This window comes from Zhongshania aquatica (genome assembly GCF_027257955.1).
Classification (GTDB): domain Bacteria; phylum Pseudomonadota; class Gammaproteobacteria; order Pseudomonadales; family Spongiibacteraceae; genus Spongiibacter; species Spongiibacter aquatica.
Map to the genome: position 1 here is coordinate 1 of NZ_JANZNQ010000018.1, position 57,671 is coordinate 57,671.

The 57,671-nt window shown below is 48.7% G+C and carries 39 protein-coding genes (1 of these 39 running past the window's edge); 14 read left to right on the top strand and 25 right to left on the bottom strand.

Features of this window, described 5'->3' with window-relative positions:
- Nucleotides 1-124: 124 nt before the first annotated feature.
- Both O9X78_RS15805 and O9X78_RS15810 read right to left on the bottom strand, forming a co-directional pair.
- Entirely contained in the window at nucleotides 125-454 is a 330-nt protein-coding gene (locus tag O9X78_RS15805; protein WP_269620697.1) for a hypothetical protein, read from the bottom strand.
- Between the two features lie 64 nt (nucleotides 455-518).
- Nucleotides 519-914 carry a hypothetical protein gene (locus O9X78_RS15810; protein ID WP_269620698.1) on the bottom strand — a complete coding sequence of 132 codons (396 nt, stop codon included), beginning with the start codon at nucleotides 912-914 and terminating at the stop codon, nucleotides 519-521.
- A gap of 579 nt (nucleotides 915-1,493) precedes the next feature.
- Here O9X78_RS15810 and O9X78_RS15815 point away from each other — a divergent pair.
- On the top strand, nucleotides 1,494-1,955 hold the full coding sequence (locus O9X78_RS15815; protein WP_269620699.1) for a globin domain-containing protein: 462 nt from the start codon (nucleotides 1,494-1,496) through the stop codon (nucleotides 1,953-1,955).
- A gap of 92 nt (nucleotides 1,956-2,047) precedes the next feature.
- Here O9X78_RS15815 and O9X78_RS15820 read toward each other — a convergent pair whose 3' ends face one another.
- The 8 genes from O9X78_RS15820 to O9X78_RS15855 form a co-directional block, all read right to left on the bottom strand.
- Complete coding sequence (locus O9X78_RS15820) at nucleotides 2,048-3,217, bottom strand: lipid-transfer protein (RefSeq protein ID WP_269620700.1); 1,170 nt, start codon at nucleotides 3,215-3,217, stop codon at nucleotides 2,048-2,050.
- Nucleotides 3,218-3,309: 92 nt separating this feature from the next.
- Nucleotides 3,310-5,712, bottom strand: coding sequence for a TonB-dependent receptor (locus tag O9X78_RS15825; RefSeq protein WP_269620701.1), 2,403 nt, complete (start codon nucleotides 5,710-5,712; stop codon nucleotides 3,310-3,312).
- Nucleotides 5,713-5,963: 251 nt separating this feature from the next.
- Complete coding sequence (locus tag O9X78_RS15830) at nucleotides 5,964-7,958, bottom strand: acetoacetate--CoA ligase (protein ID WP_269620702.1); 1,995 nt, start codon at nucleotides 7,956-7,958, stop codon at nucleotides 5,964-5,966.
- 10 nt (nucleotides 7,959-7,968) lie between these two features.
- Nucleotides 7,969-8,799: a hypothetical protein gene (locus tag O9X78_RS15835; RefSeq protein WP_269620703.1), complete on the bottom strand. Its 831-nt coding sequence runs from the start codon at nucleotides 8,797-8,799 to the stop codon at nucleotides 7,969-7,971.
- Between the two features lie 33 nt (nucleotides 8,800-8,832).
- On the bottom strand, nucleotides 8,833-11,082 hold the full coding sequence (locus tag O9X78_RS15840) for a hydantoinase B/oxoprolinase family protein (protein ID WP_269620704.1): 2,250 nt from the start codon (nucleotides 11,080-11,082) through the stop codon (nucleotides 8,833-8,835).
- Between the two features lie 45 nt (nucleotides 11,083-11,127).
- Complete coding sequence (locus tag O9X78_RS15845; RefSeq protein ID WP_269620705.1) at nucleotides 11,128-13,272, bottom strand: hydantoinase/oxoprolinase family protein; 2,145 nt, start codon at nucleotides 13,270-13,272, stop codon at nucleotides 11,128-11,130.
- A gap of 14 nt (nucleotides 13,273-13,286) precedes the next feature.
- Complete coding sequence (locus O9X78_RS15850; RefSeq protein ID WP_269620706.1) at nucleotides 13,287-13,673, bottom strand: acetone carboxylase subunit gamma; 387 nt, start codon at nucleotides 13,671-13,673, stop codon at nucleotides 13,287-13,289.
- A gap of 12 nt (nucleotides 13,674-13,685) precedes the next feature.
- Nucleotides 13,686-15,629 carry a hydantoinase/oxoprolinase family protein gene (locus O9X78_RS15855; RefSeq protein WP_269620707.1) on the bottom strand — a complete coding sequence of 648 codons (1,944 nt, stop codon included), beginning with the start codon at nucleotides 15,627-15,629 and terminating at the stop codon, nucleotides 13,686-13,688.
- A 309-nt stretch (nucleotides 15,630-15,938) separates the two neighbouring features.
- Here O9X78_RS15855 and O9X78_RS15860 point away from each other — a divergent pair, with 309 nt between their 5' ends.
- Both O9X78_RS15860 and O9X78_RS15865 read left to right on the top strand, forming a co-directional pair.
- Nucleotides 15,939-16,952, top strand: coding sequence for an NADP-dependent oxidoreductase (locus O9X78_RS15860; protein ID WP_269620708.1), 1,014 nt, complete (start codon nucleotides 15,939-15,941; stop codon nucleotides 16,950-16,952).
- 170 nt (nucleotides 16,953-17,122) lie between these two features.
- Nucleotides 17,123-19,819, top strand: a complete 2,697-nt coding sequence (locus O9X78_RS15865) for a winged helix-turn-helix domain-containing protein (protein WP_269620709.1) — start codon at nucleotides 17,123-17,125, stop codon at nucleotides 19,817-19,819.
- Between the two features lie 22 nt (nucleotides 19,820-19,841).
- On the opposite strand, the gene O9X78_RS15870 is transcribed toward O9X78_RS15865, so the two are convergent.
- The 6 genes from O9X78_RS15870 to malQ all read right to left on the bottom strand — a co-directional run bounded on the left by O9X78_RS15870 (nucleotide 19,842) and on the right by malQ (nucleotide 31,936).
- Entirely contained in the window at nucleotides 19,842-21,404 is a 1,563-nt protein-coding gene (locus tag O9X78_RS15870; RefSeq protein ID WP_269620710.1) for a glycogen synthase, read from the bottom strand.
- A gap of 57 nt (nucleotides 21,405-21,461) precedes the next feature.
- Entirely contained in the window at nucleotides 21,462-22,730 is a 1,269-nt protein-coding gene (gene glgC / locus O9X78_RS15875; protein ID WP_269620711.1) for a glucose-1-phosphate adenylyltransferase, read from the bottom strand.
- Between the two features lie 199 nt (nucleotides 22,731-22,929).
- Nucleotides 22,930-25,386 (bottom strand): glycogen/starch/alpha-glucan phosphorylase, encoded by a 2,457-nt coding sequence (locus tag O9X78_RS15880; protein ID WP_269620712.1) that lies wholly within the window; start codon nucleotides 25,384-25,386, stop codon nucleotides 22,930-22,932.
- 109 nt (nucleotides 25,387-25,495) lie between these two features.
- Nucleotides 25,496-27,604, bottom strand: a complete 2,109-nt coding sequence (gene glgX, locus O9X78_RS15885; RefSeq protein WP_269620713.1) for a glycogen debranching protein GlgX — start codon at nucleotides 27,602-27,604, stop codon at nucleotides 25,496-25,498.
- 10 nt (nucleotides 27,605-27,614) lie between these two features.
- Nucleotides 27,615-29,858, bottom strand: a complete 2,244-nt coding sequence (gene glgB / locus O9X78_RS15890; protein ID WP_269620714.1) for a 1,4-alpha-glucan branching protein GlgB — start codon at nucleotides 29,856-29,858, stop codon at nucleotides 27,615-27,617.
- Nucleotides 29,855-31,936, bottom strand: a complete 2,082-nt coding sequence (gene malQ, locus O9X78_RS15895) for a 4-alpha-glucanotransferase (RefSeq protein ID WP_269620715.1) — start codon at nucleotides 31,934-31,936, stop codon at nucleotides 29,855-29,857. The genes glgB and malQ overlap by 4 nt, the downstream gene beginning before the upstream one ends.
- Before the next feature lie 492 nt (nucleotides 31,937-32,428).
- On the opposite strand from malQ, the gene gap reads away from it, so the two are divergent.
- Nucleotides 32,429-33,436, top strand: coding sequence for a type I glyceraldehyde-3-phosphate dehydrogenase (gene gap, locus O9X78_RS15900; protein WP_269620716.1), 1,008 nt, complete (start codon nucleotides 32,429-32,431; stop codon nucleotides 33,434-33,436).
- Between the two features lie 43 nt (nucleotides 33,437-33,479).
- Here gap and pyk read toward each other — a convergent pair whose 3' ends face one another.
- The 4 genes from pyk to O9X78_RS15920 form a co-directional block, all read right to left on the bottom strand.
- The gene (pyk, locus tag O9X78_RS15905; RefSeq protein WP_269620717.1) at nucleotides 33,480-34,901 is read right to left on the bottom strand and encodes a pyruvate kinase; all 1,422 of its coding nucleotides are present in this window, start codon (nucleotides 34,899-34,901) and stop codon (nucleotides 33,480-33,482) included.
- 189 nt (nucleotides 34,902-35,090) lie between these two features.
- A complete protein-coding gene (locus O9X78_RS15910) occupies nucleotides 35,091-36,275 on the bottom strand; it encodes an acyl-CoA dehydrogenase family protein (protein WP_269620718.1) in 1,185 nt (394 codons plus the stop codon).
- A gap of 110 nt (nucleotides 36,276-36,385) precedes the next feature.
- Nucleotides 36,386-37,297: a VOC family protein gene (locus O9X78_RS15915; RefSeq protein ID WP_269620719.1), complete on the bottom strand. Its 912-nt coding sequence runs from the start codon at nucleotides 37,295-37,297 to the stop codon at nucleotides 36,386-36,388.
- A 27-nt stretch (nucleotides 37,298-37,324) separates the two neighbouring features.
- Nucleotides 37,325-38,389: a 3-ketosteroid-9-alpha-monooxygenase, oxygenase component gene (locus O9X78_RS15920; RefSeq protein ID WP_269620720.1), complete on the bottom strand. Its 1,065-nt coding sequence runs from the start codon at nucleotides 38,387-38,389 to the stop codon at nucleotides 37,325-37,327.
- Nucleotides 38,390-38,709: 320 nt separating this feature from the next.
- Here O9X78_RS15920 and O9X78_RS15925 point away from each other — a divergent pair, with 320 nt between their 5' ends.
- From O9X78_RS15925 to O9X78_RS15940, 4 genes are all read left to right on the top strand, one after another.
- On the top strand, nucleotides 38,710-40,269 hold the full coding sequence (locus O9X78_RS15925) for a tetratricopeptide repeat-containing sulfotransferase family protein (protein WP_269620721.1): 1,560 nt from the start codon (nucleotides 38,710-38,712) through the stop codon (nucleotides 40,267-40,269).
- Between the two features lie 244 nt (nucleotides 40,270-40,513).
- Nucleotides 40,514-41,086, top strand: coding sequence for a DUF1214 domain-containing protein (locus O9X78_RS15930; protein ID WP_269620722.1), 573 nt, complete (start codon nucleotides 40,514-40,516; stop codon nucleotides 41,084-41,086).
- Entirely contained in the window at nucleotides 41,083-41,643 is a 561-nt protein-coding gene (locus tag O9X78_RS15935) for a DUF1254 domain-containing protein (protein ID WP_269620723.1), read from the top strand. Before O9X78_RS15930 ends, O9X78_RS15935 begins: the two co-directional genes overlap by 4 nt.
- A gap of 286 nt (nucleotides 41,644-41,929) precedes the next feature.
- Complete coding sequence (locus tag O9X78_RS15940) at nucleotides 41,930-44,293, top strand: TonB-dependent receptor (RefSeq protein ID WP_269620724.1); 2,364 nt, start codon at nucleotides 41,930-41,932, stop codon at nucleotides 44,291-44,293.
- A 32-nt stretch (nucleotides 44,294-44,325) separates the two neighbouring features.
- On the opposite strand, the gene O9X78_RS15945 is transcribed toward O9X78_RS15940, so the two are convergent.
- Nucleotides 44,326-45,234, bottom strand: a complete 909-nt coding sequence (locus O9X78_RS15945; RefSeq protein ID WP_269620725.1) for a LysR substrate-binding domain-containing protein — start codon at nucleotides 45,232-45,234, stop codon at nucleotides 44,326-44,328.
- A gap of 87 nt (nucleotides 45,235-45,321) precedes the next feature.
- Between O9X78_RS15945 and O9X78_RS15950 the strand changes: the two genes are divergently transcribed.
- The 4 genes from O9X78_RS15950 to O9X78_RS15965 all read left to right on the top strand — a co-directional run bounded on the left by O9X78_RS15950 (nucleotide 45,322) and on the right by O9X78_RS15965 (nucleotide 50,460).
- Nucleotides 45,322-46,188 carry a sterol desaturase family protein gene (locus O9X78_RS15950; RefSeq protein ID WP_269620726.1) on the top strand — a complete coding sequence of 289 codons (867 nt, stop codon included), beginning with the start codon at nucleotides 45,322-45,324 and terminating at the stop codon, nucleotides 46,186-46,188.
- Nucleotides 46,189-46,252: 64 nt separating this feature from the next.
- Nucleotides 46,253-47,734, top strand: coding sequence for a flavin-containing monooxygenase (locus O9X78_RS15955; RefSeq protein ID WP_269620727.1), 1,482 nt, complete (start codon nucleotides 46,253-46,255; stop codon nucleotides 47,732-47,734).
- Nucleotides 47,731-49,518, top strand: coding sequence for an arylsulfatase (locus O9X78_RS15960; RefSeq protein ID WP_269620728.1), 1,788 nt, complete (start codon nucleotides 47,731-47,733; stop codon nucleotides 49,516-49,518). Before O9X78_RS15955 ends, O9X78_RS15960 begins: the two co-directional genes overlap by 4 nt.
- 36 nt (nucleotides 49,519-49,554) lie before the next feature.
- Entirely contained in the window at nucleotides 49,555-50,460 is a 906-nt protein-coding gene (locus O9X78_RS15965) for an alpha/beta hydrolase (protein WP_269620729.1), read from the top strand.
- Between the two features lie 57 nt (nucleotides 50,461-50,517).
- Here O9X78_RS15965 and O9X78_RS15970 read toward each other — a convergent pair whose 3' ends face one another.
- A complete protein-coding gene (locus O9X78_RS15970; RefSeq protein ID WP_269620730.1) occupies nucleotides 50,518-50,715 on the bottom strand; it encodes a CPXCG motif-containing cysteine-rich protein in 198 nt (65 codons plus the stop codon).
- A 141-nt stretch (nucleotides 50,716-50,856) separates the two neighbouring features.
- On the opposite strand from O9X78_RS15970, the gene O9X78_RS15975 reads away from it, so the two are divergent.
- Nucleotides 50,857-51,771, top strand: a complete 915-nt coding sequence (locus O9X78_RS15975) for an SDR family NAD(P)-dependent oxidoreductase (protein ID WP_269620731.1) — start codon at nucleotides 50,857-50,859, stop codon at nucleotides 51,769-51,771.
- 58 nt (nucleotides 51,772-51,829) lie between these two features.
- Here the strand turns inward: O9X78_RS15975 and katG are convergent, their stop codons facing one another.
- On the bottom strand, nucleotides 51,830-53,998 hold the full coding sequence (gene katG / locus O9X78_RS15980) for a catalase/peroxidase HPI (protein WP_269620732.1): 2,169 nt from the start codon (nucleotides 53,996-53,998) through the stop codon (nucleotides 51,830-51,832).
- A gap of 207 nt (nucleotides 53,999-54,205) precedes the next feature.
- Here katG and O9X78_RS15985 point away from each other — a divergent pair, with 207 nt between their 5' ends.
- Complete coding sequence (locus O9X78_RS15985) at nucleotides 54,206-54,607, top strand: carboxymuconolactone decarboxylase family protein (protein ID WP_269620733.1); 402 nt, start codon at nucleotides 54,206-54,208, stop codon at nucleotides 54,605-54,607.
- 61 nt (nucleotides 54,608-54,668) lie between these two features.
- Here O9X78_RS15985 and atzF read toward each other — a convergent pair whose 3' ends face one another.
- Nucleotides 54,669-56,468 (bottom strand): allophanate hydrolase, encoded by a 1,800-nt coding sequence (gene atzF / locus O9X78_RS15990; RefSeq protein ID WP_269620734.1) that lies wholly within the window; start codon nucleotides 56,466-56,468, stop codon nucleotides 54,669-54,671.
- Nucleotides 56,465-57,671, bottom strand: the final stretch of a protein-coding gene (gene uca / locus O9X78_RS15995) for an urea carboxylase (RefSeq protein WP_269620735.1). 2,408 nt of this gene lie beyond the right edge of the window; only the last 1,207 of its 3,615 coding nucleotides appear in the window; the start codon falls outside the window, past its right edge; it ends in the stop codon at nucleotides 56,465-56,467. The genes atzF and uca overlap by 4 nt, the downstream gene beginning before the upstream one ends.

Consider the following 57,671-nt stretch of genomic DNA (forward strand, 5'->3'; position numbering starts at 1 on the left):
CTCAGGGGCTGTACGAATTGCGCGATGGTTGGATTAAGCTTCACCATTCTCAGTGAAACGCCCTGTGCGGATCCGCATGCAGGGTGTTGTGGGGGCTGAGGGTTAGAGACCCTTGGCTACCCGATTATGCATTGCTCTGTAGACGGATTTCGTGGACTTGACGCATAAAAGCAATGACACCGGCAACTAAAAAAGCCCCCGCTAATGCAGGTAAAATTTCGATAGCTACCTTAGCCACGTACCAGCTCGCAGCAGGGTGATCTTTTAATGCCGGGATAAATATGAAGAGCGACAGCCCCATATATAGGAGGCGCTTCTCAAATGATTCCATCTGCCGCCATGCACTAGAAACTATTGGCCAATCTCTTCTGAATTCAAGAGCTGACCAGACTATAAATCCCAAATTTGCCAGCATTATCCCTATCAAAATAATAGATGCTATAAGGTAGCTCAAAATTCTCTCCTTTTAGACTGCATAACGCCTTTAGCAACGGCGCAGCTTTGCTGCGTCCGATTGCCTAAACTTGTTCTGTGTTTCCAAGGTAATTCACCTTACTTTGATACGTTTTGGATGCACTAACCAACGAAGCTGCGCAAACACTACAATAGTGATCGAGCCGACCATGTTTGAACTCGAATACCATTTTTGCTGATTCAATATCTTTTGGCTCGAAACCCTCAGTTACTACCAAACCGTAGAATGTATCTTTGAGTGTATTCAGTGCCAATCGCAGTGGCTCTATGTGAAGGAACTTTTCTGGGCATGGCTCAGTTTCGGATACATAGATTTCTATAGCATCGAGGCCCGCGTCCTCACAGGCTTGACCGAGATGCGGGTGCACAAAGGAAAGCGCACTCACTGCATGGTGAGCCGTGCTTTGTACAACACTTTTTAGTCGCTTATGAGATGCCATGATTCTCCTGACACAGAACAGTTTTATTATGACGATTTGCGCCTTATATCACTTTGGCCCCCTTATCAAGGAGCGGGCTTTTACGTTGACTGGAAATTTCTAGGAAATTCAATGAGGTACCGATCTCACTATTAGCAAGCGCCGGTCAAACGAAGACTAATTCCCTTTATTTCTGCCAAACATTCCTTTCCCCTGATCATATCGCGTTTTTTATAAATTTCAATGAGTTATATCGCGTGCGAAGTAGTTAATGGGAACGACTCTATTGTTCAAGTCGTTTTCGCCATAAAAACACGGCAGCAGCTCCTTCCACTGGGATTCATTACGCTGTGTGGTTGGCGGAATGAATGGCATTGAGCGCTGGAAGCCCGTCGATACGCGCTAAAATGGCTCAAAACTACTCGCCATATAGTGAATAACCGCAATTCCCTACGCTAACTATCTATGCCTACCTCGGTTATCTCGAATAATCATGACGCCAATGCAGGAGTAACTTGTCTTACACGTAAGGAGCATTGATTCCATTCGACGCGACGACCAAGCATCGCCAGCCGCCGATAACCAATAGCGAGGCGCAACATGAACCCGAAACAAATTGCCATCGTGCAATCGCAGTTGCAGGCAGTAAAATCCATCGGCAAGCCGTTTGCCAAAGTATTCTATGCGCGCTTATTTCAACTGGCGCCAGATTTACGTCCTCTATTCACCTCTGAGGACAACACCAAAGATCGAAAACTCATTAATATGCTATGCACCACAGTGCATTCATTGCAAAACATTGATGGCCTTAAAGTTGTCGCCCACAACCTTGGCCAGCGATACAGCGATCATGGCGTAAATGAGCGCCACTACGATTTATTCATTCAGGCTATGTTGGAAACACTAGAGATGGCGCTGGGAGACGAGTTCAGCGGCGACGTGAAGGCGGCATGGGTAAGTTTGATGGCTATGCTGAAAGAGACATTGCTGGAAGCCAGTACCTACCACGAAGTTGAACACACGCCATGGGGCCATGAAGTACCGATGGCACTAGTAGGCTAGTTGTTGCTTCATCAGCATTTTTTACCCAGTACGCCGAATGTGCCAATGTGTGCGCATACAATGGTGAAATACGGTTTTGTTAAAACGCGCTATTATCTTTTATAGACAGTAACGACCGCCGCACCGCCTAAGCCGAGATTATGTTGCAAGGCCACTTTAGCGCCGTTGACTTGTCTCGCCCCAGCCTCACCGCGCAACTGAGTTGTTAGTTCAAAACACTGGGCTAAGCCGGTTGCACCTATAGGGTGTCCCTTAGACATCAATCCACCAGATGGATTTACAACAATTTTCCCGCCATACGTATTGTCTCCATCGGCTACGAAACGACTCGCGTCCCCCTCCGGACACAGCCCTAAGGCTTCGTAACTAAGCACTTCGTTTGTTGTGAAACAGTCATGAAGTTCAACAACATCTAGATCCTCTGCATTAATATCCGCTTGTGAATACGCTTTAGTTACCGCTTGGCGAGTCATATTTGAACCCACTAAATTCATCGGATCAGTAAAGCTGTCGAGCTTATCTGTGGCCATGCTTTGTCCCGCGATGATAACTCCTCTCGTCATGCCATGATGTTTTGCAAAATCTTCACTGCATATGATGGCAGCCGCTGCACCACAGGTTGGCGGACAGCACATAAGCCGAGTGAGATAGTTCATATAAAGCATCGGCGAGTTCATTACGTCGGCAAGCGAAAGCGGTGTATTAAATAAAGCATAGGGATTATTCACCGCATGATTTCGGGTTTTCACGGCGACTTGCGCGAACAACTCAGGCTTCGCGTCATAGCGCTCCATATAACTATGGCCGGCGGCGCCAAAACACCGCAATGCCAAGGGGGCGACTGGGTAAGCTAGCCTGTCTAAAGCTTCGTCAAAAATAGTAAACGGCGATTCTCTGTCATCCCACTGGGATGCAATTGCACCGCTGGGCATTTCTTCAAAACCTAGGGCCAGAACGCAATCGGCCTCACCGCTGAGAATCGCTTGCCGAGCAAGATAAATCGCGCTCGAACCTGATGAGCAATTATTATTAACATTAACAACTGGAATACCAGTCATGCCAACATTGTAAAGCGCGCGCTGTCCACTACAACTATCGCCATAAATATAGCCAGCGAATGCCTGTTGAACGTCTGAGTAATTTAGCCCCGCATCTTTCAATGCGTCGCTCACTGCCTCACTAGCCATCTCTCTGTAGGGAGCCTGCTTTCCGGGTTTGGCAAATTTCACCATGCCCACACCTGCAACAAGAACCTGACTCATTAACCCCCCTTAAAACGCTAGCGAAATAGTGTCTCGAAAAATCGAACGACGACTTTGGAAAAAAAGCCGCGCGAATAGCACGGCAAAGCAAATTAATCGTATTTATAATCAAACGTGATGCCGTAGGTGCGAGGATCGCTGACGTATCGCGTTACGATATCGCTTACCACCTGAACATGCCCCGTGGTCGCGTATTCGTTAAATACATTTCGGCCGTATAGGGTCACCATCCATTTGGCATCTGATCGCCCAAAACGCAAACGCGCATTTGTAATAGCAAAATCATCATGTGCAAAGAACGGGTCACCATCTAAGGTAGAGTTAGTTTCATCTTTAAAGCTGTAATCTACCCCTAGCCCAGCTTCATATTCGTTGCCAATTGGTAAGCTGTAATCTGCTAAGATGGTATAACTCAGTTTTGGCGAATAGTTAAATTCACGTCCCGTTAAATCCGCCGGCTGACCTCGGGTATTAAAGGCGTTCGGAAACTCCTTAACCTCGGTCTCGATATATGCACCTGCTGCAGAAAGGTACAAGCCTTCAAACGGTGATCCAGAGATATCTATTTCAAAGCCTTTAACTTCGGACGATGGCGCATTTTGTAGCTGCGGTAGCGAGCCGAATAGCGGATCTTGAATACGCGAAAATAGTTGCTTGTCAACGTAGTCATAGTAGAAAGCCGCGGTATTCAGCTGCAGACGACGATCAAAGAAGTTTAACTTAGCGCCAATTTCATAGGCGTCAACCTGCTCTTGGCGGGCGGGTACATACTGCCCCTGATCGGTGGTATTGGTGACCGGGAATGAACCTGATTTAAAGCCCCTTGAGCGAGACAAATACATCAGTACATTGTCATTCGGTGTCCAATCCCCAACAAGACGCCAGGACAGGCTATGTTCTTCAAGATTATCGGTATAGCGATCAAACTGGCCATCTTCGGTAAGCGTGATACATTCACCGGGTGTGGTGACATCTGGAGTGGTTAATGCAAGCAGCGCGCGCTGCAGTGACAAGGCACTGAACACGAGGTTGACATTGGTATTATTGTCTTTGGCGTCATCGGCTAAACAGCCATTAAAATCCCGTTCTTCATCGGTGTAACGGGCTCCAGCAGTAACTTTAAGCGTATCGGTGAATTGCCATTCGACGTTGCCGAAGGCAGATTGAGAATGGTATTCCATTTCCCCATCGCCAATGTAATAGCTTCCCAATAAGCTAATATCTTCAAGTCCTGGTAAGGCACCAACCAGTGGAACAACATAGAAAACACTGTTGTTATCGCTAGCACCAAACAAACGATAATCCGTTCCAGTTTCATGCGGGGTTGCATGAAGACCAGCGGTCCAAGTGACTGGCCCGTTGAATAGCTCGGTGCTTCCCGTTAAACGGAATTCAACATCGACATTTTCAATTTCAGAGAAGAGCGTGGTTTCTATATGCCGTTCGGAATAAGACGAGGCCGGAATTTCGCTGCCATCTGCTTCAAAATTATTATATGAAACTAATAAAATACCTTCGACAGTCTCCGTAAACATCCAAGAAAGACGCAATGCTGCCTGATAGAAGGTTTCATCCTGCGTGAAATCATAGGGCTTACCATTTACGTCTACGCAGGAGGAGTGCCCCTTACAAAACTCGGCGGCACGTGGGTCATCAGAATCGGGAATAAACGGATAATTCTGCACATTAAGCGACGCCAGCAAATCACTCTGCGGGTTCTGAGCGTTAAAATACACCGGCTGCCCAGCGCGGCTATCACTGCGATCTCGCCACCCGGCCAACATCAGCCGCACATTCACGTCGTCGCTTGCGTCCCAATCAAATAAAGATCGAAGCGAGAACTTATCCTGTTCACCAAGTTCACGGTTGCGATCCGTATTACTGTATTGCCATGGGTCGCCCTGCAAAATATAGCGCCCGGCAAAACGATATCGCAAATCGTCTGACACCGGACCGCTGACATAGGCCTCTAGATCCTTACGATCAAATCGACCATAGGAGCCGGTTACGCCCGCCTCAAAATTCTCGGTAGGCTTTTTAGCAATATAGTTAATTGCACCACCAGTAGTGCTCCTGCCAAATAATGTGCCTTGGGGACCTTTCAGAATCTCAACACGCTCAATATCAATATTAGGCCCTTTGGACATAATGGAATACGGCATACTCACTTCGTCGATGTATACGCCAGTGGTAGGACTCGCAAAGTAGGTAGAGTCAGGAAAGCCAACGCCCCTTAAAGTATAAACTGGCGCACCGTAACCACCTTCTGAGGCGGAGAACCCCGGTACAACGATATTCAGGTCTCGGGTGTCGGTGACACCTAATATGTCGAGTTGCTCGCCGTTTAAGGCGGTTACCGCGATAGGTACATCATTGAGATTCTCTTCCCGCCTTTGTGCAGTAACAACCACCTCTTCGAGCAGCGCATTACGTGTACGGGGACGATTTTTTTCGGACTCTGCTTGGGCGCTAACATGTAACGAATTTGCGGCCAAAAAAGGCATGCATGCAGAGGCGATTAGTATAGTTAAATATCTCGTTTTTCTCGTAGTAGACATTGAATTTATCTCACCCTTATTTTTATATTATTCAACTAGTCAAAATTAAGTAAAAATAATTCACTCATTGGGACTTCGAGTAGCCATTGCAGTTTAGGGAGTTTGAGACAATAGATGACACTACCCATTCGTACAGTTTTACATTTCAGCGCCAATGCGACTTAGTCACAAGACTGCAAAAGAAGTAACTACGCGGTTTTTAATCCTGAGCGTTTTGAAAACTCAACATAGAAAGACAAACTTTCAGGATTTTTCATAGAGCCCGGGCTCGCCACACTGACGACATCAGCACCTTTAAGCAACTTTCTCACCGGCACTTCCAACTTTTTACCCGTCAATGTATAAGGGATATCTGGAGCAACAATGATCTCGTCGGGAACGTGTCGCGGTGAACATTGGGATTTCAAACTGGACTTAATCTCTGAACGCATCTCATCGCTGATCTGTGAGCCTTCCGTTAAAGAAACAAATAGTGGCATGTAGAAGCCACCATTCTCCGTTTCAATACATACGATTAAACTATCTGAAATTCCAGCGATGGATTCAACGGTTCGATATATTTCGGCGGTTCCAATACGAACACCATACCGATTCAAGGTCGCATCAGATCGCCCGTATATATAACAGCCGCCACGTTCGTTAATTTTTATAAAATCGCCGTGACGCCAAACACCGGGAATCTCTTCAAAGTAAGACGCGGTATAACGCTCTCCGTCGGCATCATTTAAGAAATACAAAGGCATCGATGGAAATGGTACATCGCAAATTAACTCACCGACTTGATCAATAACCTCGACTCGCTGGTCATCGAATGCCTTCACCGACATACCCAAGGCCCTTGCCTGAATCTCAGCGGCATATACCGGCTGTGTTGGGGTGGCTGCAACAAAGGCGCTGGCGATTTCTGTACCGCCACTCTGTGACGTGACCCACATATCGGACTTCACATTTTGGTAAAACCAATCGAAAGTCGATGGCATTGAGGGCGATCCACCCACTAGCACCGTTGATAGACGATCTAGCGCGAAATGCTCTTTAGGTACAACATGATTACTTTCCATCAACTGAACATAGGTCGGACTCGCGCCAAAGTGGGTCGCGTCGCTCTCGTCGGCTAGTCGCCACAATGTGTCCGTCGTTGGATACACAGGACTGCCATCATAAAGTATGACTCCGGCTCCGGTCAGCATCATACCGACGAGTAAATTAAACATCACCCAGCCAGTAGTCGTATAGAAGAAGCTATTGTCTCCGGATTTTAAGTTCATATGGAGGCTCATAAATTTGAGCATTTCAATGAGCACGCCAATATGCGAATGGGCAATGGCTTTGGGGAGACCCGTTGTGCCGGAGGAAAAAACAAACCATAAAGGATGATCACTATCAACACGACTAAACTTAAAGCCGTCTTCGCCAGGATCGTCAATACTTACAAGGTCTAACCAATTCAACACATCTATTTTATGAGTAAACGGCCCACAGTTACCCAATACATCGACACGAACAACCTGCTCAACCGACGGTAACTCACCCAACAGCTCTGACAAAATTTCTACGCGGTCGAAACGGCTGCCATTAAATTCATAACCGTCGCAAAAAAAGACCAGCTTTGGGCGAACTTGCCCAAGCCGGTCAAGTATCGCCTGAGTACCAAACTCTGGCGCCGCATTGCTCCATACCGCCCCGATACTTATTGACGCGAGCATCGCTATCACTGTTTCTGGGCAATTCGGTAGTACCGCGCTGACTCGATCGCCAGCGCAAATTCCCATTGATCTCAGCGAGGTGGCGACACGTCGAACGTGGGCACTTAGTTCGTCCCAACTTAGTACACTTAGCGACTTACTTTCAGACATCGCAGATATGGCGGGGTGACTGCCTTTGTGGCGTAAAATATGTTCGGCAAAATTAACTTGGCTACCTTCAAACCACTTTACGCCAGCCTTCATTTCTCGACTACTCATCACCTGCGAGTAGGGCGCATCTGACACCACCTCGAAATATTGCCACATCGCGGCCCAAAACAACTCTGGCGCACTAACCGACCATTGCCAAAGTTGAGTGTAGTTCTCACAACTTACAATGCCCTGCTGATCTAACCAATTTATCAGCGCGGTCATATTGCTGTCTGCCACAAAGTCTTTAGATGGCGTCCACAAACACTGGCCTTCCGTTACACTCATGTCGCCTCCGTTATTGTGCGCGAAGTAATGCGATATTTGCTCGCACCACGTCCGGTTCTGAGAAGGCGGGTAGCTCGCTATAAACCCAGTTGGTATTGTGCTGCACTGGTATTTCTGACTCACTTCGCCAAAAGTCTGATGGCAAAGACACTAAGTCGCTATTGCTGCTACAAGCGTCGTCACCAAGGCAAAAATAATCATGACTAGCAAACGTGGCGGCCACCACAGGTTTTCTAAACGCAAATTGCCAATGATAATTTGCAGCAACATTTGCCAATGGCAGATAGAGATCAACACAGGCACCCGCCGCTAAATCCGCATCGGAAAGCGTCGTCACGACACCGGCAATACCAGCAGGCTTTAACTGACGAACGGTATCTGCCAAATAGACCGACGTTGAATCAATGTCCAACTCGGTTAAGGGTTCAACGCGTGCATTGGGGTTAGCCAGTACGTGAGCCCACGAAATAAGTGCAGCATTGGAGGGTATTTCCAATACAATTTCCGCATCTACCATCGCGCAACACACTGTCATCCATTCGGACATATCACTGCGCAATTGCGGATTGGTGAGAAACCGTTTTATCGCAAAACGCACCCGGTTCTTACCGGACATCGTTTGTAGTACATGGGGGTGACGACTAATCCAATCATCAAGAAAGCCCATCAATGGCACGCTTAGTCGGTCAGCGTCGAGCATACCCTGTAACTTTTTATACACTTCGGCAAACTCTGTTGGACTAGACCAGGGCAGCGCTTTGCCACCGCAGAGCACATGCTCAGCAAAGGCATGTGCATTAAACCAAATGGCGGAATTATTTAAATACTTCTCTGCAAGCATGAGTCATTACCTATCAGCTATTATCGACAGCGCTTAATTACGCGGGGCTTCTAATGATGCAAGCTTCGCCTTGAGCTGCTGTATTTCAACGTCTTTTGGATCAGGCAAAATAATAGGAGGCAATGCCGACGGCAGTGCTTTACCAAACGGCCCGCAATACAATTCTTCAGAATTGTTCCAACTACCAAAAAAGGGCACTGTCGCTGGTGGCTCTGGCTTCACTCTCGTCGCCATAAACTCATCCCAGCTCACACCCTTGGCCAAACGCCCTTTCAAAATACTTTTACGGCGTTCGACCGTAGCGGCGTCATCAATAGCGTAGGTATCTGGGTCGTATACAACGCCGTAAAGATCCATCGCGGTTTCTTCGCGAATCAGCCCTTCCTCCAAATCTTTAATCACTAAATTTGGATCTCGGTCCAGCACGTCGCCATAGCCGCCACCGCCACCTTGGCTAGTCATAAACAACTCACCCTCGGGATACAGCTCGAAGGCAACCGCCATTGAATGGCTGCTGTATTCTGCGTCCTCAATTAATCGATCGTTCATGATGCTGGCCATAGATGCCTGAAACAGTTCTGGCGTTTCCTTCATCACCTTGAACAGATTTTTGCCGCGCACTCGAACCGTGCCGTATGTGGGGCAGGCATAGCCGCCAAAAAGACCAAAGGTAGAAGGGAAATACGAACCTCCGGTAAACGTCTGAAAGCCAAAAGGTTGCTCACCGTAGCGCATCAAGCCGTATTCATAGGCCGCACCACCACGGAATTTTCCAAAGCCACAATTGCCAGGCCAAATACGTTTTGATATCGCATATATAAATGGCAATTGTTCTTCAGCTTCTTCGCTTTCACCGATATCGACATTGGCTCCGAAACACGGCGCGATACTGTGCTCACCGTCCTCATCACATTTTGCGCCACCGGCCATCCCGTTCAAATCACCGCACATATTGCCGCAGGAATCTTGGTGCTGAGTGACGCCGCCGTAAATAATGGCCGCGGGTTGATTGAACCACCCCGCCTTGGTTTTTCCGTATTTCACTGGTGCGCCGAAATACAGTTTCGCAAACGCCAACTCTGCAGCGGTCATTATTTTGAACATGGGCTGTATGCACAGCGCGACCGGCACTTCGTTCGAGCAATCGGCAATAGTTCCCGGATCGGTAATAAATTCGAAGCAATCGATAATCGCCTGCGCACAGGGCATATCAGGCCAAATATGGTGAGCAAGTGTTATCGCAACACCAAGCACCTGTGTACTTAGTAGACTGTTAATCGGTCTATTAAATAGTTCGGGGGAACTACCCCGCAAATCAACGATGACCTTGTCACCTTTTACGGTGAAGCAGTACATGATTTTCATCAACGCGGGTTCGCGCATCGTATCGTCAATATAAAATTGCGTGCGCACCGTGCCGTCGGGTAGCTCTGCGATTCTGCGGCGACCTTCATCTCGCATATATTCAACATTACTACGCAGGAAGCCAACGACGGAGTCAACGCCATAACGCGCGATATGCTCTTTAGCGCGACGTTCCATTCTGCAACACGCTGCCAAGCGCGCTTTCAAATCCGCCAACATAGTTTGCGGCTCACGGCAGCTGTTCTGCATAAAGGTAACAAGGTCGGTTTTTAACGCATAATTTTCGACCATTTTAATGGGCGAACCACGCAAGCCTTCATCCCATGGCGACTCAATCATCGGCCCCATACCACCGGGAACACGGGCACCAATTTCACCTTCGTGCATCGCACAAACGCACCAGCTAACAATCACGCCGTCATCAAAAATCGGCATAAACAAATGCTGATCAGGGCTGTGAATACCACCGTAGTGGGCATCATTTAGCAGAAAACCATCACCCTCGTTTATGCCAACAGTTTCGTCGGTTTCAAAGTACTTGCGGATAAACCGAATGGGGTAATGCAAGCTAACAGTAAACCCGGCAACACCGCGAGTAGATGCAAGGGAGAGGTCACCGGAAGCGGTAAAATATCCCGTCGACATATCGGCACATTGGGCAGCAGGTGACGCTACCGTCATCTCTGCGATTTTAAAGGTTTCATCCAGAGACGCGCGTAAACCGGAGCGAATCTCTGCATACAAATTGCTATCGATGCCAGCGCTTAAAATCTCTTCCTCACGCGATGTGCGCGGGGCAACGTGATGATTACGTTGAATCTCTGGGTCAGGCCCTAAAAACGCGCGGTTTTTACTTAAAAATCGATCAACCAGCGCCTTTTCGTCAGAGGTATCTGGATTTGCCAAAGTTGTATTCATTGTTATTTTCCTCACTCCCGTATAGGAGAGCTGTGAATTATCTCGTTACTGATATTGCGCATTACTTTCATGAAAGAACCAAACTGCTCCCTGAGCGGCAGCAACAAATGTCCAGCCTGGCTCCACCAAATACGTCGTTTCGCCGGGATTAACTATTGCAGGCCCAGTAATTTCGACACCGGGATTCAAAGCATCTGCACCGTAGATCGGCGTTGAAACCGACGCTGAGTTTCCTTGGAAATAGCATTCCCGATAATTCACTGCTTGCGGCGGTGCCACGCGCTCTCGCGGTGGTTCTAGCTCTGAGAATTTGACCGTACCCAAATCGACTCTGGATACAACCCTTACTGTAGAAACCCAAACGCCCGACTCCGGCGACACAATTTCCTTGCCATAGCGTTTCCCAAAATCGGCATTCATATACTCAATTGCACCCAACACTTCCGCAGGCTTATTCAAGCGGCGATTAGTGAGTTCGATACTGACTTCCATTTTCTGAATGCCATATCGCATGTCTAACTCAAGGGTGTATTGAATATCATCCTCACGGAAACCTTGACGCAATAAATCTGCGCGGCCCTTTTCCTCAAGCGATGCAACAAGTGCATTAAATGAATCGTAGTCAGCGTAAAGTGCACGGGTATGCTTGTTGTAAAAGCCGAGGGAGACGTTCTTCTCATGGATATGCATTTGATCTAAGCCCGCACCGCCACAGGCAGAGAACACGCTGCTATATGGCGGAGCCAATATCTTTTTAATACCGGCTTTGTCGGCAATACCACAACAGTGCAAGGGGCCATTACCGCCATAGGCTAAGAACACAAACTCGCTGGCTTTATAGCCGCCACCATTTAGCTCTCTAACCAAGCCTGCGGCCATTTCGCTATCGGCCATCGACTTAATAAGCAGTGCAGCTTCCACTTCTGAGATATCCATCTCATCGCAGATATCTTCTAAAGCCTGATAGGTGCGGCGCATATTCAATGGAATAACGCCCTTGGCGTAGTTCTCTGCATCTAGGTAGCCAAGAATAAGATCGGCATCAGTGACCGTCGGGTTCATACCGCCACGGTCATAGCATGCGGGGCCGGGATCACTGCCCGCGCTCTGCGGCCCAACACGGACGGTATTGAAAATTGGATCATAACTCGCAATAGAACCACCGCCTGCGCCCAAGGTAACAAGATGCACCATCGGCAAACTGACACGCCAGCGGTCAACAACCGGATTAAAGTCGTAGTGCTTAGTACCACCCTCGGTTATTAAACCAATATCAAAAGAAGTGCCGCCCATATCGCCACAGACAATATTGCTAATACCGCCCTGCAACGCCAATTGACCGGCGGCATGAATACCTGCCACGGGGCCAGAATGCAGTGTTTTCAGTGCATCTGTAGAATTTAGCTGCGCCATACCTCCGGAGTTATGCACTAACAACATTGGTCTGTCATAACCGTTTTCACGCAGATTTTGCTCCAGTGCATTCATCGCAAAATACATCGTTGAATGTAAAAAGGCGTCGATAATCGCCGAGGAGCTGCGCACATATTCGCCCTTACGACCGACCACCTGATGAGACAATACCATCGGAATAGCACCGAGCATGGAGGACGGAAATTCCTCTTCGAATATCTCTTGGATACGCAACTCGTGGTCTGGGTTTTCCACCGAGTTAATCAAGGTCACGACGATGGCCTGAACCCCTGTATCGACGAGTTCCTTGAGCTTTTCACGAACGTCAGCTTCATCTAAGTCCATCAAGACTTTACCGCGATAATCCATGCGCTGTTTTACAGAGCGAATTCTGGATATAGGCACAATGGGATCAGGTCGCTTAGCGCGGGACATGTCCCTCGCCTGCTCATCGGGAAGACCATCACCGTAGCCACGGCCGCGAGAAATAGGAATGGTGCTTTCAAAACCGGTGGTAATAAGCACACCCACTCTTGGTCCTTTTCGCTCGATTAGCGCGTTCGTTCCCAATGTGGTCGCGTAGCGCACTGAATCGACTGATTGCAATAACAGCCGCCGCTCTAAACTTAATATGTCGCAGGCTTGATCCAGTGCGTCGTTAAAGCCCAGCGCCAAATTATGATGGGTGGTTAAGGCTTTGGTTTGAATAAACTGCTCATCCCAGCTGACAAAACAGTCTGTAAAAGTACCGCCAATATCTACCGCTATACGTTTCATTATTACTTCTCCTACTAGGACCGAAACGCAGCGGTATTCGCTGTACTGTCGTTTTCAACACCCGTCGCACCGCACCACTTTTCCTTGAGTGAGTCGATATCCAGCTCTAAATCATGTAGCGGGGCGTGCCCCGGCACGGTGTATTCCACGTCCATCATTAATCCGCAATGTGGACAGTAAAATTCGTAAATTACGCAGACCTCAGGATCGGGAGAAAAACAAAACCGATAGCGCTCCGGGTCGAGCAATGGGTGGTGAACCTCCCGTGGATTCCGGTCGTGAATCAACAAGAATCGTTTGTAGTTTTCTCGAGCAGGGCCAAGTACGTGATCGCAGCGATCGCACTCCCACATCTCCTCTTGCAGATCTACTCGTAAATATTCAGTCGCTAAAACTTTCATTATTATTTCCCCTTATTCCGACGCGTCTTGTCGACTTGATATATTCAGTACAATGTCGCGATTTGCCGTAAATTCAAATCCCCAGCCCAGCGGCACACTGCAGGTCCAAAAAGCCTCTTCCAGCACAGCGGGGCCAGCACCACTAGCACCTGCAATTTGGTCTTCTACTCGAAAAACCGGCACGCGTTGAAATTCGCCTTTAGAATTGGCCAATGCGCGATCGGATGTTGCTTTTGGCTCGCTGACATTTAGCTCGACTTTGTCGGCCAATTTCGCGTGACTTATGCGATGCACAGCGCGCACGCTCAGCAAAATATCGGCACGCGCAATATTGGCATCGGCGGGAAGTTTCCCGTCTGCGCTTAGGCTGACATCGTGACGTTCTGATTCCTGTTCATACCACACCTCTAAGTCGCACTGCGCTGCGCTGTAACCCTCGGTGCTCATGTCTCGTAACACACGATCCCTGAGTCGCTCAAAAACCTCCGATACGGCGTCATTATCTGAGCGAGGAATAGCTTCGGATGCGAGGTGAGCAATATCACTAAAGCCGATACCGTGGGCGCTAAACACCGCAGATAACCGCGGGATAAGCACCGTCGCAATTCCCGCACTTTTGGCAACAGCCGCCACCCCCATTGGGCCACCCCCGCCGAATGCCATTAACACGGTATCGTCAGTTATGTCGGTGTAGTCACGGATTCCGTCCGCAATCTTACCCGCCCAAGCATCCATCATTTGTGTACATGCCTGCGGTAAGGAGAGCGAAAGCGGCTCGGCAACGTGACGAAGAATGGCAGCCTCGGCCTTATCGTATTTAAGCGCTAATTTCCCGCCAAAATAGGTCTTAGGATCAAGTAAACCCATCACTAGCAATACATCAGTAATGGTCGCTTTATCGCCTCCCATACCAAAACACGCAGGCCCCGGTGCACCGCCAACGGATTCTGGTCCAACTTTAATCACGCCGCCTTCAGCGCGGATGATTGAACCACCGCCAACACCGACGCTCACAATCTCTGCGAGGGGATCGCTGCAGCGAACGCCCTCAATTAATCCCAAGCGGCTGTCGATAATTTTGTTATCTTCAACCAATCCAATATCAGTCGTAGTCCCACCGACATCGACGGTAATTACCCGCCTATAGCCGTAATACTGGCTATAGGCTAAGGCCCCTTCTGCACCGCCCCGAGGACCGGAACTGTAAGTTTTAAGGGCGATGGTTTTTGCAACGCGACCGGAATACCCGTCATTCCGATATACCAAGAGTGGATTACGGGTACGAAAATGACTCAGCTCATTTTCTGTGTTGTATAAAAATCGCTCCATTGCCGGATGCAAGAAGGCGTTAAATAGCGCCGTCCACAGTCGTACATTTGGATTGGCATGCCGACACAGCGCGCTGGAATAAAGTACGGGCACTGAACCCAGCAAATGACGGGGAAAAGACCGCAACATTGTTTTACGCAATGCGCTTTCTTGGGTGGCAAAGTCGTCATCACAAAAGGCCACGACGATCCGACTCGCACCCGCAGCGGAAAGACGCCCGACCGCCTCAGTCAAACATTTTTGGTAGGCTTGCGGCTCTAAATTCATATTGAGCACCGCTACCCGGTCCCCCAACAAATCGGCAAATAGAGCCTGCTGATGATCATCCTCGCAGCACCAGTCACTGTCCGTCGTATTGAGAAGCAAGCCGAGAGACGGGCCCTTGCGCTCGACCAGCGCGTTCGTACCTTGAGTGGTGCTATAGCGAATATGATCCGTAGACTGCAACAAGGCTTTTAAGTCTTCGTGACCATAAATATCTTCAGATATCTTCTTCAAACCTTCGAAAAAGCACTTACTTAAGTCAAAGGGCGTTGTAATTGTTTTAGTATGGTAGGACGTGTCACCATCCAACACCCAAATATCAGTCAGCGTGCCGCCGTTATCAATATTGATAAGTTTTCCCATGCCATATCTCTTCTTATCTGATTATGTATTGCATTCTCGCGATCACAGCGCGCTCGGCCAACTACCCAAATGAGCAGTTCTTACGTGTACTCTGAATACCCCGGAAACCGCTGTGAATGACGAACATTATGGGCAGGTAAACTAAGCAGAAAGCACTACCCCTATGGGTAGATGATTAAGGGGTGGGTTTAAGGTAAAAATAATGCCAGTGTCGAGACTAGAAACCCCATTAGAACGGTACTTAATTAGTGGCTATACACCCACCAGAAATAGACACTCATCAATACAAATAAGAAATAGGATTAATTTATGAGCAGCCCCACCCAATGCCAGTATTGGCGCTTTGATATTCGTCCAGAAGTTAATATCAGCAACGACACTTTCAGCCTTCAGCAGCGAGCGCTAGGCAGTCTTGAGGAGGGTCAAATTCGGGTAAAAAATATCATTCTGTCTATGGATGCTACCAACCGCCTTTGGCTGGGCGAGCGTGAAGAGCTTTATATGGAGCCAGTAAAGTTAGGCGATAGTATGAAGGGCTTTGGCCTGTGCGAAGTTGTTGAGTCTCGCAGTCGTTCGTTTAAAGAAGGGCAATTAGTCACCGCCCTGACCGAATGGGCAGAGTATTCAACCCTTGAAGCGAACGCAGCACAAGCCTTTGCGGCACCGGCTGATATGCCACTCGATTTGGCATTTGGCGTAATGAGTATTGCTGGCCCAACCGCGTACCACGGCCTGCTCAATATCGGCCTTCCAAAACCAGATGAAACCGTCGTGGTCACCGCGGCATCCGGTGCCGTGGGCTGTATTGCCGGGCAAATCGCCAAGCTAAGCGGTTGCCGCGTCGTTGGCACCGCTGGCAGCGACGAAAAATGCCGCTACTTAGTTGAAGAACTAGGTTTTGATGCGGCGATTAACTATCGCAGCACTAACTATGAACAAGCGCTGGCGGAAGCCTGTCCCCGCGGTATAGACATACAGTTTGAGAATGTTGGCGGTAGTATTTTAGATGCCTGCCTAACATTGATGAACAACGGCGGGCGTGTGGTTATTTGCGGTTTGATTTCCATGTATAACTCTACAGAGAATGTGCCCGGCCCCTATATGTTCCACAACAGCATTATGAAACGTCTAAAAATTGAGGGTTTTGTCATACTCGATCACGCTGCGGACTTCCCCCGAATGCAGGAATACTTAGCTCGCTGGCTGCAAGATGGCTCGATAAAATTCAAGTTGGATTGCCACAACGGCATTGAAAACGCGTCAAAGGCTTTACAAAGCTTGTACACGGGCGAGAACAACGGCAAAGTACTGGTTAAGATATAAACAGATCAAAAACCTGATATTTTCTGCAAAGAAATAAACATATAACCAGAAGCCAAAAAATACAGGGTGCATGCAAGCTTAAAGTAAACCAAGTAGACTGACTTAAGTAGACGCGGCATCGCTATCGTTAATGCCGCTATTCACTATACGCGGTAGACAAAAATATAATTATGCTGACCAATTCGAGTAGCAAAGCGCCTGGCTTATCGCATCATAAATTCCAAGCACCGCTGGGCGAACAAAAACAAGTTCTCCGCAGCGAGCTGCTCGCACGTATCAGTCAGTTAGATGCTAGCCAATGTGTTGTTATTCAAGCCCCTGCTGGCCACGGTAAAACCACACTACTAAAGCAGATTCTGAGTGCGAGTAAATCGGCCGGAAAACTGACCGCGTGGCTAAAAATTGATGAAACTGATAACGATCTTAATCGACTACTATTGCACTTAGACAAAATCGTAGGCGACTTAGAGGAAAGCCCACAAGCACAGCAGGGTGCAGTACCGAAAGAAAACTCCCTACCAAAGGGCCGAGCGGAGCGCTTTAATAATAGGCTTGCGGAAATTGGTGCCGAGATACACTTATTTATTGATGACTTTCAATTTATTGAAGAACCAGACATTGAAATTCTTTTCAGGCATATTCTGAAAAACCTACCTAACTCCGTCAGAATATTTATTGCGTCCCGATCATTGCCAAAGATTGGACTAACAGAGTTGCAAGTTGAGCAACGCTTAGAACTGCTGCGCTTTGAAGAAATTAAGTTTACCTTGCAGGAAACAAAAGACTTCTTTCATATTGAACATCAGCTGAGTTTAAGCGATGACGATCTATCTGTAATTTACAGTAGATCCGAAGGTTGGGCCGCGGCGCTGCAATTATTCAGACTCACCCTGGCGAAGCGCAGTGTCAAAGATTCACTGAACAATCTCGAATCTTACACACCGTTTCAAATTACCGAGTACCTCGCCAGCAATGTTTTGCAGCAACAAGCCGGAGATACTCAGGACTTTTTACTCTACTGCTCACTTTTACCAAAAATGTGTGCGCCGCTATGTGAAAAAGTGACCGGTCGTAGAGACGCACAGGAAATTTTAGAGCAACTCGAACATCAAGGTTTATTTTTAAACAATATCGACAATGAAAACTATTGGTTCCAGTTCCACAGATTGTTCGCTGACTATTTAAAGGGAGTATTGCGGAAACGCTCACCTACACGCTGCCGACAAATTCATAGCGATGCGGCAACTTGGTTTTTAGAACACGAGTTATACGAAGATGCTTTATTCCACGCAGTGGAAGCACAAGACTATGAGCTAGCAACACACGCAATGGATATTTGGGCAACGGATCAAATAACCAGTGCATGCCTTCACTCAGTTGAGCGCTGGGCTGAAAAGATTCCATTAAGTCATATTTTTGAACGGCCAAGCCTAATCGTTAAAATAACCTGGGCACTCACATTTTTACGGCGCCGGGCCAAGGTACTACCGTACCTAGATGAACTCAAAAAACTTGGCGAGAAAAAGTTAGATTGGCAATTTTCTATAGAGCGTCAAATCACGATGGCGGTGGTTGAAATGGCACTTGATCATCTTGATCAAGCATTTGAGAATGTCGCCGACATCAAAACCGAAAACCACGAGGCTAGAGGATTTTGGGCATTTGAACTTGGCGCCGCCGCAAATATACAGGCCTCCCGTAGAATCGCATATGGTAATTTCTCGGCGGCGCGCTACCACATTGCTGTGGGTAGAAATCATAATCACGGCGACAGCGCGCCCTTTCTGGCCGGATACAATACCGGCCTAACGATTATCAGTAGCTATCTTCAAGGAAGTATCAACGACGCCTATGAACGCAGTATTTCTGTTTTAAAAGCTAAGGGGCTGAACATTGAAGAGTCCTACGCCGCCACCGCAGCAGTCTGCTGCACTCTTTTCCCTCTGTACGAAAAAAACGACTTCGACACCGCTATTCAAGTGTTTGAACAATATCATCAAGAGATCAATACCGGCCTACTCCCCGATTTTGTTTCTGCAGCCTATCTACCGATGATTAGAATTTATGATGCGAAAGGTGAACGAAGCAAAGCCCGAGAGCTACTAGACACATTAGAAGACATCGCGATTAGTGCAAATTGGCCAAGAATCCTTCAGCTATGTAGTTGGGAAAATATCCGTCGTGAGCTGTTAAATGACAATAGCCAAAATTGTTCTATCACTATCAACACGCCCGGCAATACAGAACTGAATTTTGTCGCGCCACCATTTCTGAGCTTTTCAGACGCACTGGAGAATGCAGCCCTTAGTCGCCTTCGTCTTGAGGTACATACATGCCCAAATGATGAAACAACCGCGAAGCTCCAAGACGCCATCGCGCAAGCGCAAAGCCATAATCTAATACCGAGGGAGATCAAACTCCACCTGCTCAATGCCATCTTGAATATTAATAAAGGAAATACCAATCAGTCCGACAGCGAACTCAAAACCGCTATGACACTGGCCGCCGAATACGGCGTGGTGAGAAGTGTCTTAGACGAGGGACCAAGGGTGATTCAACTGCTGAAATCGCATCTTAATGGCAGTTGGTCCAGCGTATTGAATCACTACATCAAATTTTTACTTAGTCATTGCGACCAAACAGTAGACATTTTAGAAACAGAAACGGAATTATTAGAAGCACTCACATCGCGAGAAATGCAAATATTGTCACTTCTCGCCAAAGGGGAAACCAATAAGAATATAGCGCGCAACCTCTTCGTGTCAGAAAACACCGTTAAATTTCATTTAAAAAATATCTTTAACAAGCTCGATGTCAGCACACGCACTCAGGCAATTAGCAGCGCAACGCTTTTGGGACTGATTTAACAATCTCGCTTAATAATCCTATTTAACTATACAGCTGCGATACATAGTCCTTAGCGGCGTTGGACCAAAGAAAACGACTGTCTTTGGCGCGTTTGCGAATACTATTCCAATCCTCGGGTTTCTGGCTGCGCAAGATAAGAATGTCATCAAAACGCCGAATCATATTCTGCATCTGCTGCAGCTGATTAGCGCCGCTGAACGCAAATCCATTTTCGCCGTCGATGACGGTGTCAATCAATCCACCCACATGATGAACTAAGCAGGGCTGGCCGGCCCGCATTGCCAACATCTGGCTGATACCGCAGGGTTCGAAAGAGCTCGGCATTAGAAATAAATCGCCTGAGTCATAAAGTACATCGGTTAGGGTATCCGCATAACCGCACAAAAACATGAAGTTCTGGTGCCGTGCGGAAATATCGACCAGTTTTTGTTCGAGTATAGTGTCGCCGCTGCCGAGCAAGATCATCCGCCCTTCTGTGCCCAAGCGCTCCAATAAATGCTCTAACGCCGGACGACCATCAGGCATATTTTTCAGTAACAATGTAACTTTCTGATCAGTTAGGCGACCTACCGAGGTCATTAAAAAATTATTGCCCGCACCACCGCCGGTGCGGCGCCAAATATCGGCCCTGCGCAAAGCTAATAAATTACTATTTGTTACTAAGGGCGTTGCGGCAACCCACTGCAATAACTGCGTCTCGGCAGCATCTAATAATTGATTTAGGCGATAGCGCGAGGTTTTAGTTTTGGGGTATTCCGCGCCATTGAGGATGCCTTTTAAACGTCCTTCAGAGGCCGCCCTACGTAAATCATCTTCCAAGCCCTCTCCACCGACATAACCAGACTCAATATTACTCGGAGCCTGTATTTCCCGCGCATAGCTTGGTGACACGGCCTGCACTCGGTCGCAGAGGTTAATGCCCATCCGCATAGGGTTTACACATTGTGAATAGCGAGTATCGACAATCTCTTGGGGATAATCATGGAGCTGGGGAAACCATGCATGTAAAGACGACTCATCACCTTCAACGGGCCGAACCCCTTGCAGCGAAAGATTATGAATGGTGTAAACCATGCGGTGTTTGGCTAGGCTCTGATAAGCAGGCATATAGCGCACCAGCAAGGCAATAAATGCAGCGTGCCAATCATGTAAATGAATGACGTCTAGTTTTGGCCAATACTGTTCAATACAGGCTTGCGCCACCGCGACGCCGAACAAGGCAAACTTTGATGCATCTGAGGCAAAGGGGCGACCCGGTGGATCATTACAATAAATCTTGCCACTGCCACAGGGAGCAAACAGGGGATGATCAACAACCCAGCAGCGCACTCCGTCTGTGAGTTTGTCGCTAGTTAATTCAAAAATCTCAAGATGTTCACCGACGCCTCTGAACGACACATCTACAGCGCCAACACGCTTAGCGCCGGGCAATTTAGAGAAGTGCTGGTAACCGGGAATAACAACATCCACTTGATGTCCTAACTCAGCCAGCGCAGCGGGAATATCACGAATGACATCGCCGATACCGCCAACCTTACCGCCCGGCAAGACCGCATTTTCTGCGGCTACCATTAAAATTTTCATCTATTTAACGCAATCCTCGATGAATCAAATTTTTAATACCGACACTGCATAAGCGCTCTATAAGAAACCTTCCGGTTGTCCCAGCATGCCCCTTGTCACCAGCACAACGCCACCCTCGGTGACCCGAAATCCCCGTGCCCGATCTTCTTCGTGATCGTAGCCAATAACCATACCTTCGGGAATCACACAGCTGCGATCAATAATACACTTCTTTAACTTCACGTTGCGACCAACTTCCACATTAGGCAGTAATACTGAATGTTCGACTGTCGAATAGGAATGCAGTCTTACGCTGGAAAAAAGGATAGATCGGCGAACCAAGCTCCCCGACACGATACACCCACCAGAAACCAACGAATCGACCGCCATGCCACGCCGGTTATCATCGTCGAAGACAAACTTAGCCGGCGGCAATTGTTCCTGATATGTCCATAAAGGCCAATTAGGGTCGTACAAATCCAATAGCGGCGTTGTTTGAATCATTTCCATATTGGCCTGCCAATACGAATCTAAGGTACCAACATCCCGCCAATACGCCTCTTGACCTTCAACACTGCTACGAAATGGAACGGCCTTAATATTGCCAAGACGAATTAGGCGAGGAATGAGGTCATGGCCAAAATCGTGGCTAGACGCTTTGTTTCTGGCGTCCTCATTGAGTGCTTCAAAAAGAAACTCTGTGGTAAAAACGTAGTTACCCATCGACGCCAGCACTTTATCACTCTTACCTGGAACCGTAGCGGGCTTTGCGGGCTTCTCTTCAAAGGCGATGACCCGACCAGTATCATCAACTTCCAGCACCCCAAAACGTCCCGCGGCCTCTTCCACCGAGACTTCAAGACAACTTACGGTCATATCAGCGCCGCTCTCATAGTGCTCTGCCAACAACTCGCCGTAATCCATTTTGTAAATATGATCACCGGAAAGAATTAATACGTATTTTGGCCGTTCCGCTCTAATAATATCGATGTTTTGCCAAATCGCATCGGCGGTGCCCAAATACCAATCGTTTGAGTAACGTTGGGAGGCGGGTAATATTTCAACCCCCTCTCCCAGTTCTTTTTTGAAGTGACTCCAACCGCGCACCAAATGCCGAACCAGTGAATGGGATTTATATTGCGTCAATACACCTACATTGCGGATGCCGGAATTAATGCAGTTTGAAAGCGGAAAATCGATAATTCGATATTTTCCCGCAAAATACAGCGCGGGTTTCGCTCGCCACTGTGTCAGCTCATGCAGACGGGAACCACGCCCGCCCGCCAATACCAGTGCCATAGTCGATTTGGTGAGTCGGCTAACGTAACGTCCATTCAGTTCATTCACGGCCATTCTCCTTGATAATTATATAAGGCGTCCGATACTTAAGCCCCGTCGTCACTTTGCAAAAAAATAGATCGCAGGCGTAAACGTCTGGGTCATGTTTCAATTCAGCGACATACAAAAGCGGGCAAAACCTTTCCAACTCAGCCGCGTTGATAAATATCAAGCGCCGCTAAATACTTAATGCTAAACAAGCAAATTACTAAACATCCCGATACCAAATTTCATCTCGGTATTGCTTGATGGTTCGATCACTAGAAAATTCACCGCTGGACGCCGTATTCAATACCGCCATCCTCGCCCACATGGGTTTGTCGGCATAAACATCGCAAACCCGTTGTTGAGCATCAATATAGCTACGAAAGTCTGCCGCTATCATCCAAGGATCTGTGGGACTGCGGATGGCTTGAGTGATGGGGTCGAAGATACCCTTCTCAAAAAGATTGAACTGACCACTTTCGAGCAAACTCATTACCCTGTTTAGATCTGGGTCTGCCGCTATAATCGAGTTTGGATCGTAGTTTGTATGAGCTTGTTCAACCTCTGCGGCGGTCATACCAAAAAGGAAAAAGTTGTCTGCACCTACGGCATTACGGATCTCGATATTCGCACCATCTAATGTTCCAATCGTCACCGCGCCGTTCATCATAAATTTCATATTGCCGGTGCCCGACGCCTCTTTACCCGCGGTGGATATTTGTTCGGAAAGATCGGTACCAGGACAAATGCGTTCCATCGCCGTTACCCGGAAATTTGGAAAGAACGCCACCCGCAACCAAGGCCGCGCCCGCGCGTCGCGATTAACCACCTCGGCAACACTATTGACCAATTTAATAATGAGCTTGGCAATAAAATAACCGGGGGCAGCTTTGCCGCCCAGTAATACGCAACGGGGGTACATGCCATTGGTATCGCCGCGAGTAATTCGGTCGTATAGATGAACAATATGCAGTACATTCAACAATTGACGCTTGTATTCATGGATACGTTTAACCTGCACGTCAAAAATCATATTTGTATCAAAACTGACGCCGCAATCATGTGCCACTAGGGCCGCCAATCTTTCTTTATTGCTAAGCTTAATCGCCATAAAACGTTCAGCGAAAGCGCTGTCTTCGGCATACACTTTTAGCTTTTCTAGCTCAGATAGGTCTTTAACCCAACCATCACCAATCGTTTCAACAAGCAGTGACGCTAAACCACGATTACAATGAGCCAGCCAACGCCGAGGTGTGACACCATTGGTTTTATTATTGAATTTCTCCGGCCACAGTTCGTAAAAATCACGAAACAAACCTTTCTCCAGTAACTCGGTATGTAAAGCGGCAACACCGTTCACCGAGTAGCTCCCAACGATAGCTAGATAAGCCATACGAATATGCCGGTTGTCGCCCTCCCCAACAATCGACATTCGGCGAAGCCGATCAACATCGGCTGGCCATTTCTCTGCAACTTGGGCTAGAAAACGTGCATTAATCTCGTAAATAATTTCCAACAGACGGGGCAGCAATTCACCAAACAGCTCCACCGACCATGTCTCTAAGGCCTCTGGCAATAAAGTGTGATTGGTATAGGCCATGGTTGCCGTGGTAATCGTCCACGCCTGCTCCCATTCCATCCAGTAGTGATCGACAAGCAGACGCATGAGTTCTGCAACCGCGATAGCGGGGTGGGTATCGTTTAACTGGAACACATTATTCTTGGCAAAATTAGTAAAATCTCTACCGTAGCGACGCTCCCAATTGTGTAGCACATCCTGCAAACTCGCCGACACCAAAAAATATTGCTGACGTAGTCGAAGCGCTTTTCCCTGTACGCTAGAGTCATTGGGGTAAAGCACCATGGTAATTAATTCAGCGCGGTTTTTAGCCGCTACCGCGTCGGTGTAATCCCCCGCATGAAATTCATCAAGATTGAATTCATCCGTCGCTTCCGCATTCCATAGGCGCAAGGTATTTACCGTTTCATTACGATATCCGGGAACGGGCATATCGTAGGGAATGGCCAACACATCATTGGTATTGACCCAGTGAACCCGCTTGTGGCCGTGATCGTCATGATAATACTCGGTGCGCCCGCGAAATTTTACGACGCGGGTATATTCTGGGGTTTCCAACTCCCAAAGATTGCCATGTCGCAACCACATATCTGGGCGTTCTACTTGGTAGCCATTGCGAATAGTCTGCTGAAACATGCCATAGTGATAACGCAAACCGTAACCTGTAACAGGAATATTTAGGGTTGCGCAGCTGTCTAGAAAACATGCCGCTAAACGCCCTAAGCCACCATTACCGAGCCCAGCGTCCACTTCTTCAGATTCAATATCTTCTAGCTCGCAAGCGTGTTCGTGCAAGGCGTCTTTTACCGACTCTTCAAGATCGAGATTAAGAATCGCGTTCTGCAAGCTGCGTCCGACCAGAAACTCCAGAGACAGATAACTGATCCTAGTTGGATCCTCGTGATGATGGCAGCGTGTGGCGCGCCAACTGGAGATGAGTCGATCACGAACCGTTTTCCCCAAGGATTTATAAAGGTAATGATGGGAAGTATTAACGTCACAGTTATCCCTGCCCAAGGTCAAATTTAGATGCCGATCCAAATCCTTGCTCAGCTTTTTACCCGCAGTGTTAGATGAAGACGACATTTGTTTTTTCATCATGCAATTCCCAATCAGACACTCATTAATAGGTCATCAAACAGACCGCCCACTAACCAAAAACCTCTTTTTCAAACGCGACGCGATTACCTCGTCGCGATGACGTATCGCCTTACACATTAAAATCGCGAGGGATGTCGCCGGCAGCAAATATCTGCGTCGAAAACGGCGCTAGCGATATAAGCTCACCACCGCGATCCAATTTATCGTCGCAGACACCGCTCTCTAATACGGTATCAATCAACCGAAGCCAGTGATCAAATTCACAGCTCGGCAGAGTAAAATTTTGCGGCTGATCATGTGCGTTAAATATCACCAACAGTAATCGCTCAACATCGCCAGGTGGCGAGGAATGCTCCACCAATAGGTAACCTAATAATTGATTATGTGACTCATGCCAGTGCGCTTCTCGCATGAGCTTGCCATCGCCGTTCAACCACTGAATACCGTCGCCGGCCAGTACGCCGGGATGGTGACGATAGCGATCCGGCTCTAGCACAGAGAACTGCCGACGCAGAGCAAGCATGCGACGAGTAAACCCGGTTAATTCCTCGGCCTCGCTCGACACCGTCCAGTCAAGCCAATTCATGGCATTGTCTTGGCAGTAGGCATTGTTATTGCCCTGCTGGCTGCGATACCGCTCATCACCGGCCAGAATCATTGGCACGCCCTGCGAGACGGCCAATGTGGCAATAAAATTTCGTTGTTGGCGACGTCGCAAGACTTCGATTTCAGGATTACTACTCTCGCCCTCTTCGCCGTAATTACGACTCAGATTTCCCCGATGACCGTCGTTATTGTCCTCTTGATTCGCTTCGTTATGACGCTGCTCGTAGCAAACGGTATCCCTTAAGGTGAATCCATCGTGGCTGGTAACATAGTTAATACTGGCATAGGGCTTGTGGCCCGCTTGCTCAAAAATATCGCCGGAGCCATGAAGGCGACGAGCGAGCTCAGGAAGCACACCTTTATCACCGCGCCAGAAGCGTCGCACTGTGTCTCGATAGCTATCATTCCACTGCGCCCAATCCGCGGGGAACCGTCCCAGCTGATAGCCCCCCGGCCCGAGATCCCAAGGTTCGGCGATCATCTTGCGGGTTGATAATATGGGGTCTTGTGCCATCATCTGGAACAGTGCCGCGTCCTTGCTAAAGCCATTTTCTTGCCGACCCAAGACCGTCGCTAAGTCAAAGCGAAAACCATCCACACACATGTCATCGGCCCAAAAACGCAGACTATCCATGACCATTTGGGCGACCCGTGGGTGACGCATATTCAGGGTATTTCCGCAGCCAGTATCATTTACATATAAGCGCTTATCACCGGGCAATAGGTGGTAATAGGAGGCATTATCTATGCCACGAAAGCTGAGCGTTGGCCCGAGGTGATTCCCTTCGCAACTGTGGTTGTAAACAACATCAAGAATGACCTCCATTCCGGCATCGTGAAAACGATCCACCATCTGCCTAAATTCCATGATGTCGTCGCTGGCAAAATAGGATTGCTGGGCCGTAAAAAAAGACAGACTGTTGTAGCCCCAATAATTACTGAGCCCCTTCTGATTAAGAAATATTTCGTCGATATGACTATGCACCGGCAATAATTCAATACTGCTAATACCCAGTGACTTAAGATACTCAATAATTTTAGGCTGACTTAAACCGGCGAAGGTGCCGCGCAAGGACTCGGGCACATCGCGGTGTCGCATGGTAAAACCGCGCACATGGGTTTCAAATAAAATGGTCTTATGCCAAGGCACCAGATGGCGGCCAGATCCGCATCGATTTGATACATCGGTGACAACTGCCTTTGGCATCCAATTAGCATTATCACTGCTATCAAAGGAGAGATCCTCCCGGGGATCTTGGCGGTCGTAGGCAAAATGTGATTCGTGCCACTGAAACTGCCCTTTTAGCTGTTTCGCGTAGGGGTCGAGCAATAATTTGTGATGATTAAAACGGTGACCGCTAGCCGGATCATAACTGCCATACACGCGGTAGCCATAACACTGGCCCGCTCTGATACCCGGCAAATAACCGTGCCAGATGTCATTAGTCTTTTCCGCCAACATGATTCGTTCTATTTCTTGCACGCCTTGAGGGTCAAAAAGACAAAGTTCTACCGCACTCGCATTGGCAGAAAACAAGGCGAAGTTGGTGCCGTCTTCATCAACGGTGGCACCTAAGGGAGAGGCATATCCTGATCTGAGCTCGGTACTCATAAACTCATTCTCATGCTATTGGCCCATTCAAGGAGACGTGCTTGTAAAGCAAATACAGCGCCGATAGCGGTGGCAAAGAAACCGCAATGGAGTGGGGCTGACCATCCCACTCAACTGGCTCGCTAAACACTGAAGTCTGACGAGATGCGCCGCTACCACCGAATTCTGCACTGTCGGTATTCAGTATTTCCTGATACTCACCGTGTGAAGGTACACCTACGCGGTAGCCGTCATGGGACTGCGGCGTGAAGTTGACCAATACCACCACAGGGGCATCAAACTCTCCGCCCTTTCTAAGCCATACCAATATAGAATGTTGATGATTATCTAACTGCAACCACTGGAAACCCGCCGGATCGCAATCTAGCCCATGCAGGGCTGGCCATTGCCGATAGAGCCTATTTAGCTCGCGCAGCAATGACTGAATACCACGATGTTTGTGTTCGGCAAGTAAATGCCAATCTAAACTTCGGTCGTGATTCCATTCTCGATACTGGGCAAACTCCCCCCCCATAAATAATAATTTTTTACCGGGGTGCGCCCACATATAAGCAAAAAAGGTTCGAAGATTGGCAAACTTCTGCCAGTCGTCACCGGGCATTTTGTTAATCAATGAGCCTTTGCCATGCACCACTTCGTCGTGACTTAGTGGCAAAATAAAATTCTCGCTCCACGCATACATAATGCCGAAGGTCAGTTCGCTTTGATGGTACTGGCGGTAGATAAATTCGCGGCCGATGTATCGCAACGTGTCGTTCATCCAGCCCATATTCCATTTAAAACCAAAACCCAGCCCGCCGGCATCGACTGGCCGAGAAACACCCGGCCACGCAGTGGATTCCTCTGCGATCATTAAAATGCCAGGATGATTGTTGTACATGCGGCTATTAAGCGTTTTCAGTAATTCAATCGCCTCAAGATGCTCACGACCACCGTATTGGTTTGGAGACCACTCCCCGTCCTTGCGGCTGTAATCCAGATACAACATTGACGCCACAGCATCTACCCGCAATCCGTCAAAATGAAATTCTTCGAGCCAGTAGTTGGCGTTGCTAAGCAGGTAACTGATGACCTCACAACGGCCGTAGTTGTATATCAAGGTATTCCAGTCAGGATGAAACCCCTTTTGCAGATCCATGTATTCGTAGAGGCAACTGCCATCGAAATTGGCCAGCCCGTGAATATCGGTGGGGAAATGACCGGGCACCCAGTCCAGTAGCACGCCGAGCCCATTGCGGTGGCAGCGGTCGACAAAAAACTTTAACTCGTCTGGATTACCAAAACGAATAGAGGGCGCGTACAAACCTATCGGTTGATAGCCCCAAGAACCATCAAAGGGATACTCACTGATCGGCATCAACTGAATATGAGTAAAACCGAGATCCAAAACATAGGGAATTAACTCATCGGCCAGCTCACGATAACTCAGAAAGCGATTATTCTGCTCTGGCACCCGCCGCCAAGAGCCAAGATTAACTTCGTAAATAGTGATCGGGGCGGCATAGGGATTAGTGGAGGGACGAGCGGCCATCCACTCCCCATCTGACCAATCATACGTCTCATTGAGAATAACGCGGGACGCGGTTTCCGGTGGATGTTGCATAGACTGAGCATAAGGATCAGCCTTTAGAGGCAGTAACTGACCGGCAGAGCCCAAAATTTCATATTTATAATGTGCGTAATTATTGATAGCGGGAATAAAAATTTCCCAAATCCCCGAGGCGGGATATTTACGCATAACATGCTGACGACCATCCCAGCTATTAAAGTCACCCACCACCGCAACTCGTTTTGCAACCGGTGCCCAAACCACAAACAGCACCCCCGCCACACCGGCCAATGTTTTGCTGTGCGCCCCCATCCACCGATACGTCTGTTCTTGAGAGCCTTCACCAAACAAATAAAGATCGCTGTCGTCTAAACTGGGCAGAAAACGATAGGGGTCATCAATATCGACATCCCCCTGCCAATAGCTCACTCGAAAACGATAATCAAAATGATGTTTACGGCGACTAAGCACGACTTCAAATAGGCCGTCATCGTGGACACAATATAAATCAGCCAGTTTTCGTCCACTCTTGCAGTCGATCAGCGCAACACCCTGCGCCCTTGGCAACATGACGCGAACAACTAACCCTGACCCACAGGGATTTTGGTGCATACCTAGCACCGCGAAAACATCGTCATATTGGCCGTGGACGATGGCATCAATATCCAACTGCGTAAGCGTTGCTGTGCTTCTAGGCTTATTCACTGCGTCCTTTCCTTATCCACCCCATTCAGCAAATGTGTCGCCTCAACTCCAGCAAAAATTTCTCGGGTAGTTAATGCCTGCTTGCGCCGCCAATTGGGGTACTGGTGACTGGTTGCCGGAATGTTTATCGGTAATTTAAGAAGCTGCAAATCTTCTAATTGCAGTAACATAAAGCGCGATGCGCTCCGCCCGCAACCACGGTGAATACTTTCACATAAGGCCATGTCCATCGGCTTACTCAATTCCTCAACTTCCCAATTACTGGGCATGAGTTGATTAGATTCTAACCACTGTAACAGATAACGCTTGTCCCGTTTGCGTTCGAGATACAAGGCGTCGAGCGAGGCTTGATCAGGGATGACGCCAAGTTGGTAACGTCGTTGCAAGTCGTCCTCACTCCACCAGTCAGACAATGTCGGCACATCGTGATTGGTCACCGACAACAAGGCATCACGACGCCTTTCAGAGGGCATCCAAAACTGCCCATCATGATGCTGAGTAAAGTAAAACAAATCATTGCCATAGACGCCGCTGCGCAACATCAACTCACGAATATCCGCCGGCACCACACCCAAGTCTTCCCCCACAATCACGCAGCGATGACGATGACTCTCTAAACAAAGCAGCGGCAGCAACACCTGCGTCGGGTAGTAAACATAGACACCTCGGCTCGCCTCACCCGGTTCTCGGGGCAAGCACCACCAAAGGCGTTGCAAGGACATAACATGGTCAATACGCAGTGCACCCAAGGCCATATTGGCGCGCAAAAGACTGATGAAATGCTGAAAGTGATTGCGCTGCATCGCGACCGGATTCATCACCGGTAGGCCCCAGTCTTGCCCCTCACTGCTGAACGGATCTGGCGGCGCACCAATGCTGACCGCGGTCACATAGAGTTCGGCGTTCTCCGCTGTTTCGCAGCCCCCGGCGACTGAACCAACGGCGAGATCGCCCATGATGCCAATACGCATTCCCACGTCACGCGCATGCACCTGACAGCTCGCTAGTTGTTCGCTGGCCAACCATTGCAGATAGGAAAAAAATGTAATGTCCTGACGGTGTCGAACTGCATAGCCATTGTGACGGCACTCGTAATCCGAAAATTGCCGCAGGGCATCGCCACCTTCTTGCACAAACTTTGAGAATTCCCGCCCTCTTTCGGTTCCCAATGCTTCATGATGTTGCAGAAAATAACTGTAGGCCAGTTCTAAGACCTGATACTTGATCTGTAAAACGGCTGAGTGATTCACCATATCAACAGCGCGCAGGGCAGTCGTTCGCTGCTGAAATAAAGGGGTGCGCAGGTATTGAACAATCGATTCCGCGTCAATACACTCAGGTATCTCTTCAACCGCGAGATAGCCGGGATTGAGAAATCGTCGGTCTGATGGACTGTAGGGGCTAACGTCTTCAGTGCCGTCAGTACGCAGGGCATGCAGAGGGTTAATACCAATCAGGTCTGCGCCCTTCGCGGCGGCTGCCGAGATCAGTTCACGAAGATCGGCAAAGTCACCTATCCCCCAATTACGTTCAGACCTAAGCGAATACAATTGGCAAGCGATACCCCAAAATTTGCCATCGGTCTCTACATCGAAACAGCGATCAGGACATACCGCCACCTGCGCCGACGCCTGAGCATCACCAACCGTTATTCTTAATTGCAGATACCCAAATGAACACAAACCTAGCGCTAAGGACCGAGAAGTGTAGCGAATACCATCGATATAATAATTACCCGTTTCAGCTAAATCGGCTGGCACCACCGCGCCATTTTTAACACCACCGTCCTCATCAACTAATTGCCAACTCAAGGTTTTGTCTAGGTCGTCCGGGTGACAATAGATAGTGACGAGGGCTTCAGCCTGAGTAATGTAAAAAGCGTCTAAGCGCTGCTGCCAGCGCCGAGCATCAAGCTCAAATATCTCGTCGGAAACAGCCTGTGGCGAATCAATATCGTGTTCAGCCAAACGCAGTAATTGCAATCTATCAGCTTGGGGGACAATACAACGCTGTCCAGAATAATTATCATATTCCGCCGCAACACCGCTAAGATAAAGTAGCTTTTCCAGACTATCCATTCATCCTTACACTCCGCTTGCCAGCAACTTCCATGAAAGGTGCGAGCACTGCCTATTGGATCGGATACAACACATACTATGATAATCACAGGCCATTCGTCCGGCGCTATAATCATTCTCTAGTTCAGCAAGGCCTATTCTGCGGGCAAACAAGAAAAACATTCCCTGCACTCTTCGTCTAGCAACATAGCGGCCAAATTTATAAAGTGCACACCGACTTTAATCTAACATCTATTTTCTAGAAATTTGTGACACAGACCGACAAATATTTCACCGGCAACTCAATTGCGTTTATATCTTGAAAATGAATGCAGCGCGAAAGTTTGGCGTGGCTACGCCAGTGGATATTTCATACCCTCATTTCAACACCTTGTATGCAATAGTAATTTGTCATAGGTCAAACTATGTGGTGATACCCATTGATTTATTAACCCAAGAGGTCAACAGTGGGAGTAATGGCTTGTCATTTACTATCTAGAGTGAGTAATAGCGATGAAGATTGGCATAAACGGTTACGGCAGAATTGGCAGAAATATTGTTCGCGCACTCTTTGAACGCGGTCTGCAAAATGACATTCAATTGGTGGCCATTAACGATCTTTCCGACCTAGAAGAAAGTGCTCATTTAACCAAGTTTGATACCACCTTTGGGCGCTTTGCTGGGGATATCGGCCACAGTGACGGCCACCTTATCATCAATGGTCAAAAAATCACTTACTTCCAGCATCGCAATCCTGCCGATATTCCATGGCGAGAACTCGATGTGGACATCGTACTTGAATGTGCAGGCAAATTTAAAACCCATGCCGCGCTGCAAAGTCATCTCGACGCCGGCGCTAAAAAAGTGCTGGCGTCCCACCCGGTTGGCGACGCCGATATCACGGTTGTTTATGGTGTTAACCATGACGCTATTAGCGAACAACACCAGATTATTTCTAATGCTTCGTGCACGACAAACTGTCTCGCACCGTTAGCGAAAGCGCTGAACGAAGGTGTGGGTATTCTCAACGGCTATATCACCACCATACATGCCTACACCAACGACCAGAATCTGCTCGACAAAGCCCATGGTGATCTTTACCGAGCAAGGTCGGCAACCATGTCGATGATCCCAACAAAAACCGGAGCGGCTGCGGCGGTGGGTTTGGTACTGCCCGAACTGGCAGGCAAAATTGACGGTCTCGCTGTACGCGTACCGACGATCAATGTCTCGCTGGTGGACTTTGTGTTTAACGCCGGCCGCGCTACGTCGGTTGATGAAATTAACCAAGTAATCAAAGACGCTAGCTCGGCCTTTCCCAAGGACGTATTAGCCTACAATACCTTACCGCTGGTGTCGGTGGACTTTAACCGCGACCCCCGCTCCTGCACCTTTGACGCGACGCAAACCCGCGTCAGTGGCAGCTTGGTAAAAGTGATGGCTTGGTACGATAATGAGTGGGGGTTTTCTAATCGTATGCTGGATGTCGCCTTAAAAATGGCTGCTGTTTCCACAAAATGATTGGGCACAGCACGCCATTTCTGCACTGCGATATGCAAACGGTCTAACTCACTCGCACAATCTTCAATGTATTGGTGTGTCCGTCGACGCCTACTTGGTCACCGGTAGTGCCAATAATCAAATCATCGGCAACGACATGCCCACGTGAGCGAATTGCATCTACGCAACCTGCGATCTCGATACCGTCTGATGGACTCGCTATTGCGTATACACCTCGGTACAAACTCACCCTGTTACAGGTTGTTGGATTACGACTGAACGCAAAAATAGGAATACCGGAGGTTAGTCGTGACATTAACAGCACGGTTTTACCCGTTTCAGTCATCGACACAATCGCTTTCACCCCCACTTGATGATTCGCAGCATAGACCGCGCTCATCGCCAGTGTTTCTTCCACAGACTCGAATTTTCGCTCTAGACGATAGCTCGATTTCCTCGCAGAAGGATACAGTTCCGCGCCTTCGCAATTACGCGCCATGGCCTTAACTGTTTCAACTGGGTATAAACCTGAGGCGGTTTCCGCCGACAACATAACGGCATCCGTGCCATCGAGTACGGCATTCGCCACATCAAAGACTTCCGCGCGGGTTGGGACTGGGCTACTCACCATCGACTCCATCATTTGCGTGGCGGTAATGACGGGTCTATTTAATACCCGAGCACGCTTAATGATGTGCTTTTGCAGACCGATCAAACTCGCGTCACCTATTTCAACACCCAGGTCTCCCCGCGCCACCATCACCCCATCGCAGGCGCGAATAAGTGCGTCTAAATGTTCGTCATTCGCAACCGCTTCTGCACGCTCGATCTTGCCGATGATATGCGCAAAACAGCCTGCACTTTCCAACTTCACTCTTGCGTCTTCAATATCTTCCGCACTGCTGGGGAAGGAAACCGCAATAAAATCGAGGCCAATTTTAGCGGCCAATTTGATATCGTCCATATCTTTGTCGGTTAAGGCTGGCGCAGATAAACCACCACCTAGGCGATTAATGCCTTTACGAGACTGCAACTTGCCCACGCTCTCAGATCGGCAAAATACCTGTTCACCCTCTACGCGATCCACGCTCAAGCGCAAACGACCATCGTCTAGCAGTAATATGTCGCCGGCACTCACTGAACGCGCCAAAGGTTCATAATCAACACCAATATGGCTTGCGTCGCCTTCACCATCGGCAAGCTGAGTATCCAAAATGAGGGCCGAGCCCTTCTTAAGGTCGATGGGATCTACGGCGAGTTTACGCAAACGAATTTTTGGCCCCTGCAGATCTCCCAGCAATCCCACATAGCAACCAGCCTCTGCGGCCAACTCTCTAATAAGCAATGCGCGCGCCGCGTGTTCATCGGCAGTGCCGTGGGAAAAATTCAATCGAAATACATTCACCCCGGCGCTAATCATCTCGGCTAGGATTTCTCGAGAATCACAAGCGGGTCCGACCGTGGCCACAATCTTAGTTCGACGCATGAATACCGCTATCCTTTAAATAAATAGTTAGGAAAAACTCTATGTTACACGTCTCTATGATGCAGGGCGACTAAGCAAAGGAGTAGTTTTTGTGACCTTAGATTCCATACTCTCTCGAAAAACTCAAATCACAGGCATAAAAAAACCCGGATATACCGGGTTTTAAAACACTACAGCGTTGTCATTTACCTATACAAAGAAATCGCCGTTATCCATACCCAAGCCTAAACCACCGAGGTTACGAGCAAAGCTGGTCGGGTTATTCGCCACGTGTGCCCGCGCCGTATGGACATCAAGAAAGCGCTGCTGAATCTCGCTACCCAAGAACACCGACTGCCCACCCGCTACTTCGAACAGAGAGTCGATAATCTGAATGCTTTTAGTGATTACCAGTGAAGCGTGATAACGGTAACGCACACGATCCTCTACTGGAACAGGTTTTCCGGCCTCAACAAGGGCCATCATATTGTCGAAATTCCGGAACAGCAGCGCTTCCATCTCATCTATGCCGTTAACCGCTCCGGCAATGCGTTCTTGAACTTGGGTGTCGCCCGCCAATTTAGTCGGATCACCACTCGCCTTATTCAACACCGCATGCTTATACAACTCAACTGCTGACTTACAGGCTCCAATCGCCGGAGTACATACCACACGAATAAACGTTTGCGCCCAAGGCAATTGATATAGAGGCGCCGTATTAACCGCCTGACCAGGATTAGTACACGCAAAGCCATCGGTTTGTTTATGGGTCATATAATCTGGAACGTACACGTCGTTCACGGCAATATCGTTACTACCGGTTCCTTCTAAGCCCATAGACTGCCAAGTATCGATGATCTCGTAATCACCTTTAGGCACGAGAAAAGTTCGATAGCCATCGCCGGGAATAATCGCACCCAACAAGGCCCACGTACAGTGATCGCTACCACTAGACCAGCCCCAACGGCCACTCAATTTAAAGCCGCCATCAACCACGGTAACTTTACCCATCGGCGCATACGACGACGATACACGGGTATGAATATTGTCGCCCCAAATCGCCTGCTGAGCGCGGTCATCCATAATGGCTATTTGAAAGGCGTGAACGGCAATAATGCCGCTCGCCCATGCTGTAGACATACAGCCTTCCGCCAGAGCTATTTGCATACGGAAGAAATCCTGCGGGCTCAACTCAAGTCCGCCGTAGCGCTTAGGCTGAAGGGCTAAGAAAAAGCCAATATCCTGCAATTCGTCGATAGATGCCTGCGGAACTTTACGCAACTGTTTGGTTTCTGCCGCTCGCTCACGCAGACGCGGCTGCATGTCTTTTATCGCGGCCATCATATCAGCCACTGAATACTCTTTAGTTTCGCTCTTCGCTTGCGCTACGCTCATCGGACTTCTCCTTTACTCATTCTTATTGGCGAGGCGGCAATCTTGATGCAAACAGCCTAACCACGATGCAAACAGTGCGGCAGCTAACCGCAATAAAAACCAAACGAGAACTAGGCGTCTGGCATATTAAATTTGTGGCCCCACAAACTTGGCAAGCTCGTTACCGTGGGGGTAAATCCGTCCCAATCCATTTGCAGACCGTCGGTGCCAAATTCCATGGCAAAACCCGTCGGCGTTGCCATATAAAAAGACAGCATATTGTCATTTGTATGACGACCCAAAGTGGACACAATAGGAATGCCTGCTTCCTCTACGCGATCTAAGCAATAACCGACTTCATCGACATCGGTAACTTCTAACATCAAATGCACACAGCCAACGGGATTCGCTTTATCTTCATACAAGGCCAAGCTGTGATGGCGTGGGTTATTAACGTGCATAAAGTGCAGACCTTGGCCCGGATCATCTGGGTCTGGCGAGAATTTAAAATGCATATAATCGCTGTCGCCAAAGCCCAGCAGGTTCTTATAGAAATTGTGGGTTTCAGTGAGTTTTGCGGCGGGTAATACCGCATGACCAAAACCCATATCGCCGTTAAAGCCGGTCTCAAACCCTGAGATGCCTTTAGGCGATATAAATTTAGCGTAATCCAACTCACCGCCCCAAAACAGCTCTAGGCCATTGCCAGACGGATCTTGCAAACGAATCAAGCCACGAACACGGCGCGCTTTTGCCTCGCTTGCAGACGCTTCGGTAAATGACACGCCAGCTGCCTTCAGTTCGGCTTTGGCGGTGGCGAAACCCGCCTCATCTGCCATTTCCCAACCGCAGCAAGCCAAACGATTTTGCTCTGCTTTCACAACCGCAAACCGGTAGGGACGAGTATCCATTTTTAAATAGACATTACCGTCATCCGGCATAGTCGGTGCAACCATCAGCCCTAAAATATTAGTCCCGTAATCCAGCCACTGTTGCGGCTCCGTCGACTCAATAACTACATAAGCTAAGCTGCGAACTTCCATTACCACTCCCTATTATTATCGTTACGATCAGGTATTACGTATGGCGTAATCCACCACGTATTCACGCTTTTCACTAAATGCTGCTGGCACATCAGCCAAGTCTAAATAGAATTGGTTATACCACTGGCGAAGACGAGTGATCGGGCCATCTCCATCGCACAACACTGGATTATCTACCCGCGTTTTGGTGTGCCATATATGCACATCCTGAAAGAACGCTGTGCGGTTTTGCTCTGTGTACTGACGTGCCATTTCCTCATTCTGCTCGTCTGTCATACCGGCGATTTTTTTCACCGCCACGCCAAAGCGCAAATCAAAACTGTTGTGGTTGATCGGCACATGGGTCACTAACAAACGTGACGCGACATCCATACCTTCTACCTGACCAGTCATAAAGGTATTCATATACGCAGGGCCGTAGTAAGTCGCTTCTGAACTGAGCTCACCGTCTTCGGCCAACAATTCAGACCCGCCAATTAGCTCCTGACGATAGGTATGTTTATACACAATATTTTTGAATTCTTTTATCGGCGCGCCATGGATAGGACCAAAATGTGCAACGTCGGCCATATTATCAATGAGCTCGCGGGCGTTGGTATTGATGGTCATCAAATCCATTTGCCAAATTGTCCAATCATCGCTGAATACATCATCAATACGCGGAGGACGCTGATCTTCAATCGGTGGGTTGCCTTCGGGATCAAACCACATAAACAATAAGTGATTTTCTTCCAACGTAGGGTAGGAACGAATTACCGCTTTAGCGGGAATACGCTTGGCATAGGGTATTTCATCGCACACGCCATCCGCTCCCCAACGCCACGAGTGGAAAGGACAGCGAATAGAGTTGCCCTCTACACAACCTTCACTAAGGTCTGCGCCCATATGCGGGCAGTAACCGTCGAGAATATGCATCTCGCCATCTTCGCCGCGATAGGCGACTAAGCGGGTACCAAAGTAATTGAGTTTGACCGGCGTGCTGGTATATTCACTCGCCAAACCGAGACAGTACCAACCACGGGCATAGCGGTCGGGTAATTCCGCTGCCTCAATAATATGTGGCTGGCGCGGCACTTGCGCTACCTGACTCATTGTTATTCTCCTTCAGACGCGTTTTTCATAGGGGTTCTGTATGGTGAAAAATTCTCACACATGCCCCCCAGCCACACCATCCTCCGTTTAGACGAGCCACACACAATCAATAACACATTGTTTTTATTATGTTTTTTAACATGTAACAGCAAATACAGAAGCCGGCCCGGCGACTTTAAAAATATCTACGGTCCGGTATCGTCCACCATACCCAAACGTTACAATGACAAACACACATTTCTAGCAATCACTTATCCGTCGGCACACAACACGCTGGCTTTAGCAGATTTGCAGTCACTACCAAAAGATCACGGGCAACAATGGCGAGTAAAAAAGCACCGAGCAAGACTCCAGTCGACAAACATGAGCGAAAAGACGTCACGATAAGCCTTCCAGGCCGGCCGGGTAGCAACAAAATGCCCGCACATCAGGCACTCAACTTCGCCGCGCAACTCGCCAAAGACGGAAAATCCCCTGTTGTTATTATATTGAGCCGGCAATTACTGGAGCAGATTCCACAGCTCACTAGAGCATGGTATTTACTATTTAACGCTCTGACCGAAGCTGGCGACTATGCTGGCTTGCTCGCCGCTACAAACCAGTACCTCAGCAGCAAGCCCCGCGACATTGCAGCCTTGCTTTCCCAAGCCACCGCGCAAAGACTGCTGGGCCAACACGACAACGCACTGCACTCCATAGAAAAGGTTTTACGCTTAGCGCCCGCGAATATAAACGCGGTCAATCAACAAGGCGTAACGCTAAAAGAAATCGGGAAAATGCCAGAAGCCCTAGAGAGCTTTAATCGCTGTATCCGGCTTTCACCATTAGACGGTTATGCCTACTGGAATAGATCCGACCTACTCAAAGACATCGACGCGGATGAACTCGCAAAAATGGAGTCGATACTCAGTAAGCCTTCGCTATCTGCACATAACAGGGCGCGCATTCACTTCGCGCTCGCACGCGGTTATGAGTTTTATGGCGATACGCAAAAGCAGTTTTCGCATATCGAGCAGGGCGCCAAGCTGAAACGGACTTTACTGCAGTACGATCACGCAGAAGAGATGCAGCAAATTCGCGAGATTCCTAAACACTTTAGCGCAGAGGTTTTGCAGCAAGCACCTCTACCACGGGACGCTGAAACGTCTAATCCCATTTTTATTTGCGGCCTACCACGCAGCGGCACTACCTTAGTCGAGCAGATTATCTCCAGCCACTCCATGGTCACTGCTGGCGACGAATTAGTCGCACTTACCCGCGCCTCATACGCCGTACTGCAACAAAAGCGCATAGACAAACCATTTCCCCTTTGGGCGAATGATCTGAACCCAGCGGATTGGAAGGCTATTGGCGACAAGTACCAGTTACTTACGAGTGAACTACACACCACTAAATATTTTACCGATAAATATCTGCAAAATTACAAAGCGCTAGGGCTCATTCACTTAGCAAGACCAGAGGCAAAAATCATTTTCTGCCGACGGAATCCAATGGATAATTTGTGGGGATGTTATCGCCAATACTTTGCAGATGGCCTGCGATTCACTTACGACCAAGAAGAACTAGCCGACACTTACCACGGCGCCGCCGAGCTGTATCGCTACTGGCAGACCGTAATTCCAAATAAGGTATTCTTCTTAGAATACGAAACACTTATCAATGACTACGAATCTACCGTCAAAGCACTTCTCGCCTTTCTCGACCTACCATGGGAAGAAAGTTGCCTGCATTTTTACAACAACCCTCGGGCAGTTAGAACCACTTCGGCAACCCAAGTCAGATCACCGATCAATAACAGTAGAATTGATCAATGGAAGAAATTTGAACAGCAGCTTCAGCCAATGTACCAGCGTCTTATTGAACTTGGCGAGATAGAGTAAGGTCTTGCGAGAAGCTCATAGAATATAAATAACATAACGCTTAGCCTGCTACTTTTTAATGCGGCTGCGTTGAAAACTAAAATCGAATTATAAAAAAATAAGCGGTCAGTGAACTACCTATGTATTATTTTGTGTAAAACCTTGTGTACTATGACGAAAAATAAGTGGTTTATAGATTATCTGTTCACAACGAACAGGCTTAAATAAACACATTCAAAATTCACTTGCGATAATAAAATAAACTATGCGAGTACTTAACATTACCGTCACGCTTGGCCTCGGAGTAGCGATCGGCATTTGGTCTGCCAGCCTGATGCTAAAACACCAGCTAAACTCATCGTCAGTGCACAATGGCCCGTGGCGAACATTATTAACCGCCGGGTCTACCGATGCAGGAATGTATCAACGGTCGGGGATAGCCATCGGTGGTTTACTGGCCTTATCCAAGCAAGAAACGCTCTACTTCACTGCCTTTGAAGACAGCAGCGGAAACCTATTACAAGAACAATGTAACTACCGCGTTCTAGGTAACGACCCTGACGCCCGCTGGTGGAGCCTAACCGCCTACGCGGCCGATCATTATTTACCGCAAAACGACGACAATGCCTTGTCCATCGCCAAAACAACAGTCGAACGTGACGACGGTGGACATTTTGAGATTATGGTATCGGCAGACCCACAGCCTAAAAACTGGATCTCAAGCCGCGCCGCTGGCGACTACTCCTTAACACTGCGTCTCTACAATCCCAGTAGCCGTGTTTATAAAGCACCTGCAGCCGTCAAACTTCCCGACATTCTGCGGGAGGACTGCCAATGAAACGCGCAGCTCGCTGGATACTATCAATAGCCGTAATAGCGGCTGTCACTCACTTGGTCGCGATACTCATTTTACCTAGGGCGTTAATGACACTCATTGTGTTCAAAGTCAGCTCAGAGGCCAACGGCGCAAACCAGCTATACCTACCCGACCGCATTACTTCTAATTCCCGGAAGATTGTTCGCCCGGCACCAGATCTTGCCTATGCAATTTGCGCCTACGATCTTAGCGATGGCCCCGTAATTGCAACATTGAACGCGTCCGAAACCTACTCATCGCTGTCTGTGTTTGCAAACAATACCGACAACGTTTTCGCGATCAATGATCGTGCCGTTACAGGAGATTTTTCCTCAGTTTTCCTATCTAGCGAAGACTCTGAGGTGACGCCACCTGCAGATGCCATTGCGGTGAAGGTCCCAAGCAACAGCGGCTTGATACTTTGGCGGCGAGTCATTACATCGAATGCCGACTGGCCCAGAGCGGATGCTGCGCGTAGAGAAGTTACCTGCACCCCATACCACTCAAAGGTATCCCCGGTTTTAGCCCCCGAAAGCTGAGCAACTTGATGTTAGTCACTATTCGCGGCCAACATCTACGCGTTGCACTCAAACCTGATCTGCATACTCTCTGCGAGGCGAACGGCTAACCCCGAGTCAAAATACCAGTGGTCATTGCCAAGCAAAGAAGCCAGTGAAGTGAATATCAAAAGACAGCAACTATTAGCATAAATAGTGTCATTACTTTACTTTTGGCCCTATTGTGATAGCGTGCAGAATAGAAATACCGGTCAATATAAAAATTATAAGCTTCGCGCGCTTGAGCGCGTCTACCCCGGAACACAATATGAATAACAATAATTACTCAATTCGCTCAACCGTAAGACCATATATATTTAGTATCAGCGCAGCCGTACTCGCGCCAGTAGAGTTGACTTATGCCGCACAGCTTGAAGAGGTGATTGTCACAGCACAAAAGCGCGCAGAAGATATGCAGACAGTCCCTGTGTCTGTATCCGCATTAACAGCGGATCAGCTTGCCGATATTGGTTTTAACGACATTAGCGATATTGCCGCACAGGTCCCATCGCTGATCGTGCTTACCAATATTAGCCCCCTAGCGACCACTTTCAGAATTCGCAACATTGGCAATGCAGGGAATATCCCAAATTTTGAGCCGGCCACCGGTCTATTTATTGATGGCGCCTTTCGATCCCGTTCGGGTATCGGGATGGGCGACCTAGTAGACGTGAGTTCCGTAGAGGTTTTGAAAGGCCCGCAAAGTACCTTACACGGCAAAAACGTCACCGCCGGGGTGATCAGCGTCGCAACCCAAGGCCCGACAGAAAACGTTGAAGCCATGGCCGAAGTCAGTTTCGGCAGCGACAATTTAAAACAAATTAAAGCCTATATTAGCGGCCCCTTTACCGATTCAATTGCAGGACGACTAAGCCTTGTCGATACCGGTCGAAGCGAATTAATTGATAATGTCGCGGGACCGAAAAGTGAGGGCCTAAATGGCTACGCTATTCGCGGCCAACTGCGAATGGATTTCAGCGAATCACTTTATGCACGCCTTATCGTCGGTTACGCAGACAAAGACATGAACACGACCACCGGCGATGTATTTTTAAGCGACGCCATGCAGAGAATCTTACGTAACGCGGGTGCAAGTTTAACAATACCAAATGACCCATCAGACCGACTCATCGAATACAGCGAAGGCAGTGGTTATATTGGTGATTCCAACGATGTCATTTTCACCATGGAATACAGTGGCGATGGCTACTCCCTAACGTCGATCAGTAGTTACGATGACTACGACGGCTTAACGTATTTAGACGATGTTGAACAGGCCAGTTTACTATTGGCCGATTTTAAGGATCGCCAAGCAGGTGAATCCTATTCTCAGGAATTCCGAATAGCCTCAGACACCAGCGGCCCATTCAGCTGGCTCGGCGGGGTGTTTTTATATACCAACGAATTCCGTCGGGGCGACAAATCACTGCCTGAATTCATCGCCCAAAAAGATGTTGAAGCCTTTGGCGGCGCCGTCGCCGGAGAATTGGCAAGCAGAGGCCTTCTCCCAATCAATCTAGGCTCACTACCATTACCACTACTCGGCGTTGAGGGTGATCGCGGCGACTACTACATCACTCAGAACACAGACAGCTTCGGTATATTTACCAAACTGGATTATGAGTTTAGCGACGCGTGGAAAGCGGCATTTGGCCTACGCTATTCTTATGAGGATAAAACCGGCGTGGTTAACCAAACCGCGCAGTTGTCCGCGCTTGGATGTATTCCTCCGTTAAATACCAATCTAATTTGTCTCGTTACGCCCGACGGCAATAATTTTAATCAATCGAAAAGTTTTGACGCAATCACCGGTTCCTTGTCTACCAGCTATTTCGTCAATGAAGACACGATGTTCTACGGGGTAATTTCAACAGGCTTTAAAGCAGGCGGCTTCAGCTTACAAAATGGCACCGCAACCGATGACATGCGTCCCTTCGGTGAAGAGGAAGTTATCAACTTTGAATTAGGCGCCAAAACCGAATTCCTAGATCGCCGAGCGCGAGTAAACGCCTCTATTTTTCACACCGAGTATAAGAATTTTCAGAACGCCAGTTTCGCGGGATTAGTATTTATTATAAACAATGCGGACCTAGTGACCGTAGACGGCATAGAAGTCGATTCAACCGTGATCCTCACAGAGAATCTATCAACGACAATTAACTTTGCCTACATTGATACCGTTTTCGACAGCTATGACGGCGGCCAGTGTTACTACGGGCGAGAACCAGACAACGACCTGGGGCAATGTCGCTTGGATGGCGAGGAACTGCCCTCGGCAACCAAATTTAAAGGCAACATAGCACTGAATTGGCGCTATCCTTTAGCCAGCGGCGATCTCTATTCTCGATTGGACTACGCCTACACTGGCGAGGCGAACGCAAGTTCAGCGCTAGACCCTCGGTTTGATCAACCAGCATCGAACACACTGAACCTTCGTTTAGGTTGGCGAACAGCGAATATAGATATCGCTTTCTGGGGAAGAAACATCACCGACGAAGTGCATATCGACCAAGTCGCCCCGGCCAATATATTTACCACCATTGATTCGCGGGTTAACTCTCCAGTCGGTTCGTATCAGGCATTTACAAACCAGCCGAGGTCGCTTGGTTTAACGGCTCGCTACACCTATTAAACGAGACCTAGCGGTGATACTAGAGCCGCCGCTTAAACACACTCCATAATCAGCGATTTCAACCAGCGGTGGCCCTTGTCTTGGCTCATCGCCCGGTGCCAAATCAAATAAATGGGTAGCGAAGGCAGCCCAAGGGGCAGCTTAAATATTTTCAGCCTGTCTTTGTACAGAAAGAACTCAGCCATTGGCCGCGGAACGATAGCAATGCCATCGGACTGCATCACCACCGTCGGCACGGCAATATACTGATTCACCTCGGTAAGTATCTTACGGGTGCCGCCCTGCTCCTCCATAAACTGCTGTAGCAGCTCGCGACGGTCGCTGCCAAAACTCATCACAATGTGTTTTTCTTCAAAAAACTGCTTATTGCTGATCGACGACTTATCGCCCAAACGGGGGTGATCATGCCGGGCGATAACCACAATTTCTTCTGGCTTAAATTCGCAATAATCTAATCGCTTATCTTGAGGCGAAATAAAGTCGAAGCAGAAATCGATCTTTCCTTCCTTGAGCGACTCCAAGCCAGTTTCCTGATCATCCAAATGGGAGTAAATACTGATGCCGGTTTTCACCTGATTTACCTTTTCGAGAATACGCGGCAACAGGTTCAGCTCGCCATATCGGCCAAAGGCAATCTTAAAGACTCTATCTGATTCAGTGGGTTCGAAATGTTTATTGGAATCCAGTGTGTCTTGTATTTTTAGCAGGACCTCTTGGATTGGACCCGCAATTTCGATGGCCCTAACCGTAGGCTTCATACCATTGCGGGTGCGAATAAAAAGCTCATCGTCAAAGGTCTGGCGCAGACGTCTAAGCGCGTGACTGGTGGCCGGTTGAGTCATGTGCAACTGCTCAGCGGCCTTGGACATCTGACCATGGGTCATTATCGCGTCGAAGATGGTGAGTAAATTAAGATCAACCGATCGTAAATTAAGTTTCATGCATATTACTTATACTATTATTGAATTGTACTAATATTAACAAACTGCGTAAGGTCTCACCATCACAAGCTGCGCGCGAGCTGCGAAATGGAGAATGTATCAAACGGCTACACTACTTACTCTCTCGGGGTGATTGCCTTTTTCATCCTGTATGAGTGGGCAAAAGGCGCAACCAAAGCGGGTAAAAAAACTGGCAAAGACTGGCAGATGCTCGGGATCGCGGTTACTTGGCTACACTTTATAGAAAGACCACTGCTCATACTAAGCAGCTTTGGCCTGTTCACCTTATTGATGCCAGAGCATGCAGGCGTTTTAGCATGGCTAGACGACCGCCATCTAATAGCTGGCGTTATCGGCTTTATTTTGATTGACGAACTTTTGCACGGCTGGGTGCATAATTTCGCCCACGCGCGCACCCCGAATAATCCCATGCTGGCCAAACTACAACGCTGGTATAAAGTTACCCACCGAACCCATCATTTACACGGCGGCGCCGACAATCGCGGTGAATTGGGCGTCAGCCAAACCATCGTTGTCGGCTGGGGCTGGGCCTTCACCCTGCCCAATTACTGGTTTGGCTATTTGTGTCTTTACCTCGGGCTATTTCATGTGTGGGCCATTGGCACCGCCATAAAAAGCATCTGGGGAATACATACCCACGCCAATCTAGACTACGATCTAAAATTACTAAATCACCGCAACCCCGTGGTTTCCAAAACCATGTATGCGCTATGCCATATTTTGACCTTTCCTACCCAGCACCATCACCATCATAGCCGCAGCCCAACATCCGCCTGTAACCTTCAAAATATGTTGGCACTGTATGATTGGCTACTGTGGAAAAAGCTTGCGATTGAATTTGAACGCCCAAAAATTTACGGCTGGCGCAAAAATGAAAAAGAAGAAAATAGTGTGCTCTATCGTTACTTCTACCGGCCACTCAGAAAAAGTTAATAACAATTAGACCGCAAATTATCTTCCCACAATAACGATGCAACGGGCAAAAACCGGAATAAATATGACATTAAAAACACCCGCAAATACGAGCGAGCAGATTACTTTTCACGAGACGATTGTCGTTGGTGCTGGCATTTCCGGAATTTGTGCTGCCATCAAACTAAAGCAGGCGAAAATCGATTTCATTGTGTTAGAAAAGTCCCATGAAGCGGGCGGTGTATGGCGAGAAAACGTCTACCCCGACTGCGCCTGTGATGTGCCATCTGCTCTTTACTCCTATTCCTTCGCACCAAATCCAGATTGGACACGTGTCTTCGCGACACAGCAAGAAATAAAGGCTTATACCCATAACACGGTAAAACGCTTTAAGATTGATCAACACATCCACTTCAACCATCAACTTAGCAAATGCAATTGGCATGAGTCCGACAAATGCTGGCAGCTCGAAACCAACGGCGGCATCTACCGCGCTCGCTTCGTGATTATGGCCTGCGGGCCTATGCACATACCATTGATTCCGCACATCAAAGGCATAGAAACGTTTCCCGGCAAGTCATTCCACTCTGCCACGTGGGATACCGAATATGATCTAAGCGAAAAACGTGTAGCCGTCATCGGCTCAGGTGGCTCGGCCATTCAATTTTTACCGGCCATCCAAAGAAAGACAAAAAAAATCACGCTTTTTCAACGCACTCCACCGTGGGTATTACCAAAGGTAGACACCAAAATATCTGACCGCTGGCGGAAGAATTTCAAGCGTTTTCCGTTTACTCAAAAGCTATTCCGAAAGGTGCTTTTTTTCCAATTTGAATTTCTCAACCACAATTTAAAAAACAAGTGGTTCTCACAAAAACTGGAAACCGCAGCAATCAAACACATACATCGCGGCGTAAAAGACGAGGCGCTGAGGGAAAAGCTAAAGCCCGACTACTCCCTTGGCTGCAAACGTATACTGCTGTCGAATAACTGGTACAAAGCACTCGGCAAAGACAATGTTGAGGTATTCCCTGGCATCGCTGAGATTCAAGGCAACAAACTCATTGCTAGCGATGGTTCGAGCTGCGAAGTCGACGTCATAATTTATGGTACGGGCTTCGAAGTGTCCGACCCGCCAATCGGTAAGCTCATTTATGGTCGCAATGGTCGGAGCTTGTCTGATCAATGGTCCGGTTCGCCATCAGCTTATTTGGGCACCATGGCCGAAGATTGCCCTAATTTATTTTTAACCCTCGGCCCAAATCTCTACACCTATACGTCTGCCTTTGTGATTATTGAAGCCCAAGTAAAATATATTTTGAGCGCCATCACCAAGGCGCGTAAGAGAAATATTGCCACAATAACGGTCAACAAAGAAAAAAGCGAAAAACTCAATAAATCGCTACAAAACGCATTGCAAGGTACGGTTTGGAATAGCGGCTGTGCCAGCTATTTTATCGACAAAACCGGTCGCAACAGCGTGAATTGGCCTTGGACAACGATGAAAATGCAGCGCCGCTTGAGCAAAATTAAACTTGCCGAATTTCAGATCGAGAAACAGTTATGACATTCGCAGCCAAGCACGCAGTACTCATCCTGTCAGCATTTCTCGCAAGCGGCCTAAGCTATTCACAGGCGGAACACGTCGATCAACAGGATCGGCAGCCAAACATTGTGCTTATCCTCGCCGACGATTTGGGCTTTAGCGACACTGCGCCCTATGGCAGCGAAGTAGACACACCGAATATCTCTGCCCTTGCAGACATGGGAGTGCAATTTACCAATTACCATACCGCTGCGACATGCGCACCGTCTCGAGCGATGTTACTCACTGGCGTAGATAGCCACCGCAACGGTGTACCCAATATTCCGGAAACCATTCCCCCAGAGCAAAAGCGCTTCCCCCACTACCAAGGCACCCTTGATCCGAAAATAGATACGGTTGCCAATATACTCAATTCGGTTGGCTACCACACATACATCGCAGGTAAATGGCATCTAGGCAACGCCCCCGAACAATTACCCAGTCAACGCGGCTTCGATCGCAGCTTTGCCCTAGGTGCTACCGGTGCAGACAATTGGGAGGATAGGCCCTACCTTCCTATTTCCGATCGCGCCGAATGGTTTGCCGATGGTAAAGCCGCCAAACTACCTGAAAAGTTTTACTCATCTGAATTTCTGGTGGATAAAACCATTGAATTTATCGACAGTAATGCGCAAGACAAAAAGCCCTTCTTTGCCTACATTCCGTTTCAAGCGGTTCATATTCCTGTGCAGGCGCCACAGGAATTTATCGATAAATACGACGAGCTGTACCGCGATGGTTGGCAGGCGCTGCGAGAAACCCGCCAAGCAAAGCTCAAGGCTCTGGGACTAATCCCCAACGACAGCAATATGGTGCGCATGAGCACCATGGGACACTGGGATGCGCAGACCGAAGAGCAGAAGCGATATCAAGCAAAAAGGATGGCCGTGTATGCGGGTATGATAGACGCAATGGACTTCCATATTGGCCGTCTGATCACCCACCTAAAATCCATCGGTGAATTTGACAATACCGTATTTATTTTCACCTCCGACAACGGCAGCGAAGCCACCGGTGAGAATAACGCCCGAGATCTTTACGGCCGCTTAGTGATGAAATTTCTCGGCTACCGCAACGACTATGAAACCCTTGGTCTCAAAGGTAGCATGAATGTGATTGGCCCCAGCTTCGCCAGCGCAGCTGCCTCACCACTAGCCTATTACAAGTTTTATGCCGGTGAGGGCGGAATGCGGGTGCCACTTATTATTGCAGGGAAACCGCTGCAACGTTCTGAGAAAACGGTAAGCAATAGCTTTAGCTTTGTTACTGACATAACACCAACCATCATTGACATTGCCGGTGCTGAATTTTCAAGTAAGTCTAAAGAACTCGTGTCTGGACGGAGTTTACTACCCGTAGTAAAGGGTGACATTGAGCATACATATGGCCCGAACGACTCAATAGGTTATGAATTAGGAGGCAATGCGGCGCTATTTCGTGGTGACTACAAGCTCGTCAAAGTCAGTGGCAAAATTGCTGACGACCAATGGCATTTATATAACATAGTCAATGACCCAGGAGAGACTGTAGACCTGAGGGCAACGTTACCCGAGCGCTATGCATTAATGCTAAACGAGTATAAGCAATACGCGAAAGATAACAATGTTCTGGACATGCCCGCGGGCTACGACCATGAACGCCAAGGAATCATCAATGGCATCAATACCCGTTTACCCAATCTCCGTTTATACGTGAGTATTATTGGCGGAGTACTAATCCTATTTGCCCTAATCACGATTGTCCGCGCTCGTCGCAGATATAAGTAAACGAATGACAATCACTCATCTTTTAGAGATTTAACTATGAGTTGGCAGAACTTTATTCTCAGCGCCGTCATCCGCCGTCAACAAAAAGCAGCGATGAAGCTGAGCCCAGAACACCGATTTAAGCGCCAACGGAAATTCATGGCGATGGAAATCGGCAAAGCCAATAAATCTATTATCTGTCAGCCCGATGAAATCAACGGCGTAAAGGTCGAATGGCTTATACCCAAGGGAATAAAAAATACAGTCAGTGCACCTGTGTGTGTTTACTACCACGGTGGCGCCTTCATTATGGGTGGCATGAATAGCCATCGACAAATGTGCAGCGAACTCGCGGCATATGCCAATATAAAAGTGCTAATGGTGGATTACCGCCTTGCCCCCGAGCATCCTTTCCCAGCGGCCACTGACGATGCCATGACCGTCTATTTAGCTTTAATCGACGCAGGTCATTCAGCAACAAGCATGGTCATTGCCGGAGACAGCGCTGGCGGAAATCTCGCCCTCACGACATTACAAAAACTGCGCGATGACGGGAAAAAAAGTCCTGCTGCCGCAGTACTATTTTCACCCTGGCTAGATTTAAGCCACAGCAGTGAGTCGTTTAAAAACAATGCAAGAAAGGACGTACTACTGAATAAAACGCTACTTGATGAAGCGGTTGAGATGTATGCGTCTGCACTTTCTCGCAACGATCCAAGAGTATCTCCCCTATTCGGCAACGTGGCGGCACTACCGCCAATACTGACTATTGCTAGTCGATCTGAGGTCTTACTAGATGACGCCTCTCGTTTACACAATGAAATTGAAAAAGCTGGCGGCTGCAGTCGCTACTTAGAATGGAAAAAACCACCACATGCCTTCCCGGTAATGAGCCGATTCCTGCCAGAAGCGCGAAGCGCTTTACGCCAATCAGCGGCTTTTATCACTGAGTTTCTGCCTTAATCTAGGACGGAGCGACGACCCGACCATACAGTACCGACAGAAAATACTGCGCCGCAATCAATACGCGTCGTTCTCCGCATATACTCGAATACTCACTCCCTCCTCTTCATCAAAGGAAAGCACAATAGACATCGGTCGACAGCAAACCTCGCAATCTTCAATGTACTGATCATCGCCTGCAGACGCGTCCACGAGTAATTCAATGGCCTCACCACAATAGGGACAGCGTTCAGAAATGGACTCAATAACATTCATTAACCTAACTCCGACGTTTTCAGCGTGAACCTACAGTAATATGTGAACAATTAGCATAAGGCAAACATCTACCCTCGATTTATACGCTATCACGTCCTAGAATACCCCGATTCATAAAATAACACCGCCGAGGAAAGTTTAATGAGCATTCGTTTTGATGGGAAAGTTGCCATAGTCACTGGCGCGGGCAACGGTTTAGGCAAAAGCCACGCTCTGGCATTAGCCGCTCGCGGCGCAAAGGTTGTTGTTAACGACCTAGGCGGCAGCAGAGACGGCACCGGCGCCTCATCCGCAGCAGCACAAGCTGTTGTTGCCGAAATTGAAGCAATGGGCGGCGAAGCCATCTCCCACGGTGCCAACGTTGCTGTCTTCAGCGAAGTAGAAGACATGGTGCAGCAAACCATCGCAAAGTGGGGCCGCGTCGACATTCTTATTAACAACGCAGGCATTTTGCGCGACAAAACATTCTCTAAAATGTCACTAGACGATTTCAAACTCGTCATGGACGTTCATCTCATGGGCTCGGTCAACTGCTGTAAAGCGGTGTGGGACATCATGAAACAACAGGAATATGGCCGTATTGTGATGACTACGTCCTCAAGCGGCTTATACGGCAACTTCGGCCAAAGCAACTATGGCGCAGCCAAAATGGCCGTTGTCGGCTTAATGAATACCCTGGGGATTGAAGGCGCGAAAAATAATATCCGCGTGAATTCACTAGCGCCGACTGCAGCAACCCGTATGACCGAAGACCTTATGCCCGCAGAAGTCTTAGCCATGTTGATTCCCGAAGCGGTTTCCGCAGGCGCGCTGGTACTTTGCCATGACGACGCACCGAGCAGAAATATTCTCTGCGCCGGCGCAGGTGGCTACGCAACAAGCGCTATTTTTGAAACCAAAGGTGTCTACCTGTCACCAGATCAGCAAACACCCGAAGCGGTATTCGCCAACTGGGATAAAATCTCTGACAGTTCTGAGCAATCAAAAATGGAAACGGGTTTTAGTCAATCTGAGAAGTTTTTGCTAAAGGCGCAGTCATACTTAAGCAATAAATAACATAAGTACTAATATAAAAAAAACCCGGAATACCGGGTTTTTTATATCTTAAGATAATCTAGACAAGATCAAAGCGATCTGCATTCATCACCTTCGTCCATGCCGCCACAAAGTCATTTACAAATCGAGTTTGGGCATCTGCACTACCGTAGACTTCTGCCACTGCGCGCAATTGCGAGTTGGAACCGAACACGAGGTCAGCTCTGCTTGCGGTCCATTTAAGATCTCCGGTTTTGCGGTCTCGGCCTTCAAACTCCTCCTCGGTTTTCGAAGTCGCCTTCCACTCGGTGCTCATGTCTAATAGATTCACAAAAAAGTCATTGCTGAGCGTACCGACCTTGTTGGTGAATACGCCGTGCTGGGTGCCGCCAACATTAGTGCCCAACACCCGCATACCACCGACAAGCACGGTCATTTCTGGCGCGGTTAAGGTCATCAATTGAGCGCGATCTACTAGCAATGCCTCTGCAGGAACTGAGTAACGACCCTTAACGTAGTTGCGGAAGCCATCGGCAATCGGCTCCAAAGCGGCAAAAGAGTCCACATCGGTTTGTTCCTGAGTGGCATCCATACGTCCAGCCGTAAACGGCACGCTTACTGTCTGCCCCGCATTTTTAGCCGCTTGTTCGATACCGACCCCACCGGCCAACACAATTAAATCGGCCAGTGAGACTTTTTTGCCGCCGCTATTAAAGTCGCTTTGAATACCTTCAAGCACTTTGAGAACCTTGGCCAACTGCGCAGGTTGATTGACCTCCCAGTCCTTTTGCGGAGCCAAGCGAATGCGAGCGCCATTTGCGCCGCCGCGCATGTCTGAACCACGGTAGGTGGCCGCAGACGCCCAAGCAGTAGAGACCAACTCGCCAACCGACAATCCGGCAGCGGCAATCTTTGTTTTTAGGCCAGCGATGTCACTCTCATTCACCAAGGCGTGATCTAGCGCTGGAATCGGGTCTTGCCAGATCAACTCTTCGGTTGGGACTTCCGGCCCAAGGAGGCGCGCGCGCGGCCCCATGTCGCGGTGAGTTAATTTAAACCACGCTCTGGCAAAGGCATCGGCAAACTGATCGGGGTTCTCGTAAAAACGCCGCGAGATCTTCTCGTAAGCTGGGTCGACGCGAAGCGACAAGTCAGTGGTCAGCATCATAGGGACTTTGCGTTTAGTCGCATCGAAGGCATCGGGAATCACACCTTCGCCCGCGCCATTTTTGGGTTGCCACTGATGTGCGCCCGCTGGGCTTTTGGTCAGTTCCCATTCATAGCCAAACAGGTTCTCAAAGAAATTATTACTCCACTGGGTTGGCGTGCTCGTCCACGTCACTTCCAAGCCACTGGTAATGGCATCGGCACCTTTGCCGCTACCGTGGCTGCTCTTCCAGCCAAAGCCCTGCTGCTCAATGCTGCCCGCCTCTGGCTCTGCGCCAACAAGGGCCGCATCACCGGCACCGTGGGTTTTACCAAAGGTGTGACCGCCCGCGATTAAGGCCACCGTTTCTTCGTCGTCCATTGCCATACGCGCAAAAGTTTCACGAATATCTTTCGCTGCCGCCAGAGGATCAGGTTTGCCATTTGGGCCTTCTGGATTCACATAAATCAAACCCATCTGCACCGCTGCCAGCGGATTTTCAAGATCGCGATCACCAGAGTAGCGTTTGTCGTCCAGCCACTTACCCTCAACACCCCAGTAAATATCTAGCTCAGGTTCCCAAATATCCTCGCGGCCACCGGCAAAGCCAAAGGTTTTAAAACCCATGGTTTCTAGCGCGACGTTGCCGGTAAGAATCATCAGATCGGCCCACGATATTTTCTTGCCGTATTTTTGTTTAATCGGCCACAGTAATCTGCGCGCTTTGTCGAGGTTGCCGTTATCTGGCCAGCTATTCAATGGCGCAAAGCGCTGACTGCCGCTGCCCGCGCCACCGCGACCATCGGCAATACGGTAAGTACCTGCGCTGTGCCAGGCCATACGAATAAACAAGGGGCCGTAATGACCAAAATCTGCGGGCCACCAATCTTGGGAGTCAGTCATCAGTGCGGCGATATCGGCCTTTAAGGCCGCAAAATCGAGGCTTTTGAATTCTTCGGCATAGTTGAAATCGTCACCCATCGGATTAGATTTAGCGGACTGCTGGTGTAAAATCTCTAGTGGTAACTGATTCGGCCACCAATCCTTGTTGGTTGTGCCACCACCTGCGGTATGGTTCACCGGACATTTGTTATTCGACATAGCGTTCTCCCTTGAGATGAATAATTTTTCTATCAGTCATAGTTATAGCCCCATGCTAGCGAGCTATCCAACTGTACTTTTCAATCATTACGATAGCTTTTAACTCTTGGACTTACATTGAGGCCACGATAGGCTCGGAATGTTCCTTTATCATGAGCTAGGGCCTGTTACTATCTGCGCATAAACCGCAGCACGAGGAAGCACACCATGCCCGACGACAAGACAAAGAAAATCAAAGACACCGCAGCCGCGCTGTTCAGCGGCTACGCAAACGAAAAGCCCTATGAATTGTGGCTAAGCTTCGACAAGAATCTGGCCAAGGAAATGTCCCGCTTTGTGGTGGGGGATATGTATGCGCGGGATGTACTTCCCAAAACCACTCGCCAATTAGTGGCTATTGCCGCGCTAAGCGCGACGGGCAAACAAGATGAGCTAAAACTCCATATTCACGCGGCCCTGAACGTCGGCTGCACGCCGCGAGAAATTAGCGAATCCATTTTCCAAATAGGCGTCTATGCGGGTTTTCCGGCCATGAATAATGCGCTGCTTACTCTGCGCAATGTTCTGGAAGAAAACGGCCTTTGGCCGCTTGAGCAACAAGAGGACTAAAGATTGCTCCCATCTTGGCAGCCATCCATAGATGATCGCCAAGATGAAAACTCGCATGGATTTATTTTGCCGCGAGATATTTCCGCCAAGCGCCAAAATGACTAATGTCTTCTGCACCGGCCAAGCCGGAGGCTTCGCAGATAAAACCACTTACCTGACTGCCATCTTGCAGTTTGACTTTGCCAATACCGAGCGGCGCTGGAATGCCCGCAACAAAGCTGCCGAACTCGCTAGCAGGCAACGACCACACTTCGACTTCGATAGCACGGCCTTCGCCCTCTGGCGCAATCACCATACCGGGCCTAAACGGTGGGCCACCCGCTAGGGCATACAGTTTATAGTCTGGCGATGACAGGGTTTTAGAAACCAAGGTCGCGCCGCGCTCAATCAACTGCCAGTTCAGCGGCTGGCCTTGTAAATGGGCGCCACACACCGCCACCGAAATACGCTGTTGGTTTTGAACCGGCGCCGTGCTCAATGCCTGATAGTCAGACTGATCCTTACCTAAGGGCAATTTAAACAGTTGCTGTAGACGATTCGCTACCGACAATAGGCGCCGATCAGTAAAGGCTTCACCGACCAAGGTTAAACCAAAGGGGAAACCGCTATCGGTAAATCCGGTTGGCACCGCGACACCGGCCAAGTCGAATAGGTTCATGTAATTAGTGTAATAGCCCAGATTACTGTTCAGGGTAATTGGGTCAGCATTTACCGCCTCGATACTATACGGGCTGCCCGCCGTTGGGGTGAGCAAGCAGTCCACGCCGTCTAATACCGCTGTCGCCGCTTTACGTAGTGCCTTTAGGCGGTATTGTGCTCTAAAGGTATCGACCGCTGATTTATTTTCGCCTGCGCCGATGATAGTACGGGTAACATCCAATAACGCCTCTGGCTGCTTCTGTATCATTGGTGACGTGGCAATAAACCGTTCCGCCACCCACGGGCCTTCGTACAGCAGCCGTGCCGCTTCGATAAAGGGCGCAAAATCGACTTCGACTAATTCCACACCACTGCTGGTAATCGCCGCCAGCGACTTTTTATAGCACTGCGCATAATCCTCGCTGCCGAAAAACGATAACTGCTCTGCAGGCAATACGCCCATTCGAAGCGGCCCCTGCCACTGGCCATAATGCCGCGCGCCATTAGCGAAGGGATTATTCCGGCTGTAAGCGTCTGTCGCATCTTCACCTTCCGCAACGGTGAGAATTGCATTGGCGTCATCGCACTGCAGAGCAAAAATGGTAATGCAATCCAAGGATCGGCACGCTGGCAACATGCCACTGGCAGAGAGCAAACCAATACTGGGTTTCACGCCCACTAAATTATTAAAACAGGCCGGTACTCGGCCCGACCCTGCGGTATCAGTACCCAGCGAAAATGTCGCCATGCCTAAGGCTACCGACACTGCCGACCCAGCGCTGGAACCGCCGCTAATCATGCTTGGGTCGAAGCTATTTTTACAGGCGCCATAGGGTGAACGTGTTCCCACCAAGCCCGTCGCAAACTGATCTAAATTCGTTTTACCAACAGGAATCGCACCCGCATCGATCAACCGCTGTACAACAAACGCCGAACGCTCCGGTGTGTATGCAAAGCTTAGACAAGCCGCCGTTGTCGGTACACCCGCCAAATCAATATTATCTTTGATCGCAAAGGGAATACCGTACAAGGGCAAGGTATCTGGCGAGACAGCGTCCAAGCGCTTCAAATAAGGTTCTAGCTCAGCTGAGCTTAGCTGATGAATCCAAATATTATGATCCTGATATTCTTTGCAGCGCTCTGCAATAGCGGCCATAAGCTCACGAGGTGTCACAGTGGCCGCCGCATAAGCGGCACGTAATTCAGTCAATGAAAGATTCATGACAACTCCTCCAAAATAAGTACAGACTGGCCGGCACTCACCCGCGCGCCCTCGCGTAATAGTTGTTTTTTAACCCGTCCCGCCTGCGGCGCAAATACAGCAATTTCCATTTTCATCGACTCCAGCAACAGCAGCGGTTGGCCAAGCTCAACCACATCGCCCTCCTTCACCAGCAACTGCCAAACACTACCCGCAACAGAACTATCAACGGGAATTTCGCCTTCTTGCAAACTCACAATGTCGGCGGCGGCGTCAATCTCCGGCGCTTCATAATGGAATTGTCCGTCGGCATGCCAACGCGCCAATTCTTCGGCAAAGGCTTGCTCGCGCTTCTCGGTGTGGGTATTAATTTCAGTAGAATTATCTGCCAGCATTTGCTGATAATCCGCGAGCGAAAATTCGCCCTCCTCGATCCGTAATGAATATTTACCTAAGGGGAAATCGTCACGGATTTGCAGCAACTCTTCTTGGCTAACTTCGTAGAAACGAATTTGATCAAAGAAGCGCAGTAAATAAGGTTCGGTAAACTCCGTGGTACGGCGATAACGATTCCACATCTGCAGGGTTCTACCAATAAACTGGTAGCCACCCGGCCCTTCCATACCGTACACACAGAGATAGGAACCGCCGATACCCACCGAGTTTTCAGCTGTCCACGTCCGCGCCGGATTGTATTTTGTGGTCACCAAACGATGACGAGGATCAACCGGCGTCGCCACCGGCGCACCCAAATACACATCGCCCAAACCCATAACAAGATAGGCGGCATCAAAGACGATATCCTTCACCGCATCGATACTTTCAAGACCATTGATACGACGAATAAACTCAAGATTGCTCGGACACCAGGGCGCATTCTCGCGCACCGATTGCTGATATTTCGCAATGGCTTGGCGGCAGGCATCGTCGTCCCAGCTCAGCGGTAAATACACTGTACGAGACGGCACATTTAACTGTTCTAACTGTGTGGAAAGGTGTTTTTCTGCCGAGCTTAATACCGCGAGTAATCCCGCCAAAGAAATAGTTTGGGAATCGTAATGCAATTGCAAAGAGCGAATGCCCGGTGTCATTTCACGCACACCAGTCACTGGATTGTTCTGCAAATATTGCATTAATGCGTGTGCTCTAAAACGAAGGCGAATATCTAATTCCTGCGGGCCATACTCCACTAGCAAAAAGTGATCGCCAGCAACACGGTAAACC

Bases quoted from the DNA above. Each gene is read 5' to 3' on its own strand.
- O9X78_RS15945 (WP_269620725.1), bottom strand. From the start codon at position 45,234: ATGAAACTTAATTTACGATCGGTTGATCTTAATTTACTCACCATCTTC.
- O9X78_RS15940 (WP_269620724.1), top strand. From the start codon at position 41,930: ATGAATAACAATAATTACTCAATTCGCTCAACCGTAAGACCATATATA.
- O9X78_RS15850 (WP_269620706.1), bottom strand. From the start codon at position 13,673: ATGAAAGTTTTAGCGACTGAATATTTACGAGTAGATCTGCAAGAGGAG.
- O9X78_RS15975 (WP_269620731.1), top strand. From the start codon at position 50,857: ATGAGCATTCGTTTTGATGGGAAAGTTGCCATAGTCACTGGCGCGGGC.
- O9X78_RS15925 (WP_269620721.1), top strand. From the start codon at position 38,710: ATGGCGAGTAAAAAAGCACCGAGCAAGACTCCAGTCGACAAACATGAG.
- O9X78_RS15915 (WP_269620719.1), bottom strand. From the start codon at position 37,297: ATGGAAGTTCGCAGCTTAGCTTATGTAGTTATTGAGTCGACGGAGCCG.
- O9X78_RS15860 (WP_269620708.1), top strand. From the start codon at position 15,939: ATGAGCAGCCCCACCCAATGCCAGTATTGGCGCTTTGATATTCGTCCA.
- pyk (WP_269620717.1), bottom strand. From the start codon at position 34,901: ATGCGTCGAACTAAGATTGTGGCCACGGTCGGACCCGCTTGTGATTCT.
- glgX (WP_269620713.1), bottom strand. From the start codon at position 27,604: ATGAGTACCGAGCTCAGATCAGGATATGCCTCTCCCTTAGGTGCCACC.
- O9X78_RS15985 (WP_269620733.1), top strand. From the start codon at position 54,206: ATGCCCGACGACAAGACAAAGAAAATCAAAGACACCGCAGCCGCGCTG.
- O9X78_RS15845 (WP_269620705.1), bottom strand. From the start codon at position 13,272: ATGAAACGTATAGCGGTAGATATTGGCGGTACTTTTACAGACTGTTTT.
- O9X78_RS15830 (WP_269620702.1), bottom strand. From the start codon at position 7,958: ATGAGTGTAACGGAAGGCCAGTGTTTGTGGACGCCATCTAAAGACTTT.
- O9X78_RS15965 (WP_269620729.1), top strand. From the start codon at position 49,555: ATGAGTTGGCAGAACTTTATTCTCAGCGCCGTCATCCGCCGTCAACAA.
- O9X78_RS15820 (WP_269620700.1), bottom strand. From the start codon at position 3,217: ATGAGTCAGGTTCTTGTTGCAGGTGTGGGCATGGTGAAATTTGCCAAA.
- O9X78_RS15840 (WP_269620704.1), bottom strand. From the start codon at position 11,082: ATGAATACAACTTTGGCAAATCCAGATACCTCTGACGAAAAGGCGCTG.
- malQ (WP_269620715.1), bottom strand. From the start codon at position 31,936: ATGGATAGTCTGGAAAAGCTACTTTATCTTAGCGGTGTTGCGGCGGAA.
- O9X78_RS15955 (WP_269620727.1), top strand. From the start codon at position 46,253: ATGACATTAAAAACACCCGCAAATACGAGCGAGCAGATTACTTTTCAC.
- O9X78_RS15910 (WP_269620718.1), bottom strand. From the start codon at position 36,275: ATGAGCGTAGCGCAAGCGAAGAGCGAAACTAAAGAGTATTCAGTGGCT.
- O9X78_RS15815 (WP_269620699.1), top strand. From the start codon at position 1,494: ATGAACCCGAAACAAATTGCCATCGTGCAATCGCAGTTGCAGGCAGTA.
- O9X78_RS15855 (WP_269620707.1), bottom strand. From the start codon at position 15,629: ATGGGAAAACTTATCAATATTGATAACGGCGGCACGCTGACTGATATT.
- gap (WP_269620716.1), top strand. From the start codon at position 32,429: ATGAAGATTGGCATAAACGGTTACGGCAGAATTGGCAGAAATATTGTT.
- O9X78_RS15870 (WP_269620710.1), bottom strand. From the start codon at position 21,404: ATGAAAATTTTAATGGTAGCCGCAGAAAATGCGGTCTTGCCGGGCGGT.
- O9X78_RS15835 (WP_269620703.1), bottom strand. From the start codon at position 8,799: ATGCTTGCAGAGAAGTATTTAAATAATTCCGCCATTTGGTTTAATGCA.
- atzF (WP_269620734.1), bottom strand. From the start codon at position 56,468: ATGAATCTTTCATTGACTGAATTACGTGCCGCTTATGCGGCGGCCACT.
- O9X78_RS15970 (WP_269620730.1), bottom strand. From the start codon at position 50,715: ATGAATGTTATTGAGTCCATTTCTGAACGCTGTCCCTATTGTGGTGAG.
- O9X78_RS15935 (WP_269620723.1), top strand. From the start codon at position 41,083: ATGAAACGCGCAGCTCGCTGGATACTATCAATAGCCGTAATAGCGGCT.
- O9X78_RS15950 (WP_269620726.1), top strand. From the start codon at position 45,322: ATGGAGAATGTATCAAACGGCTACACTACTTACTCTCTCGGGGTGATT.
- O9X78_RS15810 (WP_269620698.1), bottom strand. From the start codon at position 914: ATGGCATCTCATAAGCGACTAAAAAGTGTTGTACAAAGCACGGCTCAC.
- O9X78_RS15920 (WP_269620720.1), bottom strand. From the start codon at position 38,389: ATGAGTCAGGTAGCGCAAGTGCCGCGCCAGCCACATATTATTGAGGCA.
- O9X78_RS15865 (WP_269620709.1), top strand. From the start codon at position 17,123: ATGCTGACCAATTCGAGTAGCAAAGCGCCTGGCTTATCGCATCATAAA.
- katG (WP_269620732.1), bottom strand. From the start codon at position 53,998: ATGTCGAATAACAAATGTCCGGTGAACCATACCGCAGGTGGTGGCACA.
- O9X78_RS15880 (WP_269620712.1), bottom strand. From the start codon at position 25,386: ATGATGAAAAAACAAATGTCGTCTTCATCTAACACTGCGGGTAAAAAG.
- O9X78_RS15960 (WP_269620728.1), top strand. From the start codon at position 47,731: ATGACATTCGCAGCCAAGCACGCAGTACTCATCCTGTCAGCATTTCTC.
- O9X78_RS15930 (WP_269620722.1), top strand. From the start codon at position 40,514: ATGCGAGTACTTAACATTACCGTCACGCTTGGCCTCGGAGTAGCGATC.